Annotated in this window: 34 protein-coding genes (1 of these 34 cut by a window edge); 29 read left to right on the top strand and 5 right to left on the bottom strand. The window is 63.5% G+C overall.

From position 1 onward, the window contains the following. Nucleotides 1-573: 573 nt before the first annotated feature. Nucleotides 574-1,164: an RNA polymerase sigma-70 factor gene (locus ACMQ11_RS01730; RefSeq protein ID WP_418990938.1), complete on the bottom strand. Its 591-nt coding sequence runs from the start codon at nucleotides 1,162-1,164 to the stop codon at nucleotides 574-576. 121 nt (nucleotides 1,165-1,285) lie between these two features. On the opposite strand from ACMQ11_RS01730, the gene ACMQ11_RS01725 reads away from it, so the two are divergent. From ACMQ11_RS01725 to guaA, 13 genes are all read left to right on the top strand, one after another. Continuing rightward, a complete protein-coding gene (locus ACMQ11_RS01725; RefSeq protein WP_418990937.1) occupies nucleotides 1,286-2,299 on the top strand; it encodes a FecR domain-containing protein in 1,014 nt (337 codons plus the stop codon). A 168-nt stretch (nucleotides 2,300-2,467) separates the two neighbouring features. Further along, nucleotides 2,468-5,839, top strand: coding sequence for a SusC/RagA family TonB-linked outer membrane protein (locus tag ACMQ11_RS01720; protein ID WP_418990936.1), 3,372 nt, complete (start codon nucleotides 2,468-2,470; stop codon nucleotides 5,837-5,839). Between the two features lie 12 nt (nucleotides 5,840-5,851). Beyond that, nucleotides 5,852-7,471: a SusD/RagB family nutrient-binding outer membrane lipoprotein gene (locus ACMQ11_RS01715; RefSeq protein ID WP_418990935.1), complete on the top strand. Its 1,620-nt coding sequence runs from the start codon at nucleotides 5,852-5,854 to the stop codon at nucleotides 7,469-7,471. Nucleotides 7,472-7,493: 22 nt separating this feature from the next. Beyond that, entirely contained in the window at nucleotides 7,494-8,474 is a 981-nt protein-coding gene (locus tag ACMQ11_RS01710; protein ID WP_418990934.1) for a glycoside hydrolase family 18, read from the top strand. 18 nt (nucleotides 8,475-8,492) lie between these two features. After that, nucleotides 8,493-10,343 (top strand): BT_3987 domain-containing protein, encoded by a 1,851-nt coding sequence (locus tag ACMQ11_RS01705; RefSeq protein WP_418990933.1) that lies wholly within the window; start codon nucleotides 8,493-8,495, stop codon nucleotides 10,341-10,343. A gap of 18 nt (nucleotides 10,344-10,361) precedes the next feature. Continuing rightward, entirely contained in the window at nucleotides 10,362-11,531 is a 1,170-nt protein-coding gene (locus tag ACMQ11_RS01700; protein WP_418990932.1) for a DUF1735 and LamG domain-containing protein, read from the top strand. Between the two features lie 72 nt (nucleotides 11,532-11,603). Then, the gene (locus ACMQ11_RS01695; protein WP_418990931.1) at nucleotides 11,604-12,347 is read left to right on the top strand and encodes a DUF1573 domain-containing protein; all 744 of its coding nucleotides are present in this window, start codon (nucleotides 11,604-11,606) and stop codon (nucleotides 12,345-12,347) included. After that, on the top strand, nucleotides 12,344-14,551 hold the full coding sequence (locus ACMQ11_RS01690) for a GH92 family glycosyl hydrolase (protein ID WP_418990930.1): 2,208 nt from the start codon (nucleotides 12,344-12,346) through the stop codon (nucleotides 14,549-14,551). Before ACMQ11_RS01695 ends, ACMQ11_RS01690 begins: the two co-directional genes overlap by 4 nt. Nucleotides 14,552-14,554: 3 nt before the next feature. Next, nucleotides 14,555-16,867, top strand: a complete 2,313-nt coding sequence (locus ACMQ11_RS01685) for a glycoside hydrolase family 3 N-terminal domain-containing protein (protein WP_418990929.1) — start codon at nucleotides 14,555-14,557, stop codon at nucleotides 16,865-16,867. Beyond that, on the top strand, nucleotides 16,864-19,110 hold the full coding sequence (locus ACMQ11_RS01680; protein WP_418990928.1) for a family 20 glycosylhydrolase: 2,247 nt from the start codon (nucleotides 16,864-16,866) through the stop codon (nucleotides 19,108-19,110). The genes ACMQ11_RS01685 and ACMQ11_RS01680 overlap by 4 nt, the downstream gene beginning before the upstream one ends. 135 nt (nucleotides 19,111-19,245) lie before the next feature. Next, on the top strand, nucleotides 19,246-20,724 hold the full coding sequence (gene guaB, locus ACMQ11_RS01675; protein WP_418990927.1) for an IMP dehydrogenase: 1,479 nt from the start codon (nucleotides 19,246-19,248) through the stop codon (nucleotides 20,722-20,724). A 1-nt stretch (nucleotide 20,725) separates the two neighbouring features. Continuing rightward, entirely contained in the window at nucleotides 20,726-21,058 is a 333-nt protein-coding gene (locus tag ACMQ11_RS01670) for a DUF3795 domain-containing protein (RefSeq protein ID WP_418990926.1), read from the top strand. Between the two features lie 13 nt (nucleotides 21,059-21,071). Beyond that, nucleotides 21,072-22,598 (top strand): glutamine-hydrolyzing GMP synthase, encoded by a 1,527-nt coding sequence (guaA, locus tag ACMQ11_RS01665; RefSeq protein WP_418990925.1) that lies wholly within the window; start codon nucleotides 21,072-21,074, stop codon nucleotides 22,596-22,598. Between the two features lie 99 nt (nucleotides 22,599-22,697). Here guaA and ACMQ11_RS01660 read toward each other — a convergent pair whose 3' ends face one another. Together ACMQ11_RS01660 and ACMQ11_RS01655 are read right to left on the bottom strand one after the other, a co-directional pair. Next, on the bottom strand, nucleotides 22,698-24,800 hold the full coding sequence (locus tag ACMQ11_RS01660; RefSeq protein WP_418990924.1) for a beta-glucosidase: 2,103 nt from the start codon (nucleotides 24,798-24,800) through the stop codon (nucleotides 22,698-22,700). 3 nt (nucleotides 24,801-24,803) lie between these two features. Next, complete coding sequence (locus ACMQ11_RS01655) at nucleotides 24,804-25,886, bottom strand: SGNH/GDSL hydrolase family protein (protein WP_418990923.1); 1,083 nt, start codon at nucleotides 25,884-25,886, stop codon at nucleotides 24,804-24,806. 383 nt (nucleotides 25,887-26,269) lie between these two features. Between ACMQ11_RS01655 and ACMQ11_RS01650 the strand changes: the two genes are divergently transcribed. The 11 genes from ACMQ11_RS01650 (at nucleotide 26,270) to ACMQ11_RS01600 (ending at nucleotide 45,666) form a co-directional block, all read left to right on the top strand. Further along, a complete protein-coding gene (locus ACMQ11_RS01650; protein WP_418990922.1) occupies nucleotides 26,270-29,515 on the top strand; it encodes a SusC/RagA family TonB-linked outer membrane protein in 3,246 nt (1,081 codons plus the stop codon). Nucleotides 29,516-29,528: 13 nt separating this feature from the next. Beyond that, the gene (locus ACMQ11_RS01645) at nucleotides 29,529-31,037 is read left to right on the top strand and encodes a SusD/RagB family nutrient-binding outer membrane lipoprotein (protein WP_418990921.1); all 1,509 of its coding nucleotides are present in this window, start codon (nucleotides 29,529-29,531) and stop codon (nucleotides 31,035-31,037) included. A 19-nt stretch (nucleotides 31,038-31,056) separates the two neighbouring features. After that, complete coding sequence (locus ACMQ11_RS01640; RefSeq protein WP_418990920.1) at nucleotides 31,057-33,174, top strand: DUF5689 domain-containing protein; 2,118 nt, start codon at nucleotides 31,057-31,059, stop codon at nucleotides 33,172-33,174. A 14-nt stretch (nucleotides 33,175-33,188) separates the two neighbouring features. Next, the gene (locus tag ACMQ11_RS01635; RefSeq protein ID WP_418990919.1) at nucleotides 33,189-35,366 is read left to right on the top strand and encodes a calcineurin-like phosphoesterase C-terminal domain-containing protein; all 2,178 of its coding nucleotides are present in this window, start codon (nucleotides 33,189-33,191) and stop codon (nucleotides 35,364-35,366) included. A 60-nt stretch (nucleotides 35,367-35,426) separates the two neighbouring features. Beyond that, nucleotides 35,427-36,155: a FadR/GntR family transcriptional regulator gene (locus tag ACMQ11_RS01630; protein ID WP_418990918.1), complete on the top strand. Its 729-nt coding sequence runs from the start codon at nucleotides 35,427-35,429 to the stop codon at nucleotides 36,153-36,155. 10 nt (nucleotides 36,156-36,165) lie between these two features. Next, complete coding sequence (locus tag ACMQ11_RS01625) at nucleotides 36,166-38,730, top strand: sodium:solute symporter family transporter (RefSeq protein WP_418990917.1); 2,565 nt, start codon at nucleotides 36,166-36,168, stop codon at nucleotides 38,728-38,730. Then, on the top strand, nucleotides 38,727-39,641 hold the full coding sequence (locus tag ACMQ11_RS01620; RefSeq protein ID WP_418990916.1) for a dihydrodipicolinate synthase family protein: 915 nt from the start codon (nucleotides 38,727-38,729) through the stop codon (nucleotides 39,639-39,641). Before ACMQ11_RS01625 ends, ACMQ11_RS01620 begins: the two co-directional genes overlap by 4 nt. Nucleotides 39,642-39,652: 11 nt before the next feature. After that, nucleotides 39,653-40,786 (top strand): sialidase family protein, encoded by a 1,134-nt coding sequence (locus ACMQ11_RS01615; protein WP_418990915.1) that lies wholly within the window; start codon nucleotides 39,653-39,655, stop codon nucleotides 40,784-40,786. Nucleotides 40,787-40,814: 28 nt separating this feature from the next. Then, on the top strand, nucleotides 40,815-43,271 hold the full coding sequence (locus ACMQ11_RS01610; protein WP_418990914.1) for a hypothetical protein: 2,457 nt from the start codon (nucleotides 40,815-40,817) through the stop codon (nucleotides 43,269-43,271). A gap of 53 nt (nucleotides 43,272-43,324) precedes the next feature. Then, nucleotides 43,325-45,031 (top strand): arylsulfatase, encoded by a 1,707-nt coding sequence (locus tag ACMQ11_RS01605; RefSeq protein WP_418990913.1) that lies wholly within the window; start codon nucleotides 43,325-43,327, stop codon nucleotides 45,029-45,031. Nucleotides 45,032-45,171: 140 nt separating this feature from the next. Continuing rightward, on the top strand, nucleotides 45,172-45,666 hold the full coding sequence (locus tag ACMQ11_RS01600) for a 3'-5' exonuclease (protein ID WP_418990912.1): 495 nt from the start codon (nucleotides 45,172-45,174) through the stop codon (nucleotides 45,664-45,666). Nucleotides 45,667-45,718: 52 nt separating this feature from the next. Here the strand turns inward: ACMQ11_RS01600 and ACMQ11_RS01595 are convergent, their stop codons facing one another. Further along, nucleotides 45,719-46,843: an aldose epimerase family protein gene (locus ACMQ11_RS01595; protein WP_418990911.1), complete on the bottom strand. Its 1,125-nt coding sequence runs from the start codon at nucleotides 46,841-46,843 to the stop codon at nucleotides 45,719-45,721. A 148-nt stretch (nucleotides 46,844-46,991) separates the two neighbouring features. Next, nucleotides 46,992-48,245 (bottom strand): porin, encoded by a 1,254-nt coding sequence (locus tag ACMQ11_RS01590; RefSeq protein ID WP_418990910.1) that lies wholly within the window; start codon nucleotides 48,243-48,245, stop codon nucleotides 46,992-46,994. A gap of 202 nt (nucleotides 48,246-48,447) precedes the next feature. Here ACMQ11_RS01590 and tpx point away from each other — a divergent pair, with 202 nt between their 5' ends. From tpx to ACMQ11_RS01565, 5 genes are all read left to right on the top strand, one after another. Next, on the top strand, nucleotides 48,448-48,960 hold the full coding sequence (tpx, locus tag ACMQ11_RS01585; RefSeq protein ID WP_418990909.1) for a thiol peroxidase: 513 nt from the start codon (nucleotides 48,448-48,450) through the stop codon (nucleotides 48,958-48,960). 11 nt (nucleotides 48,961-48,971) lie between these two features. After that, the gene (locus ACMQ11_RS01580) at nucleotides 48,972-49,247 is read left to right on the top strand and encodes a putative quinol monooxygenase (RefSeq protein WP_418990908.1); all 276 of its coding nucleotides are present in this window, start codon (nucleotides 48,972-48,974) and stop codon (nucleotides 49,245-49,247) included. A gap of 82 nt (nucleotides 49,248-49,329) precedes the next feature. Then, nucleotides 49,330-51,708: a TonB-dependent receptor gene (locus tag ACMQ11_RS01575; protein WP_418990907.1), complete on the top strand. Its 2,379-nt coding sequence runs from the start codon at nucleotides 49,330-49,332 to the stop codon at nucleotides 51,706-51,708. Nucleotides 51,709-51,859: 151 nt separating this feature from the next. After that, nucleotides 51,860-53,119: a putative DNA modification/repair radical SAM protein gene (locus ACMQ11_RS01570; RefSeq protein ID WP_418990906.1), complete on the top strand. Its 1,260-nt coding sequence runs from the start codon at nucleotides 51,860-51,862 to the stop codon at nucleotides 53,117-53,119. Between the two features lie 5 nt (nucleotides 53,120-53,124). After that, nucleotides 53,125-53,712, top strand: partial view of a TIGR03915 family putative DNA repair protein gene (locus ACMQ11_RS01565; protein ID WP_418990905.1) — the 5' portion only. Its footprint extends 174 nt past the window's final position; only the first 588 of its 762 coding nucleotides appear in the window; it begins with the start codon at nucleotides 53,125-53,127; its stop codon lies beyond the right edge, outside the window.

Here is a 53,712-nt window from a genome sequence, read left to right as displayed (position 1 = left end):
GAACCTCCTGCGCGGTTGTCCGTCCGAAGCGACGGTTTCTTGAGCCGAAGCCGCAAGACCGAGGGTTTCACCATGCACACGATTTACGTTCATCGTGTGCAACCCGCGGCTTGTCGGGGGAGAAGAGGGAGGCGGCCCGAGGCCGGCATCCGGTGTACGACGCGGATCGCTGGATGGGCGATGGCCGCGAAGACCGATCGGTAAGTGGAATAGTTATCCGGGATCGCCAGGTGGTGCCATGCATAGCTGCCATCGTTCATGAAAGAGAGTTTGCGCGCAAGTTCCGACGGCCCGCCCGGCGGGGGACGGAACAAAGATACAACATCGAAGAGGCGATGTCAAGGGTTTAGCCGGATTTTTCGATCCGATTTTCGAAAAATCCGGCTAAACCGATTCAAAATTCACAATTCAAAATTCACAATTCATAATTATTTCCGCAGGTGGCAGGTGGTTGCGGGCTGTCGACGGGTGTCGGAGGAGGCGAGGAGGAGGGCTTGCGACCCCTCGACCGAGCTCGGGAATCCAAGATGACTTTTCACCTTTCACTTTTCACCTTTCACCTTTCACCTTGTTTTACCCCTTTCCGCCGCAGAGGAGCAGCAGGGCTGCCAGCGGCAGGTAGTCCTTGAGTTTTATGCGCAGGATTTTCAGGCTTTGCTGGATGCGGTAGTCGACCGTCTTGACCGAGACGCCTGCCGAGGCGGCGATCTCCTCGTAGGTTTTGCGCTCGAAACGGTTCAGTTCGAATGCCTGGCGGTAGGTCGGCGGCAGCTCGGCGACGGCCGTGCGGATGCGCTGCCGCAACTCCTCGACGAGGTAGAAATCGGGCGATTCGAACTGCCGGTGCATCCGGTCGTGGATGTGGGAGAGCACGCGGCGCTCGATCATCTCGTGGTTGATGTGGGTCAGACAGCGGTTGCGCACCGCGGAGAAAAGGTATTTCGAGAGCGAGTCGGCTACGTGCAGCGTCATGCGGTTCTCCCAGAGCCACAGCATCAGGTCCTGCACGATATTTTCCCCGATTTCCCCCCCCCTCACGAACAGGCGCGAATAGGCGCACAGCGTCGAATAGTAACGCTTGAAAAGCGTCTCGTAGGCGGCCATGTCGCCGTTGACGAGCCGGCCGAGCAGTACGGTATCGGATAGCTGTTTTCGTGAAGGCATGATGCGAAATTACGAAAAAAAAGCAAAAAAGGCCGGGTGCGAAAAAAAATAATAAATAATTGCATTTCGGTTTAGGAGTTTTTCCGCGAGAACAGTCTTATAGGAAACGAACAGAAAAAAGATGGAAGAGAATCGGATCGAGGGGTTGCTCGTGCGCTACTACAACGGGGAGCTCGAACAGGGCCGGATCGCGGAGGTCGAGCGCTGGATGCGCGCTTCGGCGGAGAACCGCCGGCTGGCCGAGCAGGTCTATTATCTCTGCTTCTCGGTCGATGCGCTGCAAGCCAGGGAGCAGATCGACACCGCCGCTGCGTTGGGTAAGGTCCGTTCACGCATCCGCACCGGCCTGTGGCGTCGTGCGCTGCGCCGTTTCGAACGGGCCGCGGCCATTCTGCTGCTCCCCCTGGCCGTCGTTTCGGCCTGGCTCCTCGCCCGCACGGGCGGCGAGCTGAGCACGATGGTCGAGATCCGCTCCACGACGGGCATGGTCAGCGTCGTCACGCTGCCCGACGCCACGCGCGTGTGGCTCAACTCCGACTCCTACCTGCGCTATCCGGCCCGCTTCACGGGCGACGAACGGCGCGTGACCCTCTACGGCGAGGGCTATTTCGACGTGGCAAAGGATGCGCGCCGCAAATTCGTCGTGGCGGCCCATTCGGCCGAGATCGAGGTTTACGGCACGGAGTTCAACGTGGAGGCCTACGACGGCGACCACATCCGCACCACGCTCGTTTCGGGCCGCGTGGGGATGAAATACGACGACGCCAGTCACCGCCGTCAGACCGTCAGGATGCTGCCCGACCAGCAGGCCATCTACAACGCCCGCACGGGCATCCTCTACCTCAACGAGGCCGACGTGACGTGCAACACCTCCTGGAAGGAGGGCAAGATCGTCCTGCACAACACCTCGCTGGAGGATGCGCTGCGCATGATCGGCAACAAGTACAACGTGCAGTTCCTCATCCGCAACGACAACCTGCGCAGCAACAAATTCACCGGGACTTTCTCCAACCAGAGTCTCGACGTGATCCTGCGCTATTTCAATCTCTCTTCGAACATTCGCTTCAAGCAGCTCGACGAGCCGCAGGCCGGTCACGGCGGTCCGGCCGGCCGCGCGGTCTTCGAAGTGCTGTAAACCTACCTGACCGAAATCATCAACCTAAAACCTCATTGCCCATGACATCAGACCGATAAGCGCAAAAAAACATACGGAAGAACCTGCAACGTCCTCCCGTATGCCGACTCGAAACACGCCTGTATCGAAGACCGATCAGGCAGAATTCCAACTCAATCTTACAAATCTATGAAAAATAATTCGACCACCCAAAAATTTGGGCGGAGAAATAGCGTCATGCCCTCCTTTGCCAAGCTCTGCGCGACGCTTCGGAGCCGTTCGCTGGCCTTGTGCCTGATGCTGGCATGCCTGGCGCACCCTGCGTTCGCCCAGCAGCAAAAAATCACGCTCGACCTGAAAAACGTTCCCATCGCAACGGCCATCCAGCAGATCGAGCAGCAGAGCGGCTACACCTTTTTCTATAACAACAAAGACATCAACATCGCGCGCAACGTCGCACTGTCGCTCAAGGACAGCGATCTGAGCACCGCGCTCGGCGAACTGTTCCGCGGCACCGGCATCACGTGGTCGATCGACGAGCGGCACATCATCCTCAAGCGGGCCGAGGCCGCGAAAGAGGAGCCCCGGGTATCGCACCTCCAGGGCAAGATCGTCGACCGCAACGGCCAACCCATCGTCGGCGCCACGATCCTCGTAGCGGGCTCATCGACGCTGGGCACCACCAGCGACGTGGACGGCTCGTTCAGTTTCCCGTGGAGCCGGCAGATCGCCGAAGCCACGCTCAACGTCTCGTTCATCGGTTACGCACCGCAGTCGATCCCGGTCGGGGGCCGCACATCGCTGACCGTCACGCTCGCCGAGGACAACCAGCAGCTCGAAGCGGTCGTCGTCACGGCCCTGGGCATCAAGCGCGCCGAGCGCGCCGTGTCGTACAACGTGCAGAACATCGCCACCGACGAGGTATTCAAGGCCAAGGACATCAGCCTGGTGAACAACCTCTCGGGCCGCATCGCCGGCGTGGAGATCAACTCCAGTTCGGCCGGTCTGGGCGGCGAGACGAAAGTGGTGATGCGCGGTTCGAAATCGATCAACAGCGACAACAACGCGCTCTACGTCCTGGACGGTATTCCGCTGCCGTCGCTCTCGGTCACCTCGCCGTCGGCTTCGTATACGATCATGCGCACGTCGAACCCCTCGGGCGACGGCATCGCGGCGCTCAACCCCGACGACATCGGCAACATGTCGGTGCTGACCGGCCCCTCGTCGGCCGCGCTCTACGGTTCGAAAGCCGCCAACGGCGTGGTGATGCTCTCCACGCGCTCGGCCAAGCAGGGCGTGTCGGTGTCGTACAGCAACAACACGACGTTCCTCTCGCCTTTCGTCATGCCCGATTTCCAGCGCAACTACGGCTCGACGGGCGGCAGCTTCGCCTCGTGGAGCACCGTCAGGATGAAGCAGAAAGCGACGTGGTCGCCCGAGGATTTCTTCCAGACGGGTTACAACACCACCAACTCGGTGGGCCTGTCGATCGGCGGCGAGCACAGTTCGACCTACGTCTCGGCCAGCGTCGTCTCGGCCGAGGGCATCATTCCCAACAACGAGTTCAACCGCTACAATTTCACGGCCAACCACTCGACCTCGTTCCTCAACGAGCGGATGCACCTGAGCGTGCTGGGCATGTACATCAACCTCAACGAGCAGAACATGCTCGCCTCGGGACAGTACTACAACCCGCTGGTGCCGATCTACCTGCTTTCGCCGAGCGAGGATTTGCAGAAATACGCCGTTTACGAGCGCTACAACGCCACGCGCAAGTTCAAGACCCAGTACTGGGACTGGGGCGACATGAGCATGTCGATGCAGAATCCCTACTGGGTCATCAACCGCAACCTGTTCCAAACGCAGAAGAACCGCTTCCTGCTGGGGGCTTCGCTTGCGTACGACATCACCGACTGGCTCTCCGTTTCGGGCCGCGCCCGCATCGACTACACCGACATGCTGGCCGAGCAGAAGAACTACGCCTCGACCAACGGACTCTTCGCCGGCGAGACGGGCCGCTACTACTACAACGAGTACCGGACCATGCAGCGCTACGGCGACGCGATGCTCAACATCAACAAGTCCTTCTGGGACAACACCCTCTCGCTTACGGCGGCACTCGGCGCCTCGATCGAGGACATGAAATACCGCGCGACGCTGGTGGGCGGCGACCTGGGTGCTACGCCCAACCTCTTTACCTTCGCCAATATGGTGGCCGACAAGAACTTTTCGAAGACCACCTACAACGACCAGACGCAGTCGGTGTTCGGCACCGTACAGCTGGGTTACCGCAACATGGTCTTTCTGGACGTGACCGCGCGCAACGACTGGGTGACGGGGCTGGCCAATACCAGGAGCCTCTCGATGTTCTACCCCTCGGTGGGCGTTTCGGCCGTCTTGACCGACATTTTCGGACTCGATTCGAAAGTGCTCTCGTTCGCCAAGGTGCGCGCTTCGTATGCCGAGGTGGGTAATGCGCCGATGCGCTACATCACCATCCCGACCTATACGGTGTCGACCCAGGGCCCGCAGACCTCGACGTTCCTGACGGCCGACAACTACGAGCCCGAGCGCACCAAATCGTGGGAGGTGGGCGCCGACGTCCGCCTGTGGGGCAACAAGATCATCCTCGGGGCCACCTATTACAGCTCGCGCACCTTCAACCAGATTTTCAACCCCCAGATCTCCTCGACCTCGACCAAGACCAGCATGTACGTCAACGGCGGCCGCGTGGACAACCACGGCGTCGAACTCTCGCTGGAGGTGAACCAGAAGCTCGGCCCGGTCGACTGGCAGTCGAACGTCATCTATTCGCGCAACCGCAACAAGATCGTCCGCATGCTCCACGACTACAAGATCGGCGACGACATCATCACCCAGGATTCGATGGTCATGGGCGGCACGTCGGGCGTGAAGATGGTCGTACGCGAGGGCGGCAAGATGGGCGACCTCTACGTCAATACGCTCAAGACCGACGACCACGGCAACATCTGGGTCTCGCCGGCGGGCGACGTGGCGGTCGACGCCAGGAATTTCATCTATGCCGGCAACGTGAACCCCTCCTACACGCTCTCGTGGCGCAACCAGTTCAACTGGAAAGGACTCTCGCTGGGCTTCATGTTCAACGCCCGCGTGGGCGGTGTCGGTGTCTCGCTGACGCAGGCCGCGATGGACTACTACGGCGTCTCGGCCGCCTCGGGCGAAGCGCGCGACAACAACGGCGTGCTGGTCAACGGGCAGCGCGTGGGCAAGATCAGCGCCTACTACACCAAGGTGGGCAACAACGGCGACGGCGCGGTGGGTTCGTGCTACGTTTACTCGATGACCAACGTGCGTTTGGGCGAACTGACCCTCGGGTACGACATTCCCGTGCAGAAGTGGTGCAAGTGGATCAAGGGGCTCAACGTCTCGTTCATCGGCCGCAACCTGTGGATGCTCTACTGCAAGGCGCCGTTCGATCCCGAATCGGTATCGGGCGCCGGAACCTACTCCTCGGGCATCGACTATTTCCAGCAGCCGAGCCTGCGCAACCTGGGCTTCTCGGTAAAAGTAACCTTCTAAAAACTACGAGTCATGAATATCAAGAACACCATAAAATTATCGCTTGCGGCCGCGCTGCTGACGCTGGGTTCCGCCTGCACGGGCGATTTCTACGAGAAGAACACCAACCCCGACGAAGCCACCGACGAGATGCTCGACTGGGATGACCTCCGCACGGGTTCGGCCTTCTCGCAGCTCGCCCAGAACGTCATTCCGACCTCGATCCAAATGTCCGGCGGCGAGGAGTACGGCAGTTCGCGCTACCAGGTCATCCAGGACCTCGCGGGCAACATCTTCGCCGGTTATACGGGTGCTACGAAGGTCCCGTTCGTGGCCAACAACCTCTACGACATCCAGGCCGAGACGTGGCACGACTACATGCACGACGACGCTTTTCAGCGCGCCATGGGTCCGTGGGCGCAGCTCGATGCCCTGCGTGAGGCCGACCCCGTGGCCGTGGCGCTTGCCGACGTGCTGAAGGTGGCCGTCATGCACCGCGTGACCGATACCTACGGCCCGATCGCCTACCTGACCATCGGTCAGAGCGGCATCCAGAAGCAGTACGACCCGCAGCAGGCGGTATACAACAGGTTCTTCGAAGAACTCGACGCGGCCATTGAGCTGCTGACCGATTTCTGCGAGAAGAACCCTTCGGCTACGGTGCTTTCGAAATTCGACCCCATCTACAAGGGCAACGTACGCGCCTGGGTCAAGTTCGCCAATACGCTGCGTCTGCGCCTGGCCATGCGGGTGGTCTATGCCGACGGCAACCTGGCCCGTGAGCAGGCCGACGCCGCTCTGGCCAACTCCATCGGGTTGATGACGACGGCCACCGACATCGCCAAATTCGAGAAACCGGCCACCTTCACCTCGTGGGAGAACCCGATCTATGCCATTCAGTACACCATGAACGACGGGGACAGCCGCATGGGCGCCACCATCGAATCCTACATGAACGGCTACAACGACCCCCGTCTGGCTTCCTATTTCGTGGCCAACAAGAACGGTGACTACCGCGGTGTGCGCAACGGCATCCGGATCACGGATGCGATCGTACAGTCGGACCTCTATTCGCGGATCAAAATTGCCAAGAACGATCCCCTGGTGTGGATGAAGCCTGCCGAGGCGTGGTTCCTGCGGGCCGAGTACGAACTGCGCTGGGGCTCCTCGACCCAGGCCGGAGAGTACTACCGGCAGGGCGTCGCGTGCTCGTTCCAGACAGAGAATGCCGGCAGCGCCGATCTATATCTTGCTGACGAAGAGAGCGTACCGGCCGATTACGTGGACGAGGTGGTGAGCAGCAACTCCGCCGTTGCGCTGGGCAAGATCGCCGTGGCATGGGACGATGCCGCCGGTTTCGAGACCAAGCTCGAACGGATCATTACCCAGAAATACCTGGCCATCTTCCCCGACGGACAAGAGGCGTGGTCCGAATTCCGCCGCACGGGCTATCCGCGCGTCTTCCCCAACCTGGTGAACAACCAGCCGGGACGCGTCCCCACGGCCAAACAGATCCGCCGGCTCGATTATCCCTCGACGCAGTACGCGACCAACGCCGAGGCCGTGCAGGCCGCCATCATGACGCTCAACCGCGAGTCGTCGAACCCCATGGGCGACGTGGGCGGTACGAACCTCTGGTGGGACAAGAAATAACCTTAAAACCGTAATGACGATTATGAAAAAGATAGTAGCAAGCATCGCGCTGGCGGCCCTCTGCGGGGGATTCGTCGCCTGCGATACCGATTACGAACCGCTCGACCTGCAACCGGTCAAAAAGTACAGCGAGCAGTACTACCAGAACCTGCGCGACTACAAGTCCAACATGTTCGAGCGCTCGATCTGCTTCGTGTGGTTCGCCGACTACAACGGCGACAGCTCCTCGCCGGCCTACCGCTTCTCGGCCCTGCCCGACTCGGTGGACATCTGTTCGCTGTGGGGCGGGTATCCCGATCCGGTGCAGAACAAGCTGGCATACAAGGAGATGTGGGAAATGCGCCGCAAGAAGGGCACCCTCTTGGTCGCGCCCACGATCATCCGCATCATGGAGAACGAGAACTACGCCAATTTCGGCCTCACGTACGAGGACATGGTCAACCAGAAGACGACCATCGATCCCAAAGGCGAATATCCCGACTGGTGCGTTCTCTACGGCAACCACCTCTTGCAGGACATGTGGGACAACGGCATCGACGGCCTGGACCTCGACTACGAGCCCGAGTCGCAGGACGAACGGGACTATGGCATCTACGGCAAGCGTATGAGCCTGTTCGTCAAGTACCTCGGGCAGTTCATCGGACCCAAGGGAGAGGACAAGTCGAAACTGCTCATCATCGACGGCCATACGCCGCCCACCGACTGCGAACCCTACATCAACTACATGGTGCGCCAGAACTACGGCAATACATCGTGCTCGAAAGTGACCGGATTCCCGTGGGAAAAGTGCATCTACACCGAGAACATCGGCGACTACTGGACCACGGGCGGCGGCATGGAGTCCCAGGCGGCCTACCAGCCCGCGGAGGGATACAAAGGCGGTTTCGGCGCTTTCATGGTGCAGCGCGACTACCACACCGTCGATTCGGGTTCCAACAATCAGGTCGCCTACGGCCACCTGCGCCGCGGTATCCAGTTGCAGAATCCGGCGATTGTCAAATAATCAAAACGACTTGGTAAAATGAAAAATATCCTGAAATATACCGCCCTTGCCGTGCTGACGCTCTCGATGGCAGGTTGCGAGGAGTTCGTGGACCACACCCAGACTGTCGCCGGCACGCCGAAACTGGTCTATGTGGAGGCCAACGCGGACAATTTCTTCCAGACGCGCATCGTACACCGTCCGGCGGGTTCGACCGGCGGGTTCGAAACCGAATTCGCCGTGAGCTGCAACAGCCCCGTACATGCCGCACTGGAGGTAACGCTCTCCTACGACGCTTCGCTGGTCGAGGGTTACAATGCCGTGCACGCTACCGACTATGAGGTGCTTCCGAAAGAGTACCTCGTGCTGGAGAACACGACGCTCGCGCTTGCCGAGAACGCCGTAGTGACCGAAAAGTTGATGAAAGTGGCCCTCTCGGCCGAAGCCGATCTGACCGCTCTGACCGCCCGCCGCTACCTGGCTCCGCTGCGCATCGCAACGCCCGGACTGGGCGTGAGCGAAGAGCTGGGCACGGTCTGGCTGGCCGTCGAGACCGAGAACAACATCATCCGCCCCATCACCAAGGTGGACGAGATGATCGGATACCCCGCCACGGGGCGTACGCAGTGGCTGGCCGACTGCTCGGGATTCAAAAACCTCTTCGACGACAACACCTCGACCTCGTGTTCGTTCGAGAACCAGCGCGGTAACGTGGTGGTGATCGACATGGGCAAGCCGTATACGGTCACCGGATTCACGGTGTACAGCGCTTCGGGCTCTATCTCCTACGAGTACAGCCTCGACGGCGAGAACTGGCAGCAGGCCGGAACGCCCGTCGCAGGGGAGTACGCCACTTCGGGGCAGCAGAAATACATCGCCCTGGAAGAGAACGTCGAGGCGCAGTACCTGCGTCTGACGGCCGAGTTTACAAGCAGCTATTCAAAATCCATCAGCGAGTTCAATATCTTCACGCAGGACGGCAGCGGTCCGATCATCTATGCCCAGTGCAATTCCGAAAACGTGCTGACGGGTACCGTGTTGCATAACATCTATGCCGGATCGTCCTCATCGCTCAACGCCCTGTTCAACGTTTTGGCAACCGAAGCATCGGAGGGCGGCTGGAACGTAGGCGCCACGATCGACAATTCGCTGGTCGCAGCCTACAACGCAGCCAACCGCACCTCGTATGCCGAAGTGCCCGCTGCGAACGTTGTGCTGACAGGCGTACCCTGCCAGATCGAGGCGGGAGCCAAAAAGTCGGCCGGGCAGATCGGCGTTTCGCTTACGGGCGACCTGACGGGGCTGACCAACGCTGCCGGATACCTCATTCCCGTCAAGCTCTCGGCTCCGTCGGGTGCGACGGCAAGCAAGAGCCGCGGTACGGTTTACATCGTGCTGACGCCCGAATTCAGTACGGATCTGTTGCGCAAGAACTTTGTTGTCAGCGACATGCTGGGCGAGCCCGTAGCCGACCGTTCGGGCTGGCGTATTCTGGAGTGCGGTACGGAGAAATATCCCGACAACGCCAATATCGACGAGGCTTACATGCTGCTGTTCGACGGCGATCCGAACACCTATATCCGTACGTGGGGCGGTCCGATCACCTTTACCGTCGATATGGGACAGGTGTATGACATGACCGGTTTTGTAATCGGCTCCTCGACCTGGGCTGGCAGATTTGCGCCCACCGAGGTCGACATCGAATGCAGCCTGGACGGTGAAACCTACGAGGTAATCGGCACGACCTCCCAGACGGACGGCACGATCCTGGCCTCCCTGCCGAACGCCTACGTCTCGTTCTACGGGCCGAAGCAGGTGCGTTACCTCAAAATTTACGCATCGTACAGAAGCAACATGGGTACCGGCGAGTTCAATATCTATGCGAAATAACCTTAAAGTTTCAGAAAGATGAAAACCACCCAATTCATAGCAACCCTTTTGGCAACCGCAGCACTGGCTGCGGGCTGCCAGAAGTCGCAGGAGTATTACGATGCCATCTATTTTACGGGCACGGAAGCCTCTCCGCTCACCAACGTCTACATCGACGGTCCCTCGTCGATCGCCGTAAGCATCACCTCCACGCGCAAGGCCGAGGCCGATATTTCGGTAGAAATCGAAGTTGACGAGGCAGCGCTTGCTACCTACAACGCCAATAACGGCACAGCCTACGAGCTGCTGCCCGCAGGCAGTTACTCGCTCTCGTCCCAAACTGCGGTCATCGAGGCCGGTTCGTGCGTTTCCGGCCCGCTGAACGTGGTGCTCGAAAGCATGGACGACATCGAATTCGGCACGCTCTACTGCCTGCCGCTGCGGATCAAAAGCTGCTCGGACGGGACGACCATACTTGCCGCTTCGGAGCGCTCGTATATCATCTTCAACCAGCTTATCAAGACCCGCGGCGTCGACCTGCAAGGCAGTTGGAATATCGATATGACCACTACGATGAAAGGCAAGAAAGAGTTGGACAACCTGCCCGCCTGCACGGTCGAGATTCGCATGTATGCCAACGGCTGGAGCAACATGAAACACGGCATTTCGTCGCTGATCGGCGTCGAGGAGAATTTCATGCTCCGCATCGGCGACGTCAGCATCGGCGGTGTCAAGGAGCCCAAGAGCATCCTCAACATCGCCGGCCGCGGTTCGACGCTTTCGGCGCTCGACAATCCGCTGAGCCTGGGCCGCTGGTACCACGTGGCTGCGGTGGACAACGGATCGGCGCTGAAGCTCTACATCGACGGCGTGGAGGTTGCTTCGGTCTCCACGGTCGGACGCGATCCGATCAACCTGGGCTACTACTACAACAGTTCGTTCTGTATCGGACGTTCGGCCGACGACTACCGCCGTTTCAGGGGCTGGGTCAGCGAGGCCCGCGTCTGGAAGCGCGCGCTGGCGCCCATCGAACTGCTCAACAACCAGTGCCAGATCGATCCCGCCACGGCCGAGGGACTGATCGGCTACTGGCGGCTGGACGAGGCCGAGGGCCGCATCTTCAAGGACATTTCCGGCAACGGCTACGACGGTGAGGCCACCACGACCCCCGTCTGGACGGGTGAGATTCACTGCCCCGTGGTAGACTGATGCTTTTCGTTTCATCCGGTTCGGGCGGCCGCTCTTCAGGGGCAGCCGCCCGAACCCCTTTTTAACCGACCCATGCTGTTTTTGCGAAACCTGCTCCTGCTGGCGTTATGCAGCCCGCTTCTCGCCACGGCCCAAAAGCCGCGTCTGCTGCGTTTCGACCGCCCCGTGCAGTCGCTCGACACGGTACGCGAGGTGGACGGCGTAGTGAAGCTGCGCTACGAATTCACCAACATCTCCCCCAAACCCGTCACGCTGCTCGACATCCACACCCAGTGCGGCTGCCTCAGGCCCTCGTGGGAGCGGCGGCCCGTGCCGCCCGGCGGACAGGGCGTCGTCGAGGCCGAATTCGATCCCAAGAACCGGCTGCACGCGTTTTCGATCGGCCTGACGGTCATCTCGACCGACGGCGACTACAAGAAATTCAACACCCTCAAGGCCGAGGGCTATGTCATCAGCCGCATTCCCGAGGAGGAGATTTTCTTTCCCTATGAGCTTTCCGCCCGGTTCCGGGCCGATGTCGAAGCCGTCGGCATGCGGCTGTTCCGCCCCGGCGACGGCCCTCGCACGCGGCAGATCAAACTTTATAACCGCACCGACCGGACGCTCCGCGCCGAGTACGACTCCGGCAGCCCGTCTCTTCGCATGTCGGGTCCGTCAGAGATCGCCCCGCACGCGGAGACGGTCGTCGAGTACGAACTCGATCCGCGGAAGCTCCCGGTGGGAAAATTCACGATCCGCACGGTGCTTCGCGCGGAGGGCGTGCCGACGGTCATCGAGGTGTCGGGCGCGAAAACGGACAAACCCCTTGCACGATGAAAAATCAATCGATACTCTTTTACACCTTGCTTCTGACCGCCTGTGCGGCTCCCCGCGGCGAGGACTTTGCGGCCTATGTCGATCCGCTGATCGGCAGCGGGGACCACGGCCACGTCTTCGTCGGAGCGAACGTTCCGTTCGGGATGGTTCAGCTCGGGCCCACGAGCATTCCGCAGACGTGGGACTGGTGCTCGGGCTACAACTACGCCGACACGACCGTGATCGGCTTCGGCCATACCCACCTGAGCGGCACGGGCATCGGCGACCTGAACGACATTTCGCTCATGCCGGTCCGGGGCGACGTGACGTTGGCCCGCGGCCAGGCGGACGACCCGGCCTCGGGCATGTGGTCCTTTTTCAGCCACGACCGCGAACGGTCGGAACCGGGCTACTACGCCACCCGGCTGGAGCGCTACGGCATCGATGTGGAGCTGACCGCCACCGAGCGCGTGGGGCTGAGCCGCTACACGTTCCCTGCGTCGGATGACGGGGCTGTCGTGCTGGACCTCGAAAACGGCCAGGGGTGGGACGAAGCCGTGGATTGCGGCATCCGCGCGGTGGACAGCCTCAGCGTCGAGGGGTGGCGCCGCTCGACGGGGTGGGCACGCGACCAGCGGGTCTATTTCCACCTGGAGTTCTCGCGTCCATTCTCGGGCTGCTCGTTCTCGGGCGACAGCGTGTCGCTCGAAGGCGGCGCGTGCCGGGGCCGCAAGCTCTATGCACGCTTCGACTTTGCGGATGCTTCGGTGCGGCCGCTGCTGGCGAAAGTCGCCCTTTCGGCCGTCTCGGCGGAGAATGCGCGCCGCAATCTGGAGGCGGAGTGCCCCGGCTGGGATTTCGAAGCCGTGAGGCGTGCGGCGCGCGAGCGGTGGAACCGGGAGCTGGCCAAGATTCGGATCGAAACCGCCGATCCGGCCGTGCGCCGCATCTTCTACACGGCCCTCTACCATACGATGATCGCTCCCTCGGTCTTCTCGGACACGGACGGCAGCTACCGGGGCGCCGACGGCCGCGTGCGGCGCGATACGACTTTCACCTGCTACACGACCTTTTCGCTCTGGGACACCTACCGCGCGGCGCATCCCTTGATGACGCTCATCCACCCCGAGCGGGTGCCCGACATCATCAACACGATGCTGCACATCTCGGACGAGCAGGGCAAACTGCCCGTCTGGCACCTGTGGGGCAACGAGACGGACTGCATGGTCGGCAACCCGGCCATTCCGGTGGTGGCGGACGCGTTGCTCAAAGGCTTCGGCGGCATCGACCGTGCCAAAGCCTACGAGGCAATGAAGCGCACGGCGATGGGCGACGAACGCGGGCTGGACCTCTACAAGCGGTACGGCTATATTCCGTACGAGTTCAACGAGTCGGTGGGGTATTGCCTGGAGTACGCCATTGCCGACTGGGCGCTGGCCCAGGTCGCCCGGCAAGAGGGACACTGCGAGGATTACGCCTATTTCCTCGCCCGCAGCCGGGCCTACCGCCGCTATTTCGACCCCGCAACGGGCTTCATCCGCGGCCGTTCGGCCTCGGGGGCCTGGCGCACGCCTTTCGATCCGTTCCACTCGCGCCACATGGATCAGGACTATACCGAGGGCAACGCCTGGCAGTATACGTGGCTCGTGCCCCACGACGTCGAGGGGCTTGCGGCGTGCTTCGGGGGCCGCGAACGAATGCTGGAAAAGCTCGACTCGCTCTTTGTCGTCGAGGGAGAGCTGGGCGCCGAGGCCTCGCCCGATATTTCGGGCCTCGTCGGCCAGTACGCCCACGGCAACGAACCCAGCCACCACATCGCGTATCTCTACACGCTGCTGGGCCGGCCGTGGAAGACGGCCGACCGCGTGCGGCAGATTCTCTCGACGCTCTACCACGACCGCCCCGCCGGGCTGTGCGGCAACGAGGACGTGGGGCAGATGTCGGCCTGGTATGTCCTTTCGGCGCTGGGCATGTACCAGGTGGAGCCGGCCGGCGGCCGCTACGTCTTCGGCTCGCCCGCGGTGGATGGGGCCGTCGTGCAGGTTCCGGGCGGAGAATTCCGCATCGAGGTGCGCGACAACAGCCCGATTAACAAATATATTCAGTATATTGCGCTCGACGGCGAGCCGCTGCGCAGCTATTGGATCGACCATACGGAGATGACGGCCGGCCGCACGCTGCTTTTGCAGATGGGGCCTGAGCCGCGGGACTGGACAAAACGGTAAACGATGAAACAGCTACTTATACTACTGGCCGCGGGAGTGCTTGCGGCCTGCGGCGGGGACGACAAGTGGCGCGACGCCTCGCTGGCGCCCCGGCAACGTGCCGCGCTGCTCGTGCGGGAGATGACGCTCGACGAGAAACTCGGGCAACTCCGCTCACCCTACGGCTGGGAGATGTATAGCCGCACGGGAGACACGGTACAACTGACCGAGGCGTTCCGCAAAGCCGTCTGCGAGGAACATATCGGGATGCTGTGGGGCACTTTCCGGGCCGATCCGTGGACGCAAAAGGACCTCCGCACGGGCCTCACGCCCCTGACGGGGGCCCGGCTGGCCAACCGCATGCAGCGCTATGTCGTGGAGCATTCGCGGCTGGGCATTCCGCTCTTTCTGGCCGAGGAGGCGCCGCACGGCCATATGGCCATCGGCGCCACGGTTTTCCCGACGGCGCTGGGGCAGGCCGCAACCTGGGATCCCCGGCTCATCGAGCGCATGGGCGCCGCAATCGCTTCGGAAATCCGCGCGCAGGGAGGGCATATCGCCTACGGTCCGGTGCTCGACGTGGTGCGCGACCCCCGATGGTCGCGCACCGAGGAGTGCTACGGCGAGGACCCCTTTCTGACGGCCGCCATGGGCCGCGCTTTCGTCACGGGGCTGGGGTCGCAGGACCTGAGCGGCCCCGGCCACGCCCTTTCGACGCTCAAGCATTTCATCGCCTACGGCGCCTCGGAGGGCGGCCAGAACGGCGGCTCGAATAGCCTGGGCCGGCGCGAACTGCGCGAGACCTACCTGCCGCCTTTCCGGGCTGCGCTGGAGGCCGGGGCCCGTTCGGTGATGACGGCCTACAACTCGGTGGACGGCGTGCCCTGCACGGCCAACCGACGCCTGTTGACCGACCTGCTGCGCGGGGAGTGGGGTTTCGAGGGCTTCGTGATCTCCGATCTGGTGAGCATCGAGGGGCTGTATGAAACGCACGGCGTGGCCGCCGACAAGTCCGAAGCGGCGGCCAAGGCCCTCCGTGCCGGCGTCGATGTCGACCTGAGGGGCGATGCGTTCGCCACGCTCCGCAGCGCGGTCGAGGAGGGGCTGATCCCCGAGCGGGAGATCGACCGCGCGGTTTGCCGCGTGCTGGCGCTCAAGTTCGAGATGGGGCTGTTCGAAAATCCCTATGTCGACGAGACCCTCGCCGCCGGGGTTGGGAGCGAGGAGCACACGCAGTTGGCGCTGGATGCGGCCCGCGAGTCGATCACGCTGCTCGAAAACCGCGGGGTGTTGCCGCTCGACCCCGCGTCGCTCGGCCGCGTGGCCGTCGTTGGGCCCAATGCAGATAATATTTACAACCAGCTGGGCGACTACACCGCCCGGCAGACAGCGGCCAATACCGTCCGCGATGGGCTCGAAAGGGCGCTGGGCCGGGAGCGCGTGGAGTATGTCCGCGGCTGCGGCATACGCGACGAGGAGCGGTCGGGGATTGCGGCCGCCGTGGCCGCCGCCCGCCGCTCCGATGCGGTCGTGGCCGTGGTCGGCGGGTCGAGCGCCCGCGATTTCGGAACCGAGTTCCTCGCTACCGGAGCCGCCCGGGCCGACAGCCGTCCGGTGAACGACATGGAGTGCGGCGAGGGCAATGACCGGGCGACGCTCTCGCTCCTGGGTGCGCAGGAGGAGCTGCTCCGGGCCCTGAAAGCCACCGGGAAGCCCCTCGTGGTGGTCTATGTCGCCGGGCGGCCGCTCGACATGACGTGGGCCACCGCGCACGCCGATGCCCTCGTGGCGGCCTGGTATCCCGGGCAGCGGGGCGGCGACGCCGTGGCCGACGTGCTGCTCGGCCGTGTGAATCCCGCCGGCCGCCTGCCCCTCACCGTGCCCCGGAGCGTGGGCCAGCTGCCCGTACACTACAACCGCCGCCGTCCCGCCAACCACGACTACACCGACCAGACCGCCGCGCCGCTCTATCCGTTCGGCTACGGGCTGAGCTACTCGTCGTTCGAGTATACCGGTCTGGAGGTGCTCCCGTGCGAGGACGGTTTTCGCATCAGCTGCTCGGTGCGCAACACCTCCCGCCGAGCGGGCGACGAGGTGGTTCAACTCTACGTCTCGGACCCGGTGGCTTCGACGGTAAGGCCCCTGAGGCAGCTCTGCGCTTTCGAGCGCGTTACGATTCCGGCCGGGGAGACGCGCACCGTCGTGTTCGTGGTCGGTCGGGAGCAGTTGGCGCTGGTCGGCGTGGACGGACAGTGGTGCGTCGAACCGGGAACTTACGAATTCCAGATCGGCTCCTCGTCCGCTGAAATCAAACTGAAAAAGAGTATTGAATTATGAAATTCCTGCGACAAATTTTGCTGCTGTCGGGCCTGCTGACGGCGGCGTGCGGCGCTTCGGACCGCGACGGTGCGGTCGCGCTGATCCCGGCGCCCCGTCAGTTGGTTTACGGGGAGGGTTCGTTGGACCTCGGAGGCGGGGTAGAGATCGTGGCGGCGGATTCGCTGCTGCGGCCCGCTGCGGAGTACCTGACCGAGGCGCTGGTTCGCTCGGGCGTCGCCGTCGCCCCTGCGGCCGACCGTCCGATTCCGATCTGCCTCGAATTGGCGCCCGAACTGGCGCCCCAGGCTTATGAACTTTCGGTGCGGCCCGCGGGCGCGGTGCTGCGCGGCGGCTCCTACGAGGGGGTGATCGCCGCTACGGCGACGCTTCGCCAGCTCCTCTGGAACAACACGGAGCGTCTCCCCTCGGTCGAGATCGCCGACGAGCCCCGCTTCGCCTGGCGCGGGGTGATGCTCGATGTTTCCCGCCATTTCTTCACCGAAGAAGAGGTGATGGACCTGATGGACTGCATGGCGCTCTACAAGTTCAACCGCCTGCACCTCCACCTCACGGACGACCAGGGGTGGCGGCTGGAGAGCGAGCGCTATCCTCTGCTGACCGAAAAGGGGGCCTGGCGGCTGCCTAATAACCAGGACAGCGTCTGCCTGGAGCGCGCCGCGAGGAACCGGGACGACAAGTTCCGGCTTCCCGAAGACCGGATGCGCGGCGAATTGTACGGGGGATTCTACACCCGCGACGCCATGCGGCAGCTGATCGCCTATGCGGCGCAGCGGGGCATCGAGATCATCCCCGAGATCGACTTGCCGGGCCACTCGCTCGCGGCGATGAAGGCCTATCCGCACCTGGCGTGCGACGGCTGCGGGGGAGGTTGGGGCGTGAATTTCTCGACGCCGCTCTGTCTGGGCGATGACCGCACGCTGGCGTTCTGCCGCCATGTGCTCGAGGAGGTCTGCGACCTTTTCCCCTCGCAGTATATCCACATCGGCGGCGACGAGGTCGAGCGCACGGCCTGGGAGCAGTGCCCCAAATGCCGGACGCGCGTCCGTACGGAGGGGCTCGACGGTATCGCCGCCCTGCAACCTTGGTTCTCGCGCGAGATGGAGCGCTTCTGCCGCGAAAAAGGCAAGACCGTGATCGGCTGGGACGAGGTGACCGACGACGGCCTGACGCCCCGGAGCGTTATCATGTGGTGGCGCAGCTGGGCCCCCGGCACGCTCAACGACGCCTTGCAGCAGGGCCACGAGGTGATCCTCACCCCCTCGGAGTACCTCTATCTCTCCGAGGAGCAGGACCGCAATTCGCTCCGCAAAGTCTACGACTGGGAGCCTGCCTCGGGGACGCCTCCGGCCTGCCAGTCGCTCATCCGGGGCATTCAGGGGAACCTCTGGGCCGAACACGCCCCCTCGAAAGCCGTGCTGGGCGAAAGGCTCTTTCCCCGGCTGCTGGCCGTGGCCGAGACGGCGTGGGTCGATCCCGGAGCCAAGGATTTCGGACGTTTCAGCCGCGCGCTGCCCGAGCACCTCGTGCGGCTGGGGCTGAGCGGATGGAACTACCGCATGCAGGATGTCGAGGGGGTCTGCGACCGCAATGTCTTCGAGGAGCGCACGGAGGTTGCGCTCACGGTGCCCCGCGATGCTGCGCTCCACTACACGCTCGACGGTTCGGTTCCCGACACGACCTCGCTCCGTTACGACGCTCCGTTCCCGATCGACAGCGACTGCGTGCTGACCATGCGCTGCTACAACGCCCTGGGCATTCCGGGCCCGATCGCACGGGCTGCGTTCCGCCAAACAGGCTACCTCGATGCGGTTGCGGAGGGGGCCAGCCAGTCGGAGGGGCTACTGGTGCGCTGGTACGATTTCGCCGGCGAACGCTGCGCCGACATCGACAAGGCGCCGCTCAAGGCCAATTTCATCTGTGGCGACGTGCGCATCCCGGAAGATGTGGTAGGGAATATCGGTCTGATCTACGACGGCTTCATCGAGGTGCCCGCGGATGGGACCTACTCGTTCTATACCTATTCGGACGACGGCAGCGTCCTCTCGGTGGACGGGACGGTCGTGGTGGACAACGACGGGCTGCACTCGCGCGAGGAGCGCAGCGGGCAGGCGCTGCTGCGCCGGGGGCTGCACAAGTTCTCGCTGCGCTATTTCGACTCGAACGGCGGAATACTCCAGGCCGGCACGATAGGCCCCGACGGGGAGCGCACACCGTTCGCGGAGGGTGTGTTTAAACACTGATGAGGATGGAGCGGCCCCGCGGGGCCGCTCCTTTTTCGTTCGAATTGCGAAAAAAATGTGGGCGGAACGGTCCGCAATGTAGGCCGTTTCGAAAAAAATGATTACTTTTGCGAGCAACAAAAATCCACGTTCATTATGTCTTTTATCAGTGAAAGGGTTGAGCCCGAAGGACTTACGTTCGACGATGTGCTGCTCGTGCCCGCCTATTCGGAAGTGTTGCCGCGCGAGGTCCGCCTCAAGACCCGTTTTTCGCGTAATATCGAACTCAACATCCCCATCGTGTCCGCCGCTATGGACACCGTCACGGAAGCGCCCCTGGCCATCGCGCTGGCGCGGGAGGGCGGCATAGGCGTGATCCACAAGAACATGTCCATCGCGGAGCAGGCCGCACAGGTGCGCCGCGTGAAGCGTGCCGAGAACGGCATGATCTACGATCCGGTGACCATTTCGAAAGAGGATACGGTCGGCGACGCGCTCGACCTGATGCGCGAGAACCGCATCGGCGGCATCCCGGTGGTGGACGACGGGCGCCGCCTGGTCGGCATCGTCACCAACCGCGACCTGCGGTTCCAGCGCGACATGCAGCGCCCCGTCGCCGAGGTCATGACCCCCGCCGACCGCCTGATCACCACCCACAAGACCGAACTGGAACACGCCTCGGAGGTACTCCAGAACAACAAGATCGAGAAGCTCCCCGTCGTGGACGGCGAGGGCCGTCTGGTGGGGCTCATCACCTACAAGGACATCACCAAGGTCCAGGACAACCCCAATGCCTGCAAGGACGCCAAGGGCCGCCTGCGCGTCGCGGCCGGGGTCGGCATCACGGCCGACGCCTTGGAGCGGGTAGCGGCGCTGGTGGCCGAGGATGTGGACGCCATCGTGCTCGACTCGGCGCACGGGCACTCCGTGGCCATCGCCCGCAAGCTGCACGAAATCAAGGCGGCCTATCCGTCGCTGGAGGTGGTAGCCGGCAACGTCGCTACGGCCGAGGCCGCGCGCTTTCTGATCGACAGCGGCGCCGACGGCGTGAAAGTCGGCATCGGACCGGGTTCGATCTGCACCACGCGCATCATCGCCGGCGTGGGCGTTCCGCAGCTCTCGGCCATCTACGCCGCTGCGGCAGAGGCCGCAGGCAGCGGCATTCCGGTCATCGCCGACGGCGGTCTGCGCTACTCGGGCGACATCGTCAAGGCGCTGGCTGCGGGCGGCGACTGCGTCATGGTCGGGTCGATGTTCGCCGGTACGGAAGAGGCTCCCGGCGAGACGATCATCTACAACGGCCGCAAATTCAAGTCTTACCGCGGTATGGGGTCGATCGACGCCATGAAAGCCGGTTCGGCCGACCGTTATTTCCAGAAAGGCTGCGAGACGAATTTCAGCAAGCTGGTACCCGAGGGCATCGTGGCCCGCGTCCCGTTCAAGGGGACGCTCAGCGAGACGGTCTACCAACTCATCGGCGGCATCCGGGCCGGCATGTTCTACTGCGGCGCAGGGGATATAGCGGCCTTGCAGCGCGCACGCTTCATCCGCATCACCTCGTCGGGTATGCAGGAGAGCCATCCGCACGACGTGGCCATCACCCGCGAAGCACCCAATTACAGCAGTGAACGCTAATATGAATCCCGAAATCGCCGCCTGCGGGCTTTATTGCGGCGCCTGCCCCAAATACCTCAAGGGCTCCTGCCCCGGCTGCCGGAAATACGAAAAGGCCACGTGGTGCGCCGTACGCGCGTGCTGCATCGAGCACGGCTGGGAGAGTTGCGCCGACTGCACGCTTCTCGAGCTCGGGGAGTGCCGCAAGTTCAACAATTTCATCTCCAAAATTTTTACAGTGGTGTTCCGCTCCGACCGCCGGGGGTGCGTCGAGCGCATCCGCGAGGTGGGCAGCGAGGCATTTGCGGCCGAGATGAAATTGGCGGGGCGCATGAACCGTCCGGTGAAAAAATAACAAACAGCCATACATGGAAAAAATCATCATTCTCGATTTCGGTTCGCAGTACACGCAGCTCATCGCGCGGCGCGTGCGCGAACTGAACGTCTATTGCGAGATTCACCCGTTCAACCGCATTCCGTCGCTCGATGAGACGGTGCGGGGCGTGATCCTCTCGGGCAGTCCCTACTCGGTGCGGGATGCGGGGGCTCCGGCGCCCGACCTTTCGCAGATCAAGGGCCGCGTGCCCCTGCTGGGGGTCTGCTACGGTGCGCAGTACCTCGCGCACGCTTTCGGCGGCGAGGTGCGGCCCGCGCCCAGCCGCGAATACGGCCGCGCGATGCTCACGGTGGGGGACGCCTCGGACCCCCTGATGCACGCGCTTCCGCGGACCACGCAGGTGTGGATGTCGCACGGCGACACGATCACCTCGGCGCCCGCGGGCTACCGCGTGGTGGCCAGCACGGAGGATGTGCGCGTGGCGGCTTTCCGCATCGAGGGAGAACGGACGTGGGGTATTCAGTTCCACCCCGAGGTTTACCACTCGACCGACGGGAAGCGGCTGTTGGAAAATTTCGTCGTCGGCATCTGCGGTTGTTCGCAGACGTGGACCTCCGAGAGCTTCGTGGAGACGACCGTGGAGGAGCTGCGCCGCAAACTGGGCAATGACAAGGTGGTGCTCGGCCTCTCGGGCGGCGTGGATTCGACCGTGGCGGCCGTGCTGCTGCACCGGGCGATCGGCAAGAACCTCTACTGCATCTTCGTCGACTCGGGGCTGCTGCGCAAGAACGAGTTCGAAGACGTGCTCGATTCCTACCGGAACATGGGCCTCAATGTCAAGGGGGTAAAGGCCGGGGAGAAATTCCTGGGCGATTTGGCGGGGGTCAGCGATCCCGAGCGCAAACGCAAGATCATCGGACGCGATTTCGTCGAGGTGTTCAACGACGAGGCGCAGCGGATTCAGGATGTGCGGTGGCTGGCGCAGGGGACGATCTATCCCGACGTGATCGAGTCCTGCTCGGTCAACGGACCCTCGGCCACGATCAAGTCGCACCACAACGTCGGCGGACTGCCCGAGAAGATGCACCTCGGGATCGTCGAACCGCTCAGACTGCTCTTCAAGGACGAGGTGCGCCGCGTGGGACGTTCGCTGGGCATTTCCGAGCTGCTGATCGGTCGTCATCCTTTCCCGGGACCCGGCCTTGCGATCCGAATTTTGGGCGACATCACCCCTGAAAAGGTGGCTGTGTTGCAGGAGGTGGACAAGATTTATATCGACGCCCTGCGTGCGGCGGGTCTTTACGATAAAGTGTGGCAGGCGGGCGCTATCCTGCTGCCGGTCAAAAGCGTGGGCGTGATGGGCGACGAACGCACCTACGAGAGTTGCGTGGCCCTGCGGGCCGTGACCTCGACCGACGGCATGACCGCCGACTGGGTGCATCTGCCCTACGAGTTTCTGGCCGACGTCTCGAACGAGATCATCAACCGCGTGCGCGGGGTCAACCGCGTCGTCTACGACATCTCGTCCAAACCGCCCGCAACGATCGAGTGGGAGTAACGGACGTCTCATCGAAAAGCGGCCTTACCTTTCGGGGTAGGGCCGCTTTCGTTGCAAGCAGATCGGAATGTTCCGCCGTAAATTCTGGCCCTGGTGCGGTCACTCGACGCGCACGGGCAGCGTGGCCGCAATATCCGCCGACGAGGTGCCCAGTAAGAGCGTGTACTCATCCGGATCGACCTGCCAGCAGTGGGCCGTATCGTCCCACCGGGCGAGGTCGTTGCGCTCGATTTCGAACTCCACGGTGGCCGCCTGACCCGCTTCGAGCGTGACTTTGCGGAACGCCTTGAGCTCCTTTTCGGGGCGCAGGACCGTCGGGTTGTTCTGCGAGACGTAGAGCTGCACGACCTCGGCTCCCGCACGGTCGCCCGTATTGGTCAGCCGAACGCTTACCCGCAGCGGCTTGTCGGCCGGAAAAACTTTTGCGGCACGGGGTTTCGACAGTTCGAACGAGGTGTATGAAAGCCCGAATCCGAACGGATAGAGCGGGGCTATGCCCTTGGTCTCGTACCAGCGGTAGCCGACCAGCACCGACTCTTTGTAATCGATGTCGTAGAGCGAGATCAGCCGTTCGTTGTAGGCGCGCGGGGAGAGGTGGTAGAGCTCCGCACCGGCGGGCAGGGTGCCGTGGGCGGGCGAGTCGCGGAACTCGCGTTCGAGGGTCGCAGGCAGCTTGCCCGAGGGGTTGATCCGCCCCGAGAGAATGCCCGCCAGGGCTTTGAATCCGTTTTGACCCGGATACCAGCCGTAGAGGAGGGCGGCGGCCCGGTCGTTCCAGCCCGTCATGCGGATGCCCGAACCCGAATTGACCAGGACGATCGTGTTGGGATTGGTTTCGACGGCCATGCGGACGAACGCCTCTTCGGCCCGGGGCAGTGCGAAAGGACGTTCGAACGATTCGACGTCGATGGTGCCCGTCGAGACGAGCACCACGTCGGCGGCGGCCAGTTCCTCGGAGGTGGGGCGCTGCACGACGCGCACCGCCGCCTGGCCGAACTCCGCGCGGAGCGCCGTCGCAAGGCTCACGTTGTCGTAGCCCACAACCTCGGCCGAGGCCGACGAGCAGCCGCCCGTGCGGGGTATCTCCTCGGTGAAACGACCCGTGAGCAGGATTTTCCGGTCGGGCGCCAGCGGCAGGAGACCGTTGTTGCGCAGCAGCACGGTCCCCTCGGCGGCCACTTGGAGCGCCGTTTCGAGGTGGGCGGGGAAGCGCTCGAGCAGTTCGGGCCGGTACTTTTCGCGGTCGTAGAACCCGAACGCGATGGCGGTGGCGAGGTTGGGCCGGATCATGCGGTCGATGTCGGCCTCCGCGATGCGGCCCTCGCGGAGCAGTCGCCGGACTTCCTGGAAGAACTCTTTGCGGCCCGGCATTTCGACGTTCTGGCCGCTCTTGATGACTTTCTCGGTGTCGTACACCGAACTCCAGTCGCTCATCACGCAGCCGCGGAAGCCCAGTTCACCGCGCAGCAGCCCGCTGATCGTCAGGTGGTCCTGTCCCGTCCACTCGCCGTTGAGCCGATTGTAGGAGGTCATCACATAGGCTGCACCCGCTTCGATACCCGCCCGGAACGGGGGCAGGTAGATTTCGTGCAGGGCCCGCTCATCGACCACCGAGTTGGAGCGGCGGCGGTAGAACTCGGTTTCGTTGCAGAGAAAGTGCTTCAGGCAGGCTGCGGTTCCCGTGGACTGCATGCCCCGGACGTAGGCGGCACAGAGGACCGATGCCAGGTGCGGGTCCTCGCCCAGGTATTCGAAATTGCGGCCGCACTGGGCGTTGCGGTAGATGTTGAGCCCCGGACCGAGCAGCACCTCGATTCCGCCTGCGCGGCACTCCTCGCCGACGGCTTGGGCGTATTCATAGGCCAAATCGGGGTTGAACGTCGCAGCCAGCATGATGGGCGAGGGAAAGGCCGTCGAGCGGGCGAGCTGCCGCACCATCGTCGGATCGGGGAGGTTGTCGCGCATGTGGACGCCCTGCGTGGCGTCGGACAAATAGAGGTAGGGGATGCCCTTTTCGGGGACGCCGTAGAAGAAGAACGAGGAGTAGCCGCGCATGAAGCGGATTTTCTCGTCGAGCGAGAGGCGTGCGATCCGGTCGTCGGCCTGGCGGTAGGCTTCGTCCCAGGACATTTTCTGCTGGGCCCGAAGCGATGGAGCGGCCAGCAGGAGTGCGGCTGCTAGGAGGGTGGCAAAGGTTTTCATGGTTTATCGGATGTCGTATCGGTTGAGGATTGCTGTAATGGCGGGTTCGAGCCGTTCGAGCATGCGCTCGAATCCGAGGTCGGTCGGGTGCGTGCCGTCGACGGTGGCGTTGTGGTCGTCGCCCAGCAGGTCGCCCGGATCGAGGAAATAGAGGTGCGGGTCGTGCGGCATGCGTTCGCGCAGCTGCCGCTCGGCGGCGGCCCGCTTCTGCCGTTCGACCTCACGCAGGTGGAGGTTGAAATTGCCCGATTCGCGCACGACGGTTTGCAGGAAGATGAGCGGGGTCTGCGGGTGCTTGCGGCGGATGATGTCGACGAACGGGTCGAACCGCTCGTCGATGGTCTCCGCCCGCGGGTTGGAGAAGCAGTCGAAGACAAAGGCGTCGGCCTCGGTGCCGGCCAGCAGCTCGGCGAACTCGGGCTGCATGGTACACTGGCCGCTGAATCCGAAATTGATGAAATCGAGCCCCGTGCGGCGGGCCAGCAGAGCGGGGTAGCTCATGCCCGCGCGGCTGGCCGAAGCGCCGTGGGTGATGCTCGATCCGTGGACGACGATCCGGTGGCGGAACGGGTTTTCCAGCGGGGTGATCGTGCTGCCGGAATCGGTGCCGATTTCGAGCCGCTCCACCCGGTCGAACAGCGGCAGGTAGAGCAGGCACTCCTTTTCGCCCGGCTCCATGCTGCCGACCAGACGGGCCTCGTGGCGGTCGTTGCGGCCGTCGATGCGCGGGATGCCCGCCCCGGCGTAGCACCACGCGCCGCCCCGGCGGATGTAGAGGTCGAGCCCTTTCTGCCCGATGGCGGTCATGTTGGGGCTGGAGTTGCCGGGCGAGGTGTGCCAGCGGGCCGAGATCGAGCGGCTGTCGGTGCGGAACACCACGGCCAGGCCGGCCGAGAGGTAGCAGTGGCGGACGGCTTTTTCGGGAATGGCGTAGCGGGCCGTGTCGACCCGGTTGTAGGGGAGTTCGGTCGGCATTACCTTGCCGATCAGGGTCAGGGTCGCAGCGTCGGTGTACTGCACCGCGGGCTGGGCGGCGAGGGATGCTGCTGACAGCAGGCCGACGAGGAGCAAATGGATTCGGAGCATGGGTTCGGGTTTTTATTCGAAATACAAATATAGGTATAAAGCAGAAAATCCCTAATTTTTCTACCATTAAATTTCGTTTCGAAAGTGCCTGAATTTCCGGTCGGACCGTTCGGTTGCGCGGAGAACACGGCCGTACGGCTCGGTCGAGCGTGAGAAATAAACGGCTGATATTAAAGAATTTTATTATTAAATTTTCGTACTTTTTTTTGGTTTGTGAAAAATATCGCCTATATTTGTCAGACAAATAAGATTAAACAGATGGAATCCTGCCGACTTTCATTTCGTTATCGCTTTGCATTTCATGGTATTGGATCGGAGCGTCGGCAGATTGACTTTCGAGCAACCAGAATCAGCCTGAATAAAAACTTTAAAACGGAATTTGTATGAATCCAAATCTACTCCGCAAAAGATTCGTTTCGCTCTGCCTGCTGCTGCTTCCGGCCCTTTTCGCCGCCGCGCAGCAGCGCACGGTGACCGGAACGGTCTACGACGCCGACGGCAAGACGCCGCTGGTGGGTGTGACGGTGGTGGTCGAGGGTGCGACCCCCCCCCGCGGTACGGCCACTGCGGCCGACGGGACGTACAGCCTCGCGGTCGGCGAGCGGGATGTGCTGCTCTTCTCCTACCTGGGGTATGAGAACCGGACCGAGACGGTCGGTACGCGCACGCGCATCGACGTGAAGCTCGCGCCCCGCGCCGAGTCGATCGAGGGCGTGGTGGTGACGGCGCTCGGCCTGACGCGCGAGCAGAAAGCGCTGGGTTATGCCGTCACGAAGGTCGACAACGACGACCTGACGGCTTCGGTGTCGAACAACTGGCTTAACTCCATGTCGGGCAAGGTCGCCGGTCTGAATTTCGACCAGGCGTCGGCCGGTCCGGGCGGTTCGGTGCGCGTAACCCTGCGCGGCGAGTCGTCGGTCAACCTCGACAACAACACGGCGCTGTTCGTCATCGACGGCGTACCCATGTCCAACACGATCAACGCCATGGGCGGCTCGGCCTACGACAACCCCGACGCCAGCGTGGACTACGGCAACGGCGGCGCGGACATCAACCCCGAGGACATCGAGAACGTCACGGTGCTCAAGGGCCCCGCCGCCACGGCCCTCTACGGTTCGCGCGCTGCGAACGGCGCCATCGTCATCACCACCAAGACGGGGCGCAAGGTCCGGGGGATCGGAATCTCGTACAGCACCAATTTCTCGTTCGAGCGGGCCGGATTCTGGCCCGATTTCCAGGATACCTACGGACCCGGTTCGGACGGCGGCGACTACTACTCCTTTTATAAGGTAGCGGCCAACGAATCGACCACCGGCATGGCTTCGGGCCGCACGTACAGCCGTTTCACGTGGGGACCCCGCTACGAGGGTCAAATGTTCTACCAGTGGGCCTCGCTCGACCGCGAGACGGGGATGTACACCCCGATGGAGTTCCGGCCCCGCGACTGGTACAAGGGATTCTTCGAGACGGGCGCCACGTACAAGAACTCGGTCTCGGTCTCGGGCAGCGACGGACAGGGCGGCTCGATGCGCGTGTCGTTCACCGACGTGCGCAACACGTGGATCGTGCCCAACACCGGGTACGATTCGCAGAGTTTCGCCGTCTCGTTCGAAAAGCAGTTCAAGTTCTTCCGGATCGGCGGCAAGGTCAACTACTACCGCAAGGACAGCGACAATCTGCCGATGATCGGTTACAGCACCGCCTCGCCGACCTACACGCTGCTGTGGAGCCGCAATAACCTCGACATCAAGTGGTACGAATACGAGTACCGCCACAAGCTCTACGGCACCGACCTGAGCCTGAACGCCCTGTCGGACAACCCCTACCTGCAAACCTACGAGCAGATCAACACGATCGACCGCGACCGCGTCTACGGCAACGTGAACGTGACGTTCGATATTTACAAGGGGCTGAAACTCATGCTCCGTTCGGGTCTGGACACCTCGCGCGACTTTACCAAGCGGCAGAAACCCAAAGGGTCGCTCTCGGCCAAACAGGGCTACTACCGCGAGCAGAAGATCGACAACCTGGAGATGAATAACGATTTCCTTTTGACCTACGACCGCGGGATCGGCCGCTTCCACCTCACGCTGAACGCCGGCGGCAACAGCATGTACCAGGAGCGGCGGGTCTCGACCTCGACGGCCGACGGCCTTTTGACCGACGGGCAGTATAACCTGGCCAACGCCCTCTCGGGCGTGATCACCAAGGCGCAATACAGCCGCAAGATGATAAACAGCCTCTACGGCATGCTCTCGCTCTCGTGGGACGATTTCCTCTACCTCGACCTGACGGGCCGCAACGACTGGTCGTCGTCGCTGGCGCGCGGCAACTGGTCTTATTTCTACCCCTCGGTCAGCGCCAGCGTCGTGCTGACCGACATCCGCGCGTGGGGCCTGCGCGACAAGCTGCCGTGGCTCGATTTTCTCAAGCTGCGCGCCTCGTGGGCCAACGTGGGCAACGACACCAAGGCGTTCGTCATCCACGACTACTACGTCGCCTCGGACTTTTCGAGCGCCTTTTCGCTGCCGATGGTCAAGGCGCTGCGCGAGCTCAAACCCGAGAACGTGGCCAGCTGGGAGTTCGGCCTGGAAGCCAAACTGTTCCGCAACCGCCTGACCCTCGACGGCGCGTTCTACAACAACATCTCGACCGATCAGATTCTCAACGTGCCGGTCGAGGCGGCCACGGGCGCTACGTCGAAATACATCAACGCCGGCAAGATCCGCAACCGGGGCGTCGAGCTGGCGGCCCGCATCCAGCCCGTCAGAAGCAAGAATTTCCGCTGGGACATCAACCTTACCTGGTCGAAGAACTGGAACCGGGTGCTCGAACTGGCGCCCGGCGTGGACCAGTGGGTCATCTCGTCCGGCGCCCGCGGCCAGGTCATCGCCACCGTCGGAGGTACGCTGGGCGACCTCTACGGCTACGGTTACCAGAAAGCCGAGCCCGGTTCCTATATCCTCAACAGCGACGGCTCGCGGATCGACGTCTCGGGGCAGACCGTGGTCAACTCGAAAGGCTACCCCCTGATCGCTACCGAGAAGATGGAGAAGATGGGCAGCGTGCAGCCCGACTGGAAAGCGGGCCTTTCGACCTCGTTCTCCTACAAGGGGCTGCGCCTGAGCGCCACCTTTGCCGGACAGTGGGGCGGCAAGGCCCATTCGCTCTCCCACGCCCAGCTCTCGCGGCAGGGCAAACTGACCAACACGCTCTACGGCCGTTACGGCGGTATCCTGCACGAGGGCGTCGTGGCGCGCGGACTGGATGCGCAGGGCCACATGGTCTATGCGCCCAACACCACCATCACGGACAACGTGGTGACCTACTACAACGAATACGTGTACAGCATGAACAACGTCGAAAACAGCGTCTTTTCGACCTCCTACCTCAAGTTGCGCGAACTGCGGCTGGAGTATTCGCTGCCGAAGCGCTGGATGACCCGCACGGGCTTCCTGCAAGGGGTGACCGTAGCGGCATTCGGCACCAACCTCTTCTGCTGGACCGACTGGCCGTTCTACGACCCGGAGGTCGGCACGCTCAACGGCGGCTCGATCACCCGCGGTTTCGAGACGGCCTCCTATCCCATGACCCGCACCTGGGGTTTCAACATCAAACTCGATTTCTAATACGATGCGACCGATGAAAAATAGTGTTTTTGCAGCCCTTGCGCTGCTCCTCGCGGTGTCGTGCACGGGCGATTTCGAAGAGTACAACACCAACACCCAGACGCCCGAAAAGGGCGATACGGCCCCCGTGACGCTGCTCGAAGAGCTGATCTGTTCGAGCGCGCAGGATTTGCAGTACCGTTCGTGGTGGTGCCACAACGAACTGATGCAGTATACCGTCGACGTGGGCAACAGCACCCGCTTCCACGTCTATACGTTCCCGGCCTCGTCGTTCGAGACGCTGTGGAAAATGTTTTACCGCTATGCGGCCAATGCGCAGGAGATCGTGCGGCTGGCCGAAAAGTACGGGCAGCCCAACATGCGGGCGATCGGCATGACGCTCCGGGCCATGTATTTCGCCATCCTCACCGATATGTTCGGCGATATTCCCTACACCGAGGCTCTGCGCATCGACGAGGACCTGCTTCAGCCCAAGATGGACCGCCAGAAAGCGATCTACGAGGCGCTGATCCGCTCGCTGGTGGAGGCCAACAGCCTCTATGTGCTCACAGAACAGATGGAGGCACCCACGAAAGACCTGCTCTACGGCGGCGACATCGCGGCGTGGAAGCGCTTTACCAATTCGCTCAACCTGCGCCTGTGCCTGCGCCTTTCGAACCGCCCCGAGAGCATCGGGCTGGAGACCCTGCGGCAGATCGCTGCCGACCCGGCGACCTATCCGGTCTTCGGTAGCTACCTCGACGACGCGAAGATCGCCTTTACCACGGCGGCGCCTTTCCGCGGGCCGTTCGGCAACCTCACGGACGGGAATTTCACCAACTCGTCCCACAAGTGCAGCGAGCGGCTGGTCCGCCTGCTCCACTCCACCTACGACCCCCGGCGCAGCAAGTGGACCAAGTTCTCGGGCGAGGAGCCCAAGGGCGTGGTGAGCGGCTACAACAACCCCGACGGCTCGGGCTGCGCCACGCTCAACGCCGCGGTGCTCAAATCGTACGACGCTCCGGCGTGGTTCATGACTGCGGCCGAGGTGAAATTCATCCTCGCGGAGGCGGCCCTTCAGGGCTACATCCCGGGCGGCCGGGCCCTGGCCGAGAGCTGCTACGAGGAGGGCATTACCGCCTCGCTCCGCCAGTGGGACCCCGCGCTTACGGACGCCGACATCGACAAGTTCATCCACGCCGCCGGCTCGACGGTGGCTTTCGACGGGACGCTCGCGCAGCTGATGGACCAGAAATGGCTCGCGCTCTTCATGCAGGGCTTCGAGTCGTGGAACGACTACCGCCGCACGGGTTATCCACGGCTGGAGATCGGCCCCGACGTGGGCAACGAGGGCCTGCTGCCCACGCGCCTGCTCTACTGCCAGAGCACGGTGGCGACCAACCGCACCAACTACGAGGCGCAGGTGGCCTACCTCAGGGCGACCTACCCTCAGGTTAGCCAGGGCGCCGTGGGCGGCGACAACATGAAAACCCCGGTCTGGTGGAGCCTCCGGGCCGTGGAACTCGAAAATGCGCAGCAGTAACCGTTAACACACCGATCCCATGAAAAGATACAACCTGTTCAGATTCCTCGTTTGCTGCTCGGCGCTGGCCGTTGCGGCCGGGTGCTCGGACGAGGAGCGCCTCTATTCGACCGAGGTTGCGTTCCAGAGCGGCGACGGAACCTACGTGTGCGACGCCGCGGGAGGCAAGTCGAACATCTCGTTCCTCTCGCGGTGCGGACACTGGGAGATAGAAATGCCCGACGAGAGCGCCGGGTGGCTCGAGGCGTGGCCGCTCTTCGGCGACGACAACGGCAAGACCACCCTTACGGTGCAGCCCCTCGCGTCGGCCTACGCCCGCACGGCGACACTTCCGATCACCACCGCCCGCGGGGTGGTGGGCGAGATCGTGGTCCGGCAGCAGGGCGCCGAGCCCTACATCCGCTTCGACCTCCTTTCGGACCGCGTGCGGGCCGATTACCAGGGTACGCCCATCACGCTCAACATCACGAGCAACCTCCGCTGGAGCGCCGAGGCGATCCCCGCCAAGGGCGAGACCCGGGTCGAGTGGCTCACGTTCGGCGAGCGGACCGATAACTCGCTCGAACTGCTCTTCGCCGACAACACGGGGCAGCCCCGGCGCGAATGCACGCTGCGCTTTCGGATGGAGGAGGGCGACTACTCGGTCGACCTGCCTGTCACGCAGCGGGCCGGCAACAACGTCTACGAGCAGGCCACGGTCGTCACTGTCGCCGACCTCCTCTCCGGCGTGCGGCTCGATGCCGAGGGTTCGTACGAGATCGAGGACAACCTCGCCGTCGAGGCGTGGGTGACGTCCGACCTGAAAGCCGGAAACCTGCCCGACAGCGTGCTTTATGTTCAGGACCGCAGCGGCCGCGGATTGAAACTGCTGCTCAAGGACAAGGCCGAGTTCCTCGCGCCGCCGGCCGAGCGGACCGGATGGTACGACTGCGGCAGCAAGCTCTCGCTGCACGTCTCGGGGCTCGAATTCCGCGAGGATGCCGAGGGCAATCTGGCCATCTACGATTTCCCCTCGTCGGTGGTGATGCGCAAGATCGAGGAGGACGCGGGCGACCTGGCCGTCTCCCTTTCGGGCTTCGACCGCCTGGGGGACTATCCCGCGACGCTCGTGCGGGTCGATCCCGTGGAGTTCGTCTTCACCTACGGCCGCTATACCAATTTCTGGGAGGCTGCGGCGCAGTCGATGGACAAGGTGGCCGCACTCTGGGCCACCGACGTATCGTCCGCCTACAAAGCCGCCTATCCCGCGTACAACCTCTACCCGCAGCTGCTGCGCGACCGCACGGGCCGTGTGGCGAAACTCTGGTTCTCGAACGGTATTGCGGATCGCGTCACCCGAGCCGTTTCCGCAGGCAAGGGTGCCCTGACGGGCATTGTTACCCGCTACCGCGGCGAAGCGGCCTTGCAGATGCGCAACGGGGCGGACGATGCCGTCCGAACCGATGGCGAACGCCTTTCGACGACCTTGCTGCGCGGCGGTCCGTGGCGCGATAACAGCAATACCGCCGCCGGGTTCGAGGTCGGCGGAGGGGATGCTACGAGCCTCGTCTTCTCGCTCAAGAACAGCTACCTCAAAAACGACGCCGTGTCGCCGCAGCTCAAGGCCGACGGCACGAATAACCTCACGGGCGGTATGTACTGGCTCGACGCCGCCATCCGCCACGACGCTTCGAAGAAATGGTCGAAGGATGATCCCGACCGCTACCTCTCGCTCAGCGCCGTGAACTGGTGGAGCGCTACCGGTTCGTCGCTCTCGAACACGGCGGATGCGGGCGAGGGATTCATCCTGCGCACCGACGCGCTGCGCAACGCCACGGGTGAGTTGTGGCTCTCGTTCTCGACGACCAGTTCGCTGGGCGGTCCGGGATGGATGAAAGTGCAGTGCGCCGTGACCGAAGCGACCGACCTGACAAAGGTGAAATTCGAGGACGTGGCCACCTATGACGCCCCGGTGCTCAACTACACCCCCTACCTGATGCCCTACTGCGTCCGGCTGCCCGACGACCTGCGGGGCAAGCGCAACGCGGTGATCCTCTTCCGCTGCGCCTCCCGCGAGAATGGCCGCCGGATCGGCGCCGACGTGGCCGCCACGGGCACCAACCGCCTGGGCAGCATCGAAATCGTGGAGATCAAATAAAACGACCCTGCAAGATGAAAAAATACATGAAAATCTATTGGTTGTTCGCCGCGCTCGTGCTGGGCGGCACCCTGCTCGCGGGCGGATGCTCCGACGACGACAAGGCGGTCGCGGAGGCCCCTGCGCCCGAAAGCCATCTGGTTACGGTGCTCGTGGACGAACGCTATGCGCTCGACTACGGCGGAACGATGACCCTGCGCGGACTCGATTTCACCGACGCGGACCAGCTCTTCCTCAAGGCGGGCGACCGGGCCGAGGCCGACGCTTCACAGGAGGAGTTTCCCGTCCGGATCGAAGCCCTGACGGACGTGGCCGTGACCCTGCGGATCACGCCCGAAATCGGGACGGGCACGTGGAGCATCTACTGCCGGCGGGGCGACAAGACCCAATACCTCGGTACGACGCACCTCGACGTGGACATCTTCCGGCTGGTGCGCAACGTGGAGTTGGAGGCGGAGTACCTCTTCGACCGGGGCGACCGCATGACCTTGCGCGGGGATGGCTTCCTGGAGGGCGACCGCATCTGCTTCGTGCAGGGCGGCACGAAGCACTACGCAACCGATCTGGCGGCGACCGGCGCTGCCGCAACTTTCACTCTCCCCGACATCGCCTCGGGCGAGTGGACGCTCGCCTGCGAAAGGGGGGATGATGAGCAGGAGCTCGGGACTACGACGTTGACCGTCACGCCGTTCGCCGCCATCGACCCGGCTTCGCTGCCCGAGGGCACGAACGCTTTCGGCCGCGTGTACTGCGGGGAACGGGCGTTGGCGAACGTCTGCGTCTCGGACGGCTCGCAGATCGTACGCACCGACGCCGCGGGCGTCTATGCGATGGAATCCGACCGCAAGGAGGGCACGCTTTTCGTCTCGCTGCCCGCGGGCTACGAAGCGCCCGTCGAGGACGCCGTGCCGCAGTTCTATGCGCTCTTCGAGCCGGAACGCGACCGCTACGATTTCGCCCTGCTCGCCGCCGACCAGCAGCAGTACGTGCTGCTCGCCTCGGCCGACATCCAGATCGACAACGACGTGCGGATGATGGTGCCGCAGAGTTCGCTCGCAAGCTGCAACGCCTCGTTCGTCCCGGCCTACCGCAGCACCCTCAACTCGCTGGCCGGACGCAAGGTATACAGCGTTTCGCTCGGCGACATGGTCTACGACAAATACTGGTATTCGCGCCGCTTCGCCTTTCCGGAGTACAAGGCGTTGATCGGGCAGTTCGGCGTGCCGTTCTTCCACATCATGGGCAACCACGACAACGACCCCTACTCGGCCGACGACCGCCTGGCCGAAGCGGCCTACAAAAAGGCGCTCGGGCCGACCTGGTATTCGCTCAACATCGGCGCGGTGCACTACATCGCGCTGGACAACATCGTCTACGTCAATACGGGGGCGTCCGACGGGGTGGTGGGCAACACCAGCTACCGCGTGGCGCTGACCGACCGCCAACTGGCCTGGCTCAGGGCCGACCTGGCGACCGTCGAGGACAAAACGGCGCCGCTGGTGGTGTGGATGCACGCGCCGCTGACCAACTCGCGCCTCTTGGAGCCGACGGCCAACGCCTCGTTCGCCGGGGCCGATGCGTTCGCCTCGCTCTTCGACGGCTTCGACAGAGTGCTGATCCTCTCGGGCCACTGGCACAACAACCACTGGGCGCAATACCCCGGCAAGCCCCACATCACCGAGCACAACCTGGGTTCGGTCTGCGGCTCCCTGTGGTACAACGTCAAGGGCTTCAACGGCGACGATCAGCCGTTCGGCTCGGCGACCGACGGCACGCCGCAGGGCTTCGGCCTCTACGAAATCGACGGCCGCACGATCCGCTGGAAATACGTCGCCGCGGACGCCGACATGCAGTTCAAGGCCTGGGACATGAACCGGGTGCAGTACCGGGACAAGACGGTCGCCAACGAAATTCTGGTCAACGTCTGGAATTGGGATGCGGCTTGGAAAGTCGAGGTGCTGGAGGACGGTCAGGCGCTCACGGTCACGCGGCAGGTGCGTCAGGACCCCGACTACCTGCGCTACGTGGCCGAGGTCTACGAGCCGTCGGGCGACTCGATGTCGAAAGGGGCCGCCAAGGCGCAGCCCACGCCGCACATGTTCTCGGCCGTCACCGCGAGCGCCTCGTCGCGGGTCGAGGTGAAAGTGACCGACCGTTTCGGCGAGGTCTATACCGGACAAGTACGCGAGTAATTTGGGTAGCAAGCGAATAATTCGTAATTTTATCAGACAAAACTGAAAAAACAGAGAAAGATGCTTGGAACACTCAAAATCAACAAACCGCAGACGACGCTGGTAGACCAGGTCGAAGAGAGTCTGATCGACTATTTCAAGGAGCAGGGCCTGCGTCCGGGCAGCAGCATACCGCCCGAGGCCGAACTGGCCAGCGCCCTGGGCGTGGCGCGCACGGTGTTGCGCGAAGCCCTGAGCCGCTTCAAGATGACGGGCATGATCGAATCGCGCACCAAGCGGGGGATGATCCTCTCGGAACCCTCGATCCTGCGCGGAATGAAACGCTGCGTCAACCCGCTGCTGATGAACCGCGAGACGGTGTTCGACCTCCTGGAGTTCCGCATCGCGCTCGAAATCGGGATCAGCGGCTACATTTTCGCAAACATCACGGCCGACGACATCGGCGAGCTGGAGCAAATCGTCGAGATGGAGGAGTTGATCGGAGACAACCGCTACACCCCCATGAGCGAGGTGCATTTCCACGCCAAGCTCTACGAGATCACCGGAAACGCCATCGTCTCGGAGTTCCAGGAGGTGATCCACCCGGTGATGGATTTCGTGAAAGACAATTTCCGCGACTTCTTCGAACCCATCCAGCGCGAACTGGCGCAGAAAGGCGAACTGACGACCCACAAGCGGCTGCTCGAACTGGTGCGCAGCGGCGACGAGGAGGGCTACCGCCGGGCCATCGCCGACCACCTGCAACTCTACACCATCTACCTGAACAAAAACCGCAAACCGAGAAAATAACCTTTCCAACGTGTTCAAACACCTTTTCATATCCCTCTGCTGGCTGCTTCTTGCGGCTGCGCCCGCCGCAACCTGCGGCCAGACCGCCACGCATCTTACCCGAACCGATGCCGTGGTGTGGGACAGCGCCCTCAGGCTGCCCGCTCCGAGCGATACGACGGCCCACCGCGGATTGGCGGGCGTCTTCGCCGGGCGGGCCGGCGGGCGTCTGGTGGTGGCCGGGGGCGCCAATTTCCCCGACGCCATGCCCTGGGAGGGCGGCGTCAAACGCTGGTATCAAGACATCTATCTCTACGATGCGAACAACGGCTGGCAGGTATTTCCCGATGCGCTGCCGGCGGCTGCGGCCTACGGCGTCTCGGTGACGCTGCCCCGAGGGGTGGTGTGCATCGGCGGCTGCGATGCGGAGCGCTGCATGGACGAGGTGTTCCTGCTCTCGGTCCGCGACGGACGGCCGCAGATCGAAGCGTGGCCGCCGCTTCCCGTGCCGCTGGCCAACGCCGCGGGCTGCCTGGTCGGCGGGCGGATCTACGTGGCGGGCGGCAACGAGTCGATGAACCCGGCGCGGGCCTCGTCGCATTTCTTCTCGCTCGATACGTCGAACCCCGCCGCCGGATGGCGCCGTCTGCCCGCCTGGCCCGGCCCGGCGCGCGGCTACGCGGTTGCGGCGGCCCAGAGCGACGGCATGGACAACTGCTTCTACCTCTTCAGCGGCCGGGATTACGACGGCGACGCGCCGTGGACCGTCCACCGCGACGGTTACCGCTACAACCCCCGCCTGGGCGAGTGGACCCGGCTCGAGGGCGATTTTCCCGTCATGGCCGGCACCGCAGCCCCGTTCGGGACCAACCACATCCTTTTCTTCGGCGGCAAGTCGCACGATGCGGCCACGTCGGACAATGCCCTGCGGCTCTACCACACGGTGACGGGCGTGATGACCGAGGTGGCGGTGGACAAGGAGGATTTCATCCTGCCCGTGACGTCAACCGCCCTCAGCGACGGTGCGACGATCGAGATCGTGAGCGGCGAGGTGTCGCCCGGCGTGCGCACGCCCGTCATCCTGCGGGGCCGGGTCCAGTCGGAGCTGCACCGCATGGGGTGGCTCGACATCGCGGTCATCGTGCTCTATTTCCTCTCGCTGGCCTGGATCGGCTGGTACTTTTCGAAGAACCAAAAATCGACGGGCGACTATTTCAAGGGCGGCGGACGCATACCGTGGTTCGTCGTCGGCCTGAGCATCTTCGGCACGAGCCTCTCGGCCATCACGTTCATGGCCATCCCCGCCAAGGCGTTCGCCACGGACTGGAGCTACCTGCTGTTCAACGCCGGGATCGTGCTCGTGGTGCCGCTCATCGTCGGGGTCTTCATTCCGTTCTTCCGGCGGCTCAATGTCACCACGGCCTACGAGTACCTCGAACTGCGGTTCAACGCCCTGATCCGCGTGGTATGCTCGGTGGCGTTCATCGTCTTCCAGATCGGCCGCATGGCCGTGGTGCTGCTCCTGCCCTCGATCGCGCTGAACATCGTCACGGGCATCGATATCTTCCTCTGCATCGGGCTGATGGGAGTTTTGAGCCTGGCCTACACGCTCATGGGCGGTATCGAAGCCGTCGTGTGGACCGAAGCCGTGCAGGTCGTGGTGCTGCTCGGGGCCGCCGTAGCGGTCGTCTGCTCGGTGGCGTTCCGGCTGCCCGACGGGTTTTCGACGATCCTCACGGCGGCGGGCGACGCCGGCAAATTCAGCCTCGGCGAAACCTTTTTCGACCTGCGGCAGCCGACGATCTGGACCGTGCTGATCGCCACGGTGTTCACCAATATCACCACCTACGGCACCGACCAGACCATCGTGCAGCGCTACCTGACCACCGACAGCGAAAAGGCCGCCCGCAAGGGGGTCTACACCAACGCCGCGCTGACCGTCCCGGCCAGCCTCCTGTTCTTCTTCCTCGGCACGGCGCTGTGGGTCTTCTACAAGTACCATCCCCAGGAGCTGAGCATGTCGATCGCCGATTCGGACGCCATTCTGCCGTGGTACATGAGCACCACGCTGCCGCGCGGCGTGCTGGGACTGGTCATCGCGGGCCTGTTCGCTGCGGCCATGTCGACGCTGAGCAGCAGCATGAACTCCGCGGCCACGGCTTTCGTGACGGACATCTACCGCAAGGTCCGCACCGGAGACGACGAACGGCACCTGCTCGCCGTTGCCCGCTGGGCCACGTTCGTGCTGGGCATGGTCGGCATCCTGTTCGCCGTGGTCATGGCCTCGTGGGACATCAAGTCGCTGTGGGACGAATTTTCGAAATTCCTGGGTATCCTCCTGGGCGGCCTGGGCGGGCTGTTCCTGTTGGGCCTCACGACCCGACGGGCCAACGCCATCGGAGCCCTGTGCGGCCTGGCGGGCAGCGTGGCGGTGCAGACGCTCGTCACGCAGTTCGAGTGGGTCAACCTGCTCCTCTATTCCACCACGGGTTTTATCGCGTGCTTCGTGATCGGCTACCTGGTGAGCGTCCTCACGGGCGGCACCACGCGGGACAAGACCCATAAACTGACAATCTACAAATCCGATACGAAATGAATAACTACCGAAAACTGGAGGGCCTGATCGCCGCTCCTTTCACACCGATGAATCCGGACGGCTCGCTGCGGCTGTCCGCCGTCGAACCCTATGCGGACCTGCTGGCCGGAAGCGGCGTCAGAGGGGTCTTCATCTGCGGTACGACGGGCGAGTCTGCGTCCCTTACCGTCTCCGAGCGCCAGGCAGTCGCCGAGGCGTGGGTCGCAGCCGCCCGCGGCCGTCTGAAAGTCATCGTCCACGTGGGTTCGAACTGCGCGGCCGACGCCATCTGTCTGGCCCGGCACGCCGGGCAGTGCGGTGCGGACGCCATCGGCGCCATGGCCCCCTATTTCTTCAAGCCGCAGAGCGCCGCCGAGCTGGTGGCCTGGTTCACGCCCATCGCCAACAGCTGCCCGCTGCCGTTCTACTACTACAACATGCCCTCCATGTCGGGTGTGTCGGTCCCGGTGGCCGAGTTCCTTGCGCTGGGAGGAAAGGCCATGCCGACGCTGGCGGGCGTGAAATTCACGCACAACAACCTGATGGAAATGTCCCAGTGTCTGATGCTCGACGGCGGCCGCTACGAGGTGCTGCACGGTTACGACGAGATCCTGCTGTGCGGTCTGTCGCTGGGGGCGACGGCCGCCGTGGGAAGCACCTACAATTATGCGGCCCCGGTCTACAACCGGCTGATCGAAGAGTTCCGCGCCGGAAATATCGCTGCGGCGGCCGAACTCCAGCGATACTCCGTGAGGATCGTCGAGGTCATCGTCCGCCACGGTGGCGGCGTGCGTGGCGGCAAGGCCATCATGCGCCTCATGGGGGTCGACTGCGGTTCGTGCCGCCTGCCCCTGGCGCCGTTTACCGATGAGGAGTACGCCCTCCTGAAGCGCGAACTCGAAGCCATCGACTTTTTCGATCGTGTAAGATAAACTTTTGCCCCATGCTACGGACGCTTCTGATTTTTGGATTCACGCTCGCCGTGTCGACGGGCCGGGCGCAGGACATTTCGCAGGTCGTCTACCGGAGCGGCGACTGCGGCTATGCCTGCTTCCGCATCCCCGCCATCGTGCGGGCTGCGGACGGCACGCTGCTGGCCTTTGCCGAGGCACGCCGGGACGGTACGGCCGACAAGGGCGACATCGACCTGGTGCTCCGCCGTTCGGCGGACGGGGGTCGCACGTGGGGCGAGCTCGTCGTCGTCTGGGACGACGCGGACAACACCTGCGGCAATCCCGCGCCGGTGGTGCTGCACGATACGGGCCGCATCGTCCTGCTTGCGACCTGGAACCGGGGCGAGGACCACGAACGGGACATCGAACGGGGCCGCACGGCCGATACGCGGAGGGTCTTCGTGCTCGCGTCCGACGACTGCGGCCGGACGTGGAGCGAGCCCCGCGAGATCACCTCAGAGGTCAAGCGCGCCGGGTGGACGTGGTACGCCACGGGTCCCTGCCACGCCATCGTGAAGAGCCGTGCTCCGCACAAGGGCCGCATCCTCGTTCCGGCCAACCACAAGTTCGTCGCTCCCGACGGCTCCGTCGCCTCGCATTCGCACCTGATCTATTCCGACGACCGGGGCGAAACGTGGCGCCTCGGCGCGGTCTCGCAGCCGGGCGGCAACGAGAGCTCGGTGGCGGAGCTCTCCGACGGGAGCGTGATGCTCAACATGCGCCACTACGACCGCCAAGACTCGCTCCGGCTATGCGCCGTGAGCCGGGACGGAGGCCATACGTGGAGCGAGACCTGGGAGGAGACGCAGCTCGTCGAACCGCGCTGCCAGGGCAGCCTCCTCAATTATGCCCCCGCCGGGGAGCGATCCTCGCGGACGCTCCTCTTCTCGAATCCCCGCTCGCTCCGGCGCGAAAACCTCTCGCTCGGCGTGAGCCGGGACGATGGCCGCACGTGGAGCCGTTTCGTGACGATATGGCCGGGCCGGGCGGCCTATTCGGATCTGGTGCGGCTCGCGGACGGCAGCATAGGCGTACTCTATGAAAACGGCGACCCGGGCGGCAAGGAGGAGCTTTACAAGCGCATCACGTTCGGCACGGTATCGCCCGAAGAGCTCTTCGACTGATGCTAAAACCTTAAAATTTCAGAACAATATGAGACCATTTCTTCTTTCTCTTTGCGTGGCGGCACTCCTTGCGGGGTGTTCCGACGACGATACGAAAGGCGGCGGGACAGCTCCTGCGGTGACCGAGGCGCAGTTTGCGGCCGCCGTGGACGATTTCGTGCCCGAGACCCGCGCTTCGGTCGCGGGCGGCGTGACCACCTGGCAGACGGGCGACCGGATCGGCATCACGGCCCTGATCGACGGCACACCCTACGTGATGAACGTGCCCTACGAGTTCACCGAGGCCACGACGTTCGGCTACCTCACGGCCGCCGGCGACCCGATCCTGTGGAACGAGGCGGTTGTGGGCCAGCGGAGCTTCTTCGCCATCTGGCCCTGGAAGGAGTCGGACGGCGATTTCGAGGAGCTGGACCGCGCGCAGTTCGGATTCGAGGTCCCCGCCGTGCAAGAGGTGACCGAGGGAGTGAACAACGCCGTGCCCGTGCTTGTCGGCTCGGGCGTGACGGATGCGCTCACCGAGCGCCCCGTCGCCTTGCGGTTTCGGAGCCTCTTTTCGGTGCTGAACCTCTCGTTCGGGGAGTTCGCCGAGACCTCGCTGGAGCGGATCGTCATCGAACCGGCTGCGGAAGCGGAGTTCGATGGCTACCTGGCGGGCGCGGGCGTCGTGGCCAGCACGGGCCGGATGACCCTCGCCGCGAGTGCGCCGCGTATCGAGGTAACGTGTACGGGTTCGGGGCTCGATATTGCCCGAGGTGCTTCGGTACAGGTGCCCGTCGGGCGCTTCACGGTCCGGGGCGGATTGAAATTCACCGTGACCACCACCGACGAGCGGACGTTCAGCTACACGGCCTTTGCCGACGAGCAGTGGCGTTCGTATGCGGCCGACGAGGCGGGCGATTTCGCCGGCGCCAAGTTCGTCTCGCTGACGATCCCGCTAAAGGTGGTTTCGGACGAGACCACGGAGGTCTTTTTCGAGGACGATTTCGACTGGATCGCCAACTCGACCCGCTGGGATAAGAGCAATACGGGCGGCGGCTGGCCGACGGTGACGACCGCTTCGCCCACGGGCAAGGCCAACTATTTCACGCTCGACCTGCTCAAAGGGACGGCTACGGACCCCGAAGACGGATTCGTCCGCAAGGGCTATGTGCAGAGCGAGCAGCGGACGGCGGTGCAGGCGCGCTACGAGGGGTATGTCTGTCTGGGTACGACCTCGGCGCAGGGAGCGCTCATCACACCCGCGCTCGAAGCCGTGGGCAACGAACCGACCGATCTGCTGGTGTCGTTCTACGGAGCTACCTATGCTTCGGAGAGTTTGCAGGCCGACGGCAAGCCGCTGATGGTCAAGGTCCTCAACGCCGGAACCATCGGCGACGGCGAAGCTACTGAAACCGAGGTCGAGATGACCAACTATTTCGGGTGGCGCAAATACTGGGTCATCGTCCGCGGTGCGACCTCGGCGACGCAGATCCAGCTGGGCAAGGACGTGAAACAGTCCGTGGGCCGCGTGCTGGTGGACAACCTCCTTATCGGCAGGGCCGTGAAGGGTGCCACCGCCGGCGAACGCGAGGTGCAGGTTACCCAAGAACCCTATATCAAGGTGCTCGAGGGCGAAGAGGGTGCAGCGGTCGAAAACGCTGCGGGTGCTCAGGCGTGGTGCATCGTGCAGAGCAACCTGCCCTGGAGCGCTTCGACCCAGGCCGACTGGGTGCTGATCTCGCCGACGGTCGAGTACAACGGCACGGGTATCGCCTATGCCGTAACCGTTACGGCCCGCACGCTCAACCAAACGGGCGCCGACCGCACGGCCGAGGTGGTCTTCACGGCGGGCGACCTTTCCCGCTCGGTCGTCTTTACGCAGACGGGCGAGATTCCCGAGGTGATCTATTTCGAGGACGATTTCAGCTGGTGCAAGGGCGACGGTACGACCGGAGACATATTCGATCTGGAAAGCGGCGGTTCGAGCATCGGCTCGGGCGGCACCCAGTACAAGAACTGGTCGGCCGCCTACAAGGCGACGGGCTGGACGGCCACGATGGCGACCAATTCGCCCGTGACGCGCAACGGCACGCTGATGTGCGGCGGTACGACATCCGCCGCTGCGGATGTGGTATCGCCGGCATTCGAGGCGATCGGAGCGGGTACGGCCGACATTCGGGTCGAATACGACGTGCTGGAATACAAGAACGCTTCGGAGACCGGAAAGAGCGTGCTGACGGTGCTAAACGGCGGCGTGATCGAGTCCTACGCGGGCAACTATACAGATGTTGCGGGCGATACGTTCACGGGATTGAACGACGACAAGACCTCGCTCAACTACTATTGCGGCAACTACAAGACGTGGCCCGAGAGCAACCGCCCCCGCTGGCACCACATCGAGGTCGTGATCCGCAACGCTACCTCCCGGACGCAGATTCAGCTGGCCGGTTATGCGCCTTACAGCCGCTTCTGGCTCGACAATTTCAAAGTCACGCCCGCAAAATAGGATCGGGGAGCGGTCCGCAGGGGCCGCTCCCGTTTTTATAAAGAAACGAAATGATGAATACCGACAAATTAGGTGCGCTCTGCCTGACAGGCGCCGTTGCGACCGGAGCCGTGGCGATGACGGGGTGCGGAGCGGAAAAAAACCGTACCGCCGAGCGGCCCAATATCGTGCTGATTCTGGCCGACGACCTGGGGTTCAGCGACCTGGGATGTTACGGCGGAGAAATCCGGACGCCCCATATCGACTCGCTGGCCGCCGCGGGGCTGCGCTACCGCCAGTTCTACAACACGGCGCGCAGCTGCCCCTCGCGGGCGAGCCTCTTGACGGGACTGACGCCCCACCTGGCCGGCGTGGGCCACATGGTCGCAGACCGCGGTTACGCGGGCTACCGGGGGACGCTGGCCCCCAACACGGTGACGCTGGCCGAGGCCCTCCGGGGCTGCGGCTACCAAACAGCCATGTCCGGCAAGTGGCACGTGACCAACAACACCGATCCCGCGGGCGACACTTCGCAATGGCCCGTGCAGCGCGGTTTCGAGCGCTTCTACGGCACGCTGAGCGGCCATGGGAGTTTCTGGGACCCCAAGTGCCTCTATGACGGCAACACGCCCGTGCGGGCCCAGGGGGATTACTACTACACCGAGGCGATCACCGACCGAGCCACGCGCTTCGTCGACGAAATGGCGGACGCCGGAGAGCCTTTCTTCCTCTACGTGGCCTACACCGCGCCGCACTACCCGCTCCATGCGCGGCCCGAGTATATCGAAAAATACCGGGGCCGTTACGCAGCGGGCTGGGACTCGCTGCGCGTCGAGCGGTTCGAGCGGATGCGGGCGCTGGGGGTGATTCCGCCCGATGCCGTGCTGCCCGAAAAGGACGAGCAGTGCTACGACTGGGCCGACGAACCCCACAAGGTGTGGCAGCAGATGCGCATGGAGGTCTATGCCGCTATGGTGGAACAGATGGACGAGGGGGTGGGCCGCATCGTGGAGGAGCTGCGCCGGAAAGGAGAGCTCGACAACACGCTGATCGTCTTTCTCTCGGACAACGGCGCCTCGAACGAGGGGCACCTGCACAATACGGTCGAGCGGACCGGAAAGCACTGGGGCGACCGGATGATCCCCGACTCGACGCTCGACGGGCGGACGGTCCATGCGGGCGATATTCCGGGCCGGGCGCTCGGGGCCGCCGACACCTACGGCAGCTACGGTCCCCTGTGGGCGCACCTGTCGTGCACGCCTTTCCGGCGCTACAAGAGCTGGATGCACGAGGGCGGCATCTGCGCTCCGATGATCGTCCGGTGGGGCGACCGTATCGCCGACCGGGGCGGCTGGCGTGACGGGGCGTTCACCATCGCCGATTTCATGCCGACCCTGCTCGACGTGGCCGGCGGCAGCTACCCCGATTCGATCCGGGGCATGAAAACCGTTCCCATCGAGGGGCGCAGTTTCGCCGCCTCGTTCGACCGCGAGGTGACGGATACGGTGCGAATGCTCTTCTGGGAGCACGAGGGCAACCGGGCCGTGCGGCGGGGCCGCTGGAAGCTCGTTTCGGAATACCCCGGCAGCTGGCGCACGCTGCGCGGCTATCCGACGGGCGGCGCCTGGGAACTTTACGATCTCGAGACGGACCGCACCGAGACGCGCGACGTGGCGGCGGAGCATCCCGCACTCGTGGCGGAACTCGCAGCGGCCTGGCAGGCGTGGGCCGCACGGGCCCGGGTCGAGGACTGGGCTGCGATCGGCGGCGAAAAGTGGTAGCGTTCCTGAACCGAATTAAAGGCTCCGTCGCAATAGACGGGGCTTTTTTCGCGTTCGGGCATACGCCGTAAGGGCAAAAACATGTATATTTGCAGCGAAAAGCTGCGGCCCGAGGGGGCCTGCTCAACCGATTTTCAGCAATGACCGATTTTGCAGCCATCGATTTCGAAACGGCCAACGGACGGCGCACGAGCGTCTGTTCGGTGGGTGTGGTCGTAGTGCGCGGCGGCGAGGTAGTGGATACGTTCTATCGGCTCATCCGCCCCCGGCCCAACTATTACAGCCGTTTCACCACGGCCATCCACGGCCTTTCCTATGCCGATACGGACGACGCCCCCGATTTCGAGGACGTGTGGCGCGAGGTGGCTCCGCGCATCGAGGGGCTGCCGCTGGTGGCCCACAACTCGCCGTTCGACGAGGGGTGCCTGCGTGCCGTGTTCGACCTTTACGACATGCCCTGGCCCGGCTACGAGTTCCACTGCACCTGCCGTGCTTCGCGCCGCGTATTCGGCCGGCAGCTCCCCAACCATCAGCTGCACACCGTCTCGGCCGCCTGCGGGTTCGATCTGCTGAATCACCACAACGCACTGGCCGATGCCGAGGCCTGCGCGCGGATCGCCCTGAAAATCCTGTAAACGAAAATCCCGGTCCTTGCAAGGACCGGGATTTTGCGTTTCGAAAGGGTGGCTATTTCACCCCGAATTTGTAGATGCACACCTGCGTATACTCCTCGCCCGGACGCAGCACGGTCGAGGGGAAATGGGCGTGGTTGGGGCTGTCGGGGTATTTCTGCGTCTCGAGCGCCAGCGATTCGCGGTAACGCTGCGGCTTGCCGTATTTGCCGTTCACGGTCCCGTCGAAGAAATTGCCGCTATAAAATTGCAGGGCCGGCTGGTCGCTCAGCACCTCGATCGTGCGGCCCGATGCGGGCTCCCAGAGCGTGGCAACGGACTCGATGCCGTCCGTTGTCTTGCGGTCGATGATCCAGTTGTGGTCGTAGCCGTGGCCGTTGCGCAGTTGCTCGTCGTCGCCGCCGATGCGCTCGCCGATGGCGTGCGGGGTGCGGAAATCGAACGGCGTACCCGTTACGTCGGCGATCCGGCCGGTTGGGATCAGCACCGAATCGACCGGCGTGGTCCGGCCGGCGTGGATCGTCAGCACGTGGTCGAGGATCGTGCCGTTGCCCTCGCCCTTGAGGTTGAAAAAGGCGTGGTGCGAAAGATTCACCACGGTCGGTTTGTCGGTGGCGGCCTTGTAATCGATGCGGAATTCGTTTTCGGGCGTGAGCGTGTAGGTCATTTCGATCCGCAAATTGCCCGGGAAGCCCTCCTCTCCGTCGGCGTGGAGATAATTCAGCACCAAGCGATTGTCGGAGGCCGACACCACGTCCCAGACCACGCGGTCCAATCCGTTGAACCCGCCGTGGAGCGTCTGGCCGTGGTCGTTGGCCGGGAGCGTATAGGTCGCCCCGTCGAGCGTGAAGGAGCCGCGCGCGATGCGGTTGGCGTAGGGGCCCACGACGGCCCCGAGGAAGCGTTCGCCGGTGTTGTCGACATAGCGGCCGATCGTCTGGTAGCCGAGCACGATGTCCTGGTAGCTGCCCGCGCGGTCGGGGGTCCAGAGCGAGACGACGCGGGCGCCGTAGTTGGTGACCTGCATGGCGATGTCGCCTGCACGGAGCGTGTAGAGTGCGACGGGCTTGCCGTCCACCTCGGTTCGGAAAGCCTCGCTGTCGATGAGCGTAATGGCGGGCTCGCGGGTTGCGCAGGCGCTCAGCAGCAGGGTACAGAGTACGATCAGGAGTTTTTTCATGGAATCGGGTCAGTTGATTTTATTGCAAAGGTACGCACCTGAAGCCGTTTGCGATGCAAACAGAATCTCAAAGTGTACCACAATCGTTGCAAAAAAAAGCGCATGGGCTCCGCAACCTGGGCGCCGGACCGAAAGACAGGGCTTTGCATCAAAGTCCCAGCTCCAGCTGGAACCGGATCTCCCAGCGGTTGTAGCCGGGGTCCGCGGAGCGGCTGCGGCGGTTCCACGATGCGTCGGCCTGCAACTTGAGGCTGTGGCCGATGATGTAGCGCGTGACGCCGACGGTGGTCTGGTTCCAGTTTTCGTAACCGGCCAGCGGTTGCACCTCCCTGTCGGGAAAGAGGGTCGAGTTGCGCAGGGCCACCTCCCATTTTTCGTTGAACAGGTAGCTGGTCTGGATATTCAGGCCGCAGCCGCTGTAAACGAACGCATTGCTCCGGGGATCGAACAGGGGACGCGAACAGGAGCGGCCCATGAAATCGGTGTAGAATGCCCAGCCTCTGTATTTGAGGATGAAATCCGCGAAATAGGAGCTCAGGTTGCGCGTGGCGTCGTCGGGCATCAGCGCGCCCCGCTGCCCGTCGAGGCGCGTAGCCTTGTGGTTGAACGAGTAGGCTCCGGCCACGAGAATCTTGACCCGCTCTTCGTGGTCGAAATCGCCCTCGATCACGTCGCCCTTGGCCGAAAAGCGCCCCAGGGGATAGAACTCCAGCCGTCCCGTGTAGGCCAGTCCGCCGCCCGACGACGTGCCCCAGTTGCGCCCTTCGCCCAGGGTGATGGAGCCTTTGAACGAGAGGTTGAACCCTTCCTTGCGGGGGGTGTTGTATTCGCCGAAGAACCCGAAATCGCGGTCGAGGTTGAATTCGCTGTTGACGATGCTGCGGTCGACGAACTGCAAGGCGCTCGACGAGTTGATGCGCGCGCGGTTGGCCTTGATCTTCGTTTGGCCGAAACCGATGTTCCAGGTGGCATTGGGGACGTAGTAGACGATGGCGTCCCGGACGATGTTCGAATTGCCGTTGGGCAGCGTCTCGGTGTCGTAGGCCGTGAATCCCAACTGGATCGAGTAGACCAGCTTGGGCGAATGGATGTAGCCGTCGAACCGCAGGCGCAGGCGTTTGACCCGCGCGTCGGTTTTGGTCAGCGTGAAATCCTGGTCGAACGAGAGCGCCACGAGGTTCTGCATCCGAAAGCGCAGGGTCATCTCCAGCCAGCGGTTGCGGGGCCGGAACGTGATCCCCCTGCCCACCTCGATGTTGGGCATGTTGCGCAGCTGCATCAACAGTTCGTGCTCGTCGCCGAGCGAGTCGGCCGCAAAGACGGTCTTGGGCAGCAGCGAGCGCTCCTGGGCGGTCGCTGCCGTGCAGCCCGCGAGGAGGAGCAAAAGGGCGAGTCGTTTCATCGTTCTGTCTGTTTGTCGGTCGTGCAAAATTACAAATTTTGTGCAGACCGCTGTCATTCGGGTGACAAAGTGGAAGCAAATTTCACAGGTTTGTCATATCCGGGCCTTTTCCGATGGATTTCGGGACGGACCGGAACCAAATTTGCTGTGCAATATTTCCGACGCGGATGCGTTTTTATATATAACCGTTATGCAAACAACCATGAAAGAGACAAAATTCAAGGGATCGCCCGTCAAACTCCGGGGCGAATTCATCGACAAGGGGGTCGAAGCGCCCGATTTCGAACTGGTGAAAACCGATCTTACGCCGCTTCGGCTGAGCGACCTGCGGGGTAAACGCGTGGTGCTTAATATCTTTCCCAGCCTCGATACGGGCGTGTGCGCCACCTCGGTCCGCAAGTTCAACAAGCTGGCCGCCTCGCTGCCCGACACGGTGGTAGTCGCCGTATCGAAAGACCTGCCTTTCGCCCATGCCCGTTTCTGCACGGTCGAGGGGATCGACCGCGTGGTCCCGGCGTCCGATTTCCGGGCTACGGGGTTCGGCAGCGCCTACGGCGTCGAGATGGCCGACGGACCGCTGGCGGGGCTGCTGGCGCGCGCGGTGGTAGTGATCGGCCCCGACGGGCGGGTAGTCTATACGCAGCTCGTGCCCGAGATCGGGCAGGAGCCCGATTACGACCGCGCAGTGGAAGCGGTCGAAAATATAAAATCTTAAATCCCATCGATATGATTCGTTTGAATGTATTTATCCGCACCTCGGAAGCGTGCCGCGAGGAGCTTCTCGGTGCCGCCCGCGAACTGGTCGCAGCCTCGCTCCGGGACGAAGGCTGCGTCGATTACGATCTCTATGAAAGCGCCACGCGCCGGGACGTACTGATGATCTGCGAGACGTGGCGGGACGAGGCCGCCCTTGCTGCGCACGAACAGTCGCCCCATTTCACCACGCTCGTACCGCGCCTGAAGCAGTCGGGCGAGCTGAAGATCGAGAAATTCAGTTTCTGAAAAACCGCCTCCGCACCCCGCGTGCGGAGGTTTTTTTCTCGGCGGGCTCCGTTTCCGGCGTAAAATGTGTATTTTTGCGGATATGCTTAAACGGATCGTCGTCCTGCTGCTCGTGCTCTGCACCGGGCCCCTTGCGTTGGCTGCGGAGACCTATCCCGTCCGCGGACGGGTGATCGACCGCCTCACGCGCCGTCCGGTGGCCTATGCCGCAGTGGTCATCGCGGGGCAGGAGCACCTGGGTGCGCCGACCGATTCGGCGGGCCGCTTCGTGATCGAACACGTCCGTCCGGGCATACACCGCCTGGCGGTCTCGTCGCTGGGCTACAAGAGCGCCCTGACGCCCGAATTCATCCTCACGGCGGCCACGCCGCCCGTGGAGATCGAACTCGAAGAGGACCCCGGGCGGATCGAAGCCGTGACCGTGGCGCCCTCGCCGTTCCGCCGTCCGGCAGAGAGCCCCGTGAGCATGAAGATCATCGGGCTGAGGGAGATCGAGAAGAGCCCCGGCTCGAACCGCGATATTTCGCGCATCGTGCGCTCCTATCCGGGCGTCTCGTTTTCTCCGATCGGCTACCGCAACGACCTGATCGTCAGGGGAGGCGGCCCGTCGGAGAACCGCTTTTTCATGGACGGTATCGAGATTCCGAACATCAACCATTTCGCCACGCAGGGCGCTTCGGGCGGCCCGGTGAGCCTCGTCAACGCCGATCTGGTCCGCGAGATCGGTTTCTACACGGGCGCCTTCCCCGCCGACCGGGCCGGGGCGCTGAGCTCGGTGCTCGATTTCCGGCTCCGGGACGGCAATCCCGACCGGCAGACGTTCAAAGCGACGCTCGGGGCCTCGGAGGTCTCGCTCAGCGGCAGCGGCCACATCGGCGAGCGGACCACCTGGATCTTCTCGCTCCGCCGCTCCTACCTGCAACTGATGTTCAAACTGCTGGGGCTGCCCTTTCTGCCCGACTACTACGACGGGCAGTTCAAAATCAAAACGCGGCTCTCGGAGCACGATGAATTGACCGTGTTGGGGCTTGCCGGGATCGACGACATGCGGCTCAATACCGACGAGAAAGGCGAGGATGCCGAATACCTGCTGAGCTACCTGCCCCGGCTGAAGCAGGAGACCTTCACCGTCGGCGCCTCCTACCGCCACTATGCCGGGCGGCATGTGCAGACGCTCTCGCTGAGCCACAACTACCTCAACAACCGCAACATCAAGTACCTCGACAACGACTCCTCGACCGAAGAGAACCTTCGCCTGCGTATGAGAGCCGTCGAACAGAAAACTACGCTGCGCGGGGAGAACCGCTCCTACCTCGGGCGCTGGACCGTGCGGGCGGGAGCCGAGCTGAGCTACCAGCACTACACCAATTCGACCCGTCAGCGGCTTTACAGCCGGGAGGCCCTCCTCACGGATTACCGCACGCGGTTGGGAACCATCGGGTGGGGCCTCTTCGCCGGGGCCGATTACGCTTCGACCGACAAGCGGCTGACCGTCTCGGCGGGTCTGCGCACCGACGGCTGCGACTACTCGGCCCGGATGCGGCGTTTCTGGAGGCAGCTGTCGCCCCGCGTCTCGGCCTCCTACGCCCTCGATGCGAGCTGGTCGGTGAGCGGCAGCGCCGGACTCTATTACCAGCTGCCGCCCTTCACGGCGCTCGGGTTCAAGGACACGACGGGGGCGCTGGTCAACCGGGACCTCGATTACCTGCGGGTCGTGCAGACCTCGGCGGGGATCGACTGGCGGTGGCGGGACCGGCTGATCGTCTCGATGGAGGGCTTCTACAAGGCTTACGGACGGATTCCCCGCTCGGTGGCCGACGGCGTGCCGCTCACGTGCAAGGGCGACGACTACGGTTCGGTGGGCGGCGAGGAGCTGGTCCCGACGGCCCGCGGACGGGCCTACGGCGTGGAGTGGATGGTGCGCTGGCAGGTGCCCGGACGGGTCAACCTGGTGGGGGCGTTCACCCTTTTCAAGAGCGAATACCGCAGCGATTCCGGCACATCGTATCTTCCCTCGGCCTGGGACAACCGCTATGTGCTGAACCTGAGCGGCACGTGGGACCTGCCACGGGCCTGGAGCGTGGGGGCCAAGCTGAGCGCCATCGGCGGGGTGCCTTATACGCCCTACGACGAGGAGAAATCGTCGCTCCGGGAGGCGTGGGATGCTGCGGGACGACCCTACTACGACTATGCGCGCTACAACAGCGAGCGGCTGGGCGGTTTCGCGCAGCTCGACCTGCGGGTGGACAAGACATTCTATTTCCGCCGTTGCATGCTGGGCATCTACGTCGACCTGCAAAATGTGACGGGCAGCAAGCTCCGCCAGGCCGACGTGCTCCTTTCGACGGGCGTGGTCGAGAACCCCGAAGCCCCGGCTGCGGAGCAGCGCTACCGGATGAAGCGCATCCGGCAAGAGAGCGGCACGCTCATTCCGACGCTGGGCCTGACGGTGGAGTTCTGACCGACCGTTTCCGGTAAGCGGGTCAGGCCATGCGGGGGTGTTTCGATGAGCCGTTCGGCTATGCCCCTCGTGCAGAGCGGGATCGGAAAAAGGGTGCAATATTGCGGCCCGAAAGCGCGTTTCTATCCGAAAAAAATCCTATCTTGCCGCCGTGAAAGAGTCCGTGCTCGAAAAACTCAAGGTGCTGGCCGAATCGGCCAAATACGACGTCTCGTGCGCGTCGAGCGGCGTTTCGCGCCGCAACCGGGCGGGCGGAATCGGCAGCACGGCGGGGTGGGGCATCTGCCACACGTTCACCGCCGACGGGCGCTGCGTCTCGCTCCTGAAGATCATGCTCACCAACGTCTGCATCTACGACTGCGCTTACTGCATCAACCGGCGCAGCAACGACATCCCGCGCGCCGCTTTCACGCCCGACGAGCTGACCGAGCTGACCATCGAATTCTACCGCCGCAACTACATCGAGGGGCTCTTCCTCTCGTCGGGCGTGGTCCGCAACCCGGACTACACGATGGAGCGCATGGTACGCGTGGCGCGGGACCTCAGAACGGTCCACCGCTTCAACGGCTACATCCACCTCAAAAGCATCCCCGGCGCCAGCGCAGAGCTGGTCGCCGAGGCCGGGCGCTATGCCGACCGTTTGAGCGTCAATATCGAGATACCGACCGAACACAACCTCAAGCTGCTCGCTCCGGACAAGAACTACGAGAGCATCTACCGCCCGATGAACTATATCCAGCAGGGCGTGCTCCAGAGCGCCGAGGAGCGCCGCCGCCTGCGCCATGCGCCCCGCTTCGCCCCGGCCGGGCAGAGCACGCAGATGATCGTCGGAGCTACGGACGAGAGCGACCGGGATATTCTGCTCCTGTCGGCATCGCTCTACGACCGCCCCACGATGAAGCGGGTCTACTACTCGGGATTCATCCCCGTGAACCCCTACGACAAGCGGCTTCCGGCGCTGGACAAGGCGCCGCTGGTCCGCGAGAACCGCCTCTACCAGGCCGACTGGCTGATGCGTTTCTACGGCTTCCGCGCCGAGGAGATCGCCGATGAGAAGACGCCCCGCCTCGACCTGGAGATCGATCCCAAGCTGGCCTGGGCGCTCCGCCATCCCGAATTTTTTCCGGTCGACGTCAACACGGCCGACTACGAAGCGCTGCTGCGCGTGCCGGGCATCGGGGTCAAGTCGGCCCGGCTGATCGTTTGCTCGCGCCGCTACCGCACGCTCACGCAGCAGTCGCTGCGGCAGATCGGCGTGGTGATGAAAAAGGCGCTGTATTTCGTCCGCTGCCGGGAGCTGACCACCGGGCAGGGGGTGAACGAACTGCGTCCCGAGCAGGTGCGCCGCCTGCTGACGGCGCCCGATCGCAGGAAGCAGGATAAAAACAGGGGGCAGCTGAGTCTGTTCTGAAAGGGATGGTGGTTTTTCGTTACGACAAGTCGTTCGAGGGGCTGCTCTCGGCACTCTTCGACGCCTACTCTCTCAGGGCGTTTCCCGAGGCGCTGCTCGGTCCCGGGGAGCCGGAACCGCTCTTCACGGAACGGGTACACGAGGTGGAGACCGACGAGGCTCACGCCGCCCGCGTGTGGCGCGGTATCGAGCGGCGGCTCTTCGTCCGCGCCCGTTCGATGCTCATCTATGCCTGGCATGGCGAACAGGCCGGGAGCGACCTTTTGATGCTGCGCTGCCTGCGCCGCATCTTCGACGAAGACGGGGCCGTCGTGGCCGACCAGGCCGACCCAGACATGAAAGCCCTGCACCGCCTGGCGCTGAAGGTCTCCCACGAACGCGAACGCATGAAGCAGTTCGTCCGGTTGCAGAAAGCCGCCGACGGCACCTATTTCGCCGCCGTAACACCCGAGCACGACGCCCTGCCGCTGGTGCTGGACTATTTCACCGACCGCTTCGCCGACCAGCGGTGGCTCATCTACGACCGGCGGCGCGATTACGGCTACTATTACGACACACGCACGGCGCGCCGCGTGACGCTGGAGGACGACCGG

This window comes from Alistipes sp., assembly GCF_048465575.1.
Classification (GTDB): Bacteria; Bacteroidota; Bacteroidia; order Bacteroidales; family Rikenellaceae; genus Alistipes.
The sequence above is the reverse complement of the archived record's forward strand: the minus strand, read 5'-3'. Positions and strand labels throughout refer to the sequence as shown.

Coding starts and splice junctions, on each gene's coding strand:
- ACMQ11_RS01730 (WP_418990938.1), bottom strand. CDS start 1,164: ATGCCTTCACGAAAACAGCTATCCGATACCGTACTGCTCGGCCGGCTC.
- ACMQ11_RS01725 (WP_418990937.1), top strand. CDS start 1,286: ATGGAAGAGAATCGGATCGAGGGGTTGCTCGTGCGCTACTACAACGGG.
- ACMQ11_RS01720 (WP_418990936.1), top strand. CDS start 2,468: ATGAAAAATAATTCGACCACCCAAAAATTTGGGCGGAGAAATAGCGTC.
- ACMQ11_RS01715 (WP_418990935.1), top strand. CDS start 5,852: ATGAATATCAAGAACACCATAAAATTATCGCTTGCGGCCGCGCTGCTG.
- ACMQ11_RS01710 (WP_418990934.1), top strand. CDS start 7,494: ATGAAAAAGATAGTAGCAAGCATCGCGCTGGCGGCCCTCTGCGGGGGA.
- ACMQ11_RS01705 (WP_418990933.1), top strand. CDS start 8,493: ATGAAAAATATCCTGAAATATACCGCCCTTGCCGTGCTGACGCTCTCG.
- ACMQ11_RS01700 (WP_418990932.1), top strand. CDS start 10,362: ATGAAAACCACCCAATTCATAGCAACCCTTTTGGCAACCGCAGCACTG.
- ACMQ11_RS01695 (WP_418990931.1), top strand. CDS start 11,604: ATGCTGTTTTTGCGAAACCTGCTCCTGCTGGCGTTATGCAGCCCGCTT.
- ACMQ11_RS01690 (WP_418990930.1), top strand. CDS start 12,344: ATGAAAAATCAATCGATACTCTTTTACACCTTGCTTCTGACCGCCTGT.
- ACMQ11_RS01685 (WP_418990929.1), top strand. CDS start 14,555: ATGAAACAGCTACTTATACTACTGGCCGCGGGAGTGCTTGCGGCCTGC.
- ACMQ11_RS01680 (WP_418990928.1), top strand. CDS start 16,864: ATGAAATTCCTGCGACAAATTTTGCTGCTGTCGGGCCTGCTGACGGCG.
- guaB (WP_418990927.1), top strand. CDS start 19,246: ATGTCTTTTATCAGTGAAAGGGTTGAGCCCGAAGGACTTACGTTCGAC.
- ACMQ11_RS01670 (WP_418990926.1), top strand. CDS start 20,726: ATGAATCCCGAAATCGCCGCCTGCGGGCTTTATTGCGGCGCCTGCCCC.
- guaA (WP_418990925.1), top strand. CDS start 21,072: ATGGAAAAAATCATCATTCTCGATTTCGGTTCGCAGTACACGCAGCTC.
- ACMQ11_RS01660 (WP_418990924.1), bottom strand. CDS start 24,800: ATGAAAACCTTTGCCACCCTCCTAGCAGCCGCACTCCTGCTGGCCGCT.
- ACMQ11_RS01655 (WP_418990923.1), bottom strand. CDS start 25,886: ATGCTCCGAATCCATTTGCTCCTCGTCGGCCTGCTGTCAGCAGCATCC.
- ACMQ11_RS01650 (WP_418990922.1), top strand. CDS start 26,270: ATGAATCCAAATCTACTCCGCAAAAGATTCGTTTCGCTCTGCCTGCTG.
- ACMQ11_RS01645 (WP_418990921.1), top strand. CDS start 29,529: ATGAAAAATAGTGTTTTTGCAGCCCTTGCGCTGCTCCTCGCGGTGTCG.
- ACMQ11_RS01640 (WP_418990920.1), top strand. CDS start 31,057: ATGAAAAGATACAACCTGTTCAGATTCCTCGTTTGCTGCTCGGCGCTG.
- ACMQ11_RS01635 (WP_418990919.1), top strand. CDS start 33,189: ATGAAAAAATACATGAAAATCTATTGGTTGTTCGCCGCGCTCGTGCTG.
- ACMQ11_RS01630 (WP_418990918.1), top strand. CDS start 35,427: ATGCTTGGAACACTCAAAATCAACAAACCGCAGACGACGCTGGTAGAC.
- ACMQ11_RS01620 (WP_418990916.1), top strand. CDS start 38,727: ATGAATAACTACCGAAAACTGGAGGGCCTGATCGCCGCTCCTTTCACA.
- ACMQ11_RS01615 (WP_418990915.1), top strand. CDS start 39,653: ATGCTACGGACGCTTCTGATTTTTGGATTCACGCTCGCCGTGTCGACG.
- ACMQ11_RS01610 (WP_418990914.1), top strand. CDS start 40,815: ATGAGACCATTTCTTCTTTCTCTTTGCGTGGCGGCACTCCTTGCGGGG.
- ACMQ11_RS01605 (WP_418990913.1), top strand. CDS start 43,325: ATGAATACCGACAAATTAGGTGCGCTCTGCCTGACAGGCGCCGTTGCG.
- ACMQ11_RS01600 (WP_418990912.1), top strand. CDS start 45,172: ATGACCGATTTTGCAGCCATCGATTTCGAAACGGCCAACGGACGGCGC.
- ACMQ11_RS01595 (WP_418990911.1), bottom strand. CDS start 46,843: ATGAAAAAACTCCTGATCGTACTCTGTACCCTGCTGCTGAGCGCCTGC.
- ACMQ11_RS01590 (WP_418990910.1), bottom strand. CDS start 48,245: ATGAAACGACTCGCCCTTTTGCTCCTCCTCGCGGGCTGCACGGCAGCG.
- tpx (WP_418990909.1), top strand. CDS start 48,448: ATGAAAGAGACAAAATTCAAGGGATCGCCCGTCAAACTCCGGGGCGAA.
- ACMQ11_RS01580 (WP_418990908.1), top strand. CDS start 48,972: ATGATTCGTTTGAATGTATTTATCCGCACCTCGGAAGCGTGCCGCGAG.
- ACMQ11_RS01575 (WP_418990907.1), top strand. CDS start 49,330: ATGCTTAAACGGATCGTCGTCCTGCTGCTCGTGCTCTGCACCGGGCCC.